The sequence below is a fragment of the Devosia sp. P2_G7 genome (assembly GCF_056403495.1).
Genome location: NZ_JBFUFI010000008.1, coordinates 1 through 56449, shown reverse-complemented (window position 1 = coordinate 56449; position 56449 = coordinate 1). Strand labels below are relative to the sequence as shown.

Here is a 56449-nt window from a genome sequence, read left to right as displayed (position 1 = left end):
GCTCCCCCGCCAGAACCCCGGCAAATCCCGCGTCGTCTGGATCGGCCGATGCGCCGGGCTCAGCAGTACCAAAAGCAGCGGCACCTTCCCACCTGCAACACTCGGATGCCGGTCCAGCCCGAAGAGCTCCTGCACCCGCACCTCCAGGGCCGGCCCGTTCTCCGCCCCGTAGTCGATCGGCAGATGCGATCCCGATGGCGCATCGAAATGCGAAGGCAGCAACCGTTCGATCTCCTGCCGCCGCGCCCACGGCAGCAGCCCCTCGAGCGCCCCGCCCAGGTCGTCCGCCCCGATCTCCGCCAGCGCCGTCTTGCCGGTGATCGAAGGCACCAGCCAGCCCATATCCGCCGCCAGCCCCGTATCCGACAGGTCCGGCCACTCCTCGCCGAGCGTCGCCCGTAGATAGCTCGCTCGCTCCCGCAGCGCCTTCTGCTCCTTGGTCCACGGCAACACGCCGACCCCAAGCCCAGCGATCCCCTCCGCCAGCGCCCCCGCCGCCGCCAGCGGATCGGAAATCGCCACCGGCGCCTCATCCAGCCGCAGCGCCCCGAGCCGCCGCACACGTCGGGCCCGCACGCTGCGCGAAGCGCGATCGAACGCCATCGCCACCTCGTCGACGATCTCGCCGGCGAACAGTTCCTCGATCGTCGCCCGCTCGATCGCCGCCGCCGCCCGGATCCGGCCCGTCGCCGCCGCGCCGGTGATGTCGGTCACCACAAGATATGGCGCGCTCGCCAGCCCGTCGCTCTCCTCGAGGCTCGCCTGCCGCCCGTTGGCCAGCCGGAACCGTCCCCGCGCGCCCGCCTGCTGCGCCACGCGATCCGGGTAAGCCCGTGCCAAATGCCGTCCCACCTCGCCGCCGGAACCAGTGTTGCCGACCATCCCGGCCCAGCGCCGCGCCAGCCCATGCGCTTCGTCGGCCCGCTTGCCGCGCTCGCGCCCGAACCGCTCGAGCCGGTGCGTCAGGTCAGTGCCATCGCCGCCCAGCCCGCGCTCGCCGATCAGCACCGCCAGTTGCGCCGCCGTCAGCGCGTCATCTTCCTCCGCCGCCCGATGGATCATGTGCCCCAGCCGCGGATGCAGCGGCAGCCGCGCCAGCGCCTTGCCCTCCGCGGTGATCCGCCCGTCATCGCCCAGCGCCTCGAGCCCCTTCAGCAGCCCCACCGCCTCGTTCCAAGCCGGCCCCGGCGGCGGATCGAGAAACCTCAGCTGCGCCGGATCACTCACGCCCCAGCCGGCAAGGTCCAGCGCCAGCCCAGAAAGGTCCGCCTCCAGCATCTCCGGCGCATCGAACGCCATGAGCGCCGCGTTCTGCCCCTCGCCCCACAACCGGTAGCACACCCCCGGCTCGACACGCCCCGCACGCCCCCGCCGCTGATCCGCCGAGGCCCGCGACACCTTCCGCGTTTCGAGCACCGATAGCCCAGTCGCCGGCTCGTAGGCCGGCGCACGCCTGAGCCCGCTATCGACGACGATCCGCACCCCCTCGATGGTCAGCGACGTCTCGGCGATCGACGTCGCCAGCACCACCTTGCGCCGCCCGTTCGGTGCCGGCTGCACCGCGCGATCCTGCTCCTCCGGCGTCAGCTGACCGTAAAGCGGCGCCATATCCACATCCGCCGCGACTCGGCCGGCGAGCCGCTCCGCCACCCGCCCGATTTCGGCTTGCCCGGGCAAGAACACCAGCGCCGAACCCGGCTGCGCCCGCAGCGCCTCCAGCACCACGCTCGTCACTTGATCCTCGATCTTCAAAAGCGGATCGCGGTCGCGCCAGATCGTCTCCACCGGAAACGCCCGCCCCTCCGAGACGATCACCGGCGCCCCGTCGAGCAGCTCTGCCACCCGCGCCCCGTCGATCGTCGCCGACATCACCAGCACCCGCAGGTCGTCGCGCAACGCCGCCGCATCGAGCGCCAGCGCCAACCCGAGGTCGGCGTCGAGGCTCCGCTCATGGAACTCGTCGAACAGCACCGCGGCGATGCCCCTGAGCTCCGGATCATCAAGGATCATCCGGGTGAACACCCCCTCGGTCACCACCTCGATCCGCGTGCGCTTCGTCACCTTGGTATCGAGCCTGACGCGATAGCCGACCACGCCGCCAACTTCGTCATCGAGCGATTGCGCCATCCGCCGGGCTGCGGCGCGCGCCGCCAGCCGCCGCGGCTCCAGCATCACGATCCTGCCGTCACCCCGCCACGGCGCATCGAGCAGCGCCAGCGGCACCCGCGTCGTCTTACCGGCCCCGGGCGGCGCCACCAGCACTGCATAGGGTCCAGCCTCCAGCGCGGCCGTCAGCCGGGGCAGGGCCTCATCGATGGGGAGGGGCGGCAGCTTCATGCCGCTTCAATCGGGGAAAAGGGCGTATGACGCAAGCCGGTGCGGGGGTCCACAGCCACCGGCCCCTCAACTCAGCCCCGTCAGCTCACGTTCTTCAGCATATCGAGCAGTGAGCCGTCGAAGTCCTCGACGGGCGCGGGTGCGGGGCCGGCGCGCTTGGTGGTGGCAATCTCCGACCACCCCACGACAACCGTAATGCCACCGACCTTGCGATCGGCCACGTACCAGGGGGTCAGCACAGTCGCGAATTGCACCGCCGCGCCGCTGGTCGGGCTGGCGAAGGTCCGCCGGGTCTTCACGGTCTGCCCCTTCAGCGCCGCCTCATACTCGGCGATCTGCTCGGGCGGCGTATCGGGGAACAACTGGGCGATGGTCTTGCCGATCACCTCGCGCCGCTCGACGAAACGGTGCGCCTTCAGCCAGTACACGGAGCAGTCGAGCACGCGGAGCTTCTCGTCCAGCACGGCGATCGGCGCCGGCATGTCGGCGACCAGGTCCTGCACCAGCTTCAGCCGGCCCTGCACCTGCAGCTCACGCTCCATGTCCTGTGTCACGTCGCGACTGGCGCCGAACAGCTCGATTACCCGGCCGTCGCGCACCCGCAGGTCGGCGATGGTCTCGATCATCCTCAGCGCGCCGTCGCGCCGCTCGATCCGCAGCCGGCAGCGAAAGCCGCGCCGGTCCTGCAGTGCCTGGGCGATCAGCGTCAGCAGCTTGCCGCGATCTTCAGGCACATAGAGCTTCACCATGTCCTGCAGCGGCACCGACCCATCGGCCACGAGGCCGTACATTTCGGCGACCCGCTCCGACAGCACTACCGTGCCCGGGAAGATCACTTTCCACTGTCCGTAGCCCTCGTGCAGCTCATAAAGCTGGAGCGCGCGGTCCGCGTCGGTCAATGCCGGAATGGGTTCCACGTCAGCCAGCGACTGCGATGAGGAGGCGATCAACTGCTTGTCGAACATAGGGGTCCGTAACGGGCAGGAATGGTGGCAGCCGAAAGCTAGCCTTGCGGCAGTTAAGTATTGGTTCGTATCAGCCGTGCTGGCGCTGCTCTGCGGCGGTCCGCGGCTGCGCCACCAATCCGGTCTCGGCCAGGCGGCGCGCCTGGGCCTGCGGCAGCGGCCGGCTGAACAGGTAGCCCTGCGCTTCGTTGCAGCCCTCGGCGCGCAACATCAGCAGCTGCTCCCAGGTCTCCACCCCCTCGGCCGTCACCCGCGTCTTCAGCGACCGCCCCAACCCGATGATCGCCCGAACGATGGCCGCAGAGTCCTCGGCGCCCGGCAGGTCGGCGACAAACGAGCGGTCGATCTTGATCTTGTCGAAGGCGAAGCGGCGCAGATAGCTCAGCGACGAGTAGCCGGTACCGAAATCGTCCAGCGCCACCCTGATGCCCATGCGGTGCAGTTCCTCGAGCGCCGCCAGCGCCTCCGCGCTCTCGTCGAACAGCACGGACTCGGTGATCTCGAGCTCCAGCCGCTCCGGCGCCAGACCGGTCTGCTCCAGGGCGGTGGCCACCGCCTGTACCACCGCGCGGTTGCGGAACTGCGCCGGCGACAGGTTCACTGCCAGCGACACGGTCTCCGGCCAGCGGGCCGCTTCCGCACACGCCTGCTGCAGCACGAACGCCCCGATCGCGTCGATGATCCCGCTTTCCTCGGCCAGCGGGATGAACACCATCGGCGACACCGAGCCTCGCCCCGCGCAGTCCCAGCGCAGCAGCGCCTCGAAGCCGGTCAACCGGTTGCTGCCGATATCGATCTGCGGCTGGTACACCACCGACAGCTCGCCGCGCCCCAGCGCCAGCGACAGGTCGCGCTTCATCTCGCGCCGCGCTCGGAGCTCCTGGTCCATGGCCGGCTCGAAAAAGCGGTAGTCCCGGCCCTTGTCGCTCTTCACGCGATACAGCGCCACGTCGGCATATTGCAGCAGGCTGTCCGCATCGCGCCCATCTCGCGGCGCAATCGCAATGCCGATGCTGGCGCCGACGCTCACCGTTTCGCCGTCGATCTCGAACGGCGTCGCCAGCGCCGCGAGGATCGCCTGCGCGGTGGCGGCGGCGTCCTCCGGCTGGCTCACTTCCAGCAGCAGCGCAAATTCATCGCCGCCCAGCCGCGCCACCAGGTCGCGCTCGCCGGCACAGCGGTTGAGCCGTCCGGCCACCTCGCGCAGCAGCATGTCGCCGGCCAGGTGCCCGAGCGTGTCGTTGACCAGCTTGAAATCGTCGAGGTCGATCGACAGCACCGCCAGCGTGATCCCGTTGAGCAGCTTGAGCAGCGCCAGGTCCATGCCTTCCTGGAAGTGCATGCGATTGGGCAGGCCGGTCAGCGTGTCGTGCCGCGCCAGATAGTCGAGCCGCGTAGCGCTGGCCACGACTTCGGCCTCATTCTGCTTGGCCTCGGTGACATCGCTCGATAGCGCCAGCAGTCGCGCCACATTGCCGTCGCCGTCGAGGATCGGCGAAATCGAGATATCCCACCAGCGCGGCTTGCCCTTGGCGGTTGGGCCGAACAGCGTGCGCCGCGCCGTCTCGCCCTGCAGCGCCGCGGCGATCGCCGCCTGGATAGCCCGCCTCTCCTCGCTCGGCCAGAACCGCTCGAACGGGAGCCCCTTGATCGCCTCGAAGTCGTCGACCTCCATGATCCGGATGCCCGGGCCATTCATGAAGATCAGCCGGCCCTCCTTGTCGAGCACCTCCATGGCCATGTTGCTCGCCTCGAGGATCGAGCGCGCGAACGCTTCGCTTTCCCGCAGCGCCGCCTCGGCCATCCGTCGGTCGTGAATGTCCTCCAGCGTGCCATACCAACGCAGGATCCGGCCCAGCTTGTCGCGGCGGGGCGATGCGCGCGCCCGCATCCACCGGTATTCGCCGCTCTTGAGCCGGATGCGATAGGTGAGATCTACGGGATCGCCGCTCTGGAGCGAGCGGGTCCATTCGGCGATGGTCGGCGCCAGGTCGTCCGGGTGCAGTGCATTGGCCCAGCCTTGGCCCAGCGTCCCCTCGGCATTGAGTTCCACCATCTCGAGCCAGCGTGGCCCGAACTCGATGATGTTGCCCTCCGGGTCGGCCAGCCACATCACCTCGGGGTTGAGATCCACCGCCGTGCGATAGTGATCCTCGCTCTCGCGCAGTGCCTGTTCGGCGAGCGTGGTCCGCGTCACGTCCTGCACGATGACCTGCACTTCGTCGGGGCCGAGCGGGAAATGCGCCGCGCTGAACTGCAGGGTCAGGTCGCCGTCGGGGAGGCCGCGAAACCGGAACGTCCCGGATTTGCCGCTCCGCAATGCTGCATGCAGCCGCCGCCGCACCCGCGCTCGATCCGACGGATGCAACCTTGCCAGCATGTCGGTCAGCGGCACGCCCTGGTTGCTGGCCGCCTCGCCGATGCCGGTGGCCGGGTGAAAGACCCGGTCAGTCACCCCGCGCCAGGTCCACACGGAAATGCCGGTCGCACTGCCGATCTGCCGCAGCGTCTCGGCGGCAGCCTCTGCGCTCCGTCCTCGCGGCGCGTCCGTCGACGCAGTGCCTCTGTTGCGCATGCGATCCTCAGCCTCGGCCGCATGCTAAGCAGTGAAGTCGGCCAAAAGATTAATCGCATCAACGGATCGGGGGCGAATGACCACCGCCGCACCGGCAACTTCCCCGGTGGTTAAGGTTCGCTGAATGTAGTCCTCAGCAAACCTATGTATCTCAGGCCCACTCGCCCTTGCGCATAACGGGCACTTTGCTGCCGTCTGCTTTGATACCGTCGATGTCGATCTTGTCCGAGCCGATCATCCAGTCGATATGGATCAGGCTCTTGTTGCCACCGCGCTTGGCGATCTCGTCGGGGCTCATCTTCGTGCCGTTGACGAAGCAGTCGGCATAGCACTGGCCCAGCGCGATGTGGCACGCGGCATTTTCGTCGAACAGCGTGTTGTAGAACAGGATGCCGCTTTTCGAGATCGGCGACGAATGCGGCACCAGCGCCACTTCGCCCAGCCGGCGCGAGCCCTCATCGGTATCGAGCACCTTCTGCAGCACCGCCTCGCCCTTCGACGCCTTGGCCTCGACGATCCGCCCGCCTTCGAACTTCACCTCGATATCGGCGATCAGCGTGCCGTTATGGCTCAGCGGCTTGGTCGAGCGCACATAGCCCTCGACGCGCTGGCTGTGCGGCGTCGTGAACACTTCCTCGGTCGGGATGTTCGGGTTGCAGGTGATGCCGTTCTTCGCTTCCGACGCGCCGCCCTTCCAGCGATGCTCGTCAGCGAGCCCGATGGTCAGGTCGGTGCCCGGCCCGGTGTAGTGCAGCGAGGCGAACTGCTGCCCGTTCAGCCAGGTCCAGCGCTCCTTCAGCTTGGCGTTATGCGCCTTCCACGCGCCGATCGGATCCTCGACATCCACCCGGCTTGCCGCAAAGATCGCGTCGGCCAGCTTCTTCACCGCCACGTCCTCGGCGTCGTCCGGGAACACCAGCTTGGCCCAGCTGGCATTGGGGTACGACACGATGTTCCAGTTGATGTCGAAGCCGGTGATTTTCTCCAGCGCCGGCTTGTAGGCCATCGACGTTGCGCGGTTGGCGCGCGCCACCTTGGACGGGTCTTCGTTCGCCAGCATCATCGGGTTGTCGCCCGAAATCGCCAGCCGCGCCGCGTTGCCGTCGAACGCCTTGGCCATGCCCTCGAACAGCCAGCCCGGCGCCTTGTCGAAGCTGGCGTCGGCCGCATGGCGATAGCGGTTCAGCGTGATCTCCTCATCCGAAAAGATCGGCTGCACCACGCCGGCACCCGCCTTGTAGGCGTGCTCGGCGATCTTGCGCACCAATGGCAGCGCCGCCATCGGCGCGGTCAGGACCAGGTCTTGTCCGGGCTGGAGCTGAAGCCCCACCTTGATCGCGACTTCCGCGAGCTTGTCGAGTTTGACGGGGTCGATGGGGGAGTTGCCCAGAGCCATTGGAAAACCTTCGCAATAATTGAGGGACGACTGTTACCCCTCGCTTCCGCTGCCTTCAAGCAGGCCAGTTGGTGAAGGTCGTCATCCGCCGCCTCGATCCGCGTCTCGACCCCAAACTGCCACGCCCGCATGGCGGCGAGCCGATCCACCGCCTCGTCCTCGGGCCTTTGCCCGCCGATCCGCGTCCAGTCCATGTCCATCTCCTGTGGTTCTCACAGCGGATGGTCGAGCTGGTTCCCGGGGAATCGACATTTGACGCCGCGCAATCGGCATCCGGTTGGCGCGGGCGAGGCCATTCGAGCAACAACACCTACGCCCGGGCGTAGGGTGTGGGTGTCCGCTTCCGGCCCGAAGCGGACGTTCATTTGACGCTCCCGGCAGCCCCAGATCGGCATATACACGAAGTCGAATCCGCTGAGATAGATGACGAGGAGATAGCTCCAATGCGGGCGATCGTGGTCACGGACCAGGCCGCAGGAACGGCCGGGATGAAGCTGGTGGAGCGACCCGCGCCGCGGGCAGCGATAAATGACGTCGTCGTTCAGGTTCATGCGTCAGGGTTCGTCCCGACTGAGCTGACGTGGCCCTCGACTTGGACCGATCGCGCCGATCGTGAACGGACGCCATCGATCCCAGGGCACGAGGTGGCCGGAGTGGTCACTGCCCTCGGTTATGGCACGACGGGGCTGTCGGTGGGACAGCGGGTGTTCGGCCTCGCGGACTGGCATCGCGACGGCACGCTGGCTGAGTATGTGGCCGTCGAGGCGCGTAACCTCGCGCCGCTACCGGGCGACCTCGACTTCACAGCGGGGGCGAGCCTGCCGATCTCTGGCCTGACCGCGTGGCAGGGACTCTTCGAGCACGGCCGCCTACGCGCGGGGCAGAGCGTCCTCGTGCACGGCGCCGCTGGCGCGGTCGGGTCAATGGTGGCGCAGCTCGCTCGTGAGTTCGGCGCCTATGTCATCGGCACCGGTCGCGCGGCCGACCGTCAGAAGGCGCTCGACTACGACGCGCAGGAGTTCGTCGATCTGGAGAACGATGTCCTGGAAGACATCGGCGGAGTCGATCTGGTGTTCGACTTTATCGGCGGCGACATCGGGAAGCGGTCCGCGGGCCTGGTTCGAGCCGGAGGAACACTGGTGTCCATTGTCGGGCCGGCCGAGGCGCGGCCCGCCGATGGTTTGGCGATCGACTTCGTCGTCGAGTCCGATCGTGGCCAACTGACACAGATCGCGCAGCGGGTGCGAGATGGTCGGCTGCGAACGAACATCGGCAACGTCTCGACCCTCGATGACGCCGTCGCCGCCTTCAACCCGACCGAGCGACGCACAGGGAAGACGATCATCCGCGTTCGTCAGTGAGGGCGTCGCATGATGCGAAGGGTGGATGTGCCCTGCTAGCGCACAGCGGGCACTGACGGATGACCGCGTCTGGCGCATAGCGGACGCAGGCGCCGACACCTGAGGTAAGGGCGTGGGGTCAACCCCCTCAGTACGTCTCCGGCACATAAAGCTCCGGCTTCACCGCGTGCCGCACATAATCCGCATGCCGCACGCGCGCCGGCAGCTCAACTTCCTGCTTGGGCACATCCTCGTAGTTCACCTGGCTCAACAAGTGCGCGATGCAGTTGAGCCGCGCCCGCTTCTTGTCCACCGCCTGCACCACCCACCACGGCGCTTCCGCCGTATGCGTGCGATCGAACATCTCTTCCTTGGCCTTGGTGTATTCTTCCCAGTGCACCCGGCTTTCGAGGTCCATGGGTGAGAGTTTCCACTGCTTCAGCGGGTCATGCAGCCGCATCTGGAAGCGGAATTCCTGTTCTTCGTCGGTGATCGAGAACCAGTATTTGACGAGAATGATGCCCGAGCGGACCAGCATGCGTTCGAACTCCGGCACGGTGCGGAAGAACTCCTCGAGCTCGTCCGGCGTACAGAACCCCATCACCCGCTCGACGCCCGCCCGGTTGTACCAGGAGCGGTCGAACAGCACCATTTCGCCCGCCGTCGGCAGGTGCGGCACGTAGCGCTGGAAATACCACTGGTGCCGCTCGCGCTCGGTCGGCGCCGGCAGTGCCACGACGCGCGCCACGCGCGGGTTCAGCCGCTGCGTCACCCGCTTGATGGCGCCGCCCTTTCCGGCGGAGTCGCGGCCCTCGAAGATCACCACCATCTTGAGCTTCTTGTAAGCCACCCAGTCCTGCAGCTTCACCAGCTCATGCTGCAGCCGGAACAGCTCGCGAAAATACACCTTGCGGTCGATCGTATCGGCCGCCGGACCCTGCATGCCCTCGGCGACCAGCTCGTCAAGCCGGTCGTCCTCCATCTGCATTTCCAGCTCTTCGTCGAAATCGTCGGCGATCGCCTGCTTGATCCGCTCGAGTTCGGCCGGCGTCTTGGTCTCTTGGTCGTTCATCGTGGGCACCCATGGATTGCTAGCGGGAGGGGTGCCCGTTCCATATGAAGCTATTGTGACCGTATGCCGGGCCTTGGCCCGCGGGCGCCTTTTGGCGTGATTATTCCTCGGCCAAGCCCGCCAGACGTAGCCCTTGGAGCATCGCTTCCAGCCGCGACGCATCCTTCTGCGGCTGCGCAGCCCATACCCGGGCCACCGTGACACCCGGCGACAATCGCTTCAGTGTTGCGAGGTGGCGCTTCGCCTCGTCCATCCGCCCCAGATGCGCGTTTGCCGCGACCAGCATCCAGTAAGTGCAGACGAAGCTCGGATTGGCCGAAACCGAGCGCTTCGCCCAGTTCAGCGATTCCTCGTAGTTACCCTTCACCAGTTGCGCGTGCGCAATTGCCGTCAGCGGCCAGTGCGCGCCGTCGAGGCTGGGGCTGAGCCGGATGGCGTGCTCGCTGAAGGCGATCGCGTCATCGAGATTGCCGAGGTGCAGGTGGGTGATGCCGGCAAAGATCATCACCGTCAGGTTGTTCGGGTTGGTCTCCACCGCGCGCTGCGTCAGCACCAGCCCGCGATCGTAGTCGCGCAGGTTATGGATCAGCATCATGGAACTGAGCGACAGCGCCACCGCGTCGTCGCGCGCATTGGCCAGCGCCCGCTCCACCAGCTCGATGCCCAGCGCGGTGTCGTCATTGCCGATCGCCGGCCAACCCATGGTCGAGCGGTGCAGCATGGCGTTGCCGGCATAGACTAGGTAGGTCGGGTTGTTCGGCTCGAGGTCGATCGCTCTGAGCAGCAGCGCGATCGCCTCGGCATTGGCGTCGCGCGTCTGCGACAGGTGCATCGGCAGCGCCCGCAGATAGAGGTCGTACGCCTCGACGCTGTCCGGCCGCTCTCGCCGCGAGCGCTCGATCTCGGCCCAACGAATGGTCGGTTCCACCAGCGACGCCACCTTGCTGGTGATCTGGTCCTGGAACTCGAACACGTCGTCCAGCTTGCCGTCGAACTTCTCGGCCCAGAGGTGTGCGCCCGTCGCCGCGTCCACCAGCTGCGCGGTGATCCGCAGCCGATCCTTGGCCCGCCGAACACTGCCTTCGAGCACGTAGCGCACCCCCAATTCGCGCGCCACCTGCCGCACGTCGACAGCGCGGCCCTTGTAGACGAAGCTCGAATTGCGGGCGACCACCGCGAAATCGCGGAACCGGCTCAGCGCGGTGATGATGTCTTCCACCACCCCGTCGGCGAAATACTCCTGCTCGGCATCGCCGCCCATATTGGCGAACGGCAGCACGGCGACCGATGGCCGCCGCGGCGTCACCGGGCCGAATTCCGGCGATTTCGTGCTGCGGGCGTTGCCAGTCACCACCTCGAACACCCGCACTGGCCGCGCGATGTTCTTCAGCTCTCGTTCGCCCAGGTCGCGAAACCCGGTCTTCATCCGGTCGCGAACTTCCTCAAACACCTTGCTCGAAACGTAGACCCCGCCCGGCTCGGCAATCTGCTGCAGCCGCGCCGCGACATTGATGCCGTCGCCGTAGATGTGGGCGTCGTCGTGCACCACGTCGCCCTGGTTGACCCCGACGCGGAAGATCATCCGCTTCTTGACCGGCACGTCGGCGTTCCGCTCCGCCATCAGCGCCTGCATGGCGACGGCGGCCTCCACGGCGCCCACGGTGCTGCTGAACTCCGCGACGATGCCATCGCCGGCGAGGTCGACGACGCGACCGCCATAGCGCTGGAGCAACTGCAGTACTGCCGTCTGATGTCCCTTCAGCGCAGCGACGGTGCCGGACTCGTCAGCGCCGATCAGGGCGCTGTATCCCGCTATGTCCGCACACAACACCGCCACCAGGCGGCGAGACAAAACTTGTTCCATTTCCGCTTCCTAGGCGGAGTCTCCGCGCCCTGTCGAAGGGTAAAGCGTGGCAGTGTTACTTGGAAGTGGAAACGTTAGCACTACTCTCCCTTCGGGATTAGCCGAAAATCCGGCAAATCGCGCAATCCGAGCTCCGGTCCGGCCGGCGAATAGACCACGAACAGCTGCATCGGTCCGGTCCCGGTATTGAGCGTCGAGTGGAATCGGTCCTCCGGCACGAACACCGTGCACCCGGGCCCCACCTTCTGCACCACCGGCACGCCCTCGGGCGTCTCCACCATCTGCTCGCCCTCGCCCGAGATCACGAAGATGATCTCCTCGGCCCCCGGATGGTTGTGTCGGCTATGCCCCTGGCCCGGCGGCAGATCCACCACCCCGCCCGAAAACCGCTTCGCCCCATTCACCTCCGGCGCCACGGTGAGCGACAGCTTTCCCCAATCGAACCCGAACGCGCTGACATCGCGCGGATAGACGAAGTTGTTCTCGGTCATTGTTCCTCCTCCAAATCGGGGCTCCCCACCCCCCACCCTTGATCCCTCCCCGCAAGGGGGAGGGAGACGACTGCTAGCGCCCCACGCTCCACCCTCCCCCTTGCGGGGAGGGTAGCGCCGCTAGGCCCAACGGGCCGTAGCAAAGCTAGGGTGGGGGGCGTTACGCTCAAACGCCCGGGTTACGCCCCCGTCCGCAACCCCTTGAAGCTCTCCACCTGCGCCTTGATCGCCACCTCCACCGGCAGCCGCTCCATCGAGCTCGCGCCATAGAACCCATGGCACCCCTTCACCCGGTCGAGGATGAACCTCGCATCCTCCGGCATCGAAATCGGCCCGCCGTGACACAATACGATCACATCGCCTCGCACCCCGCGCGCCGCCGCCGCGATCGCCTCGACCTCACCGGCGCATTGCTCCAGCGTCTTCGCCGCCTTGGCCCCGATCGCTCCGCCGGTCGTTACCCCCATATGTGCGACGATGATATCCGCCCCGGCTTTGGTCATCGCCACCGCCTCGTCGGGATTGAACACATACGGCGTCGTTAACAGGTCCAGCTTGTGCGCCTCGGCGATCATGTCCACCTCGAGCCCATAGCCCATGCCGGTCTCCTCGAAACTCACCCGCATCACCCCATCGAACAGCCCGATGGTCGGGAAGTTCTGAACCCCCGAGAACCCCATGGCTTTGAGCTCCGCCAAAAACTGCGGCATCAAGACGAACGGGTCCGTCCCGTTCACCCCCGCCAGCACCGGCGTGCGCTTCACCACCGGTAGCACCTCGCGCGCCATGTCCTTGACGATCTCGTTGGCGTTGCCGTAGGCGAGCAGCCCCGCCGCCGAGCCGCGCCCGGCCATGCGATAGCGCCCCGAATTGTAGATGATGATCAGGTCGATGCCGCCGGCCTCCTCGGCCTTGGCCGAAATACCGGTGCCGGCCCCGCCGCCCACGATCGGCTGCCCGCGGGCCACCATATCGTGGAATTTCCTGAGGATTTCGGCGCGCGCGATGGCAGCCATGCTGTCTCCTATGACGTGATTTCCTGAAAGGCGCGCACTGCCGCCTCGGCGAAGCTGGGATCGTTGATATGGCAGTCGAGCCGGATCAACTGCCGGTTGTCGCCCCACTGCACGGTCCGCTCGATCGCATCGAACAGCTCGGCATCGGCTTCCGCATCGCGGAACGCGCCACCCTCGATATCGAGCGCCGAGACCCCGCGCAGCGGAATGAGGAACCGCACCGGCCCGATGGCAGCATTGAGCTTGCCGCCGATCCATTCCCCGATCGCCCGGCACTCGTCGACACTCGTGCGCATCAGCGTCACGTTGGCGTTGTGCGAGTAGAGCAGGCGGTCCGCATAGTGCGCTGGTACCGTCTCGGGCGCCCAGAAGTTGACCATGTCGCACGCCCCGACCGAGCCGACATAAGGCACCGGTCGCCGCGAGATGCAGTCGAGCCGCTCGGGCCCGGCCGGCAGCACGCCGCCGAGCAGATAGTCGCAGACTTCGGTCGTGGTGACGTCGATCAGCCCGCCGACGAGGCCGGAATCGACCAGCATTTCCATGGTCTTGCCGCCCGTACCCGTGGCGTGAAAGACCAGCGGCTCGACGGCCCCGGTCAGCAACTCGACGATCTGCGTCACCGCCGGCGTCGTCACCCCGAACATGGTGAGCCCCACGGCCAGTTTGGTGGAGGGTTCCACCATCGTCGGATTGGCGCTCATGGCCACGACAGCGAGCGCTGCGTTCGACAAGATAACACGTGATATCCGGTTGAGCCCGGCCAGGTCCGTAACCGAGGGCATCATCACGATGTCGCTCACCCCGACATAGGGCCCGACATCGCCCGAGGCGAGGGTGGACACCATCACTTTCGGCAGCCCGATCGGCAGTTTGCGCATGCCGGCGGTGACAATCGAGGTGCCGCCACCACCGCCGATACCGACCATTCCCCCGATGTCATCACGTGTTATGACAAACCGTGCGAAGGCCTCCGCCATCCCGGCCACGGCGACGCCGCGATCGTTGCCCTCCAGCAGGTCCGGCGCGCCGAACTTAGCAACCTCGGCCGCGCCGACCTCGGGCGGGATCGTCGGCGCGCGCGTCCCCACGTCGACCACCAGCGGATCGGCGCCAAGCGCGCGAATTCTCTCCGCGAGGAAGGCAAGTTCCTCGCCCTTTGTGTCGGCTGTCCCGACCACGTAGATGCGCTTCATCGCACCCCTCCCGACACCGTTTCAGGTCACCCCGTCGATGCTCTCGCCGCCATGTCATGGCAGAGCCCCGCCGCCATTGCAAAGCATTTTGAGATGTGCGTATCATTTCGATATGGACGTCTCACAGCCCAATGAGCAGCAGAGTTCCGAGCCGAAAGGCGCCCGTGCGCGCACTCGCAAACTCATGCTCGAGACCGCCATCGCCCTGATGCAGAACGGCCAGACCCCGTCCGTCAGCGACGTCGCCGAGGCAGCCCAAGTGTCGCGCGCCACCGCCTATCGCTATTTCCCGAGCCAGGCCGCCCTGGTCCACGCCGTGGTCGACGAAGGCCTCGGCCCAATCCTCAACTGGAAGAGCGCCAGCGAGGATCCTGAGACCCGCGTCCTCGACCTGCTCGCGCTCACCATGCCGCGCGTCGCCGAGTTCGAGGCAACCTTCAAGGCGGCCCTGAAGCTGTCGCTCGAGCAGTGGGCGCAGCGCCGCGCCGGTACGCTCGGCGCCGAACCGCCGTTCAAGCGCGGCCATCGGGTCGAGCTGCTGCAAATGGCGATAGCGCCGCTCAAGAATAAATTGCCAGACGCCAAGTTCCAGCGACTCGCCAAGGCGTTGTCCCTGGTCTACGGTCTGGAAGTCCTCATTGTTCTCAAAGACTTGTGGGGGCTTGAGTTTGACGAGACTACGGAAGTCGCGACCTGGGCAGCCACCGCGCTAGTCCGCGCTGCCGTCGCGGAGTCCGCTGCCTGAGCCGGCGAGGGAAACTATTTTCCTAAACCGGGTCACGACTTGCATAAATGCTAGCATGTTAGCTTGACGAGACTGACAAAACGTTGAATTTGTAGTTTTGACGCACGTCGATCAGGAGGAAGATCAAGTGCGACGGGCGCTTGGAGGAGCGCCATAACTGGTGACCGCGCGGGCCTTGGGAGAGGCCAGCGCTGTAGTCCCGGTGATGAGGGAGGGGTCCCGAACGTCGCGAGAGAACGGCCGGTCGCCGAAGCTTGGGAGAGCTTTTGGCCGGTTCGCTGCTGTGAAGGCCCCCGGCACGGAGGAGGGGCTTCGGTCGGTGCCGCATATGCCGGCCGTCGGAAGCGCTAGAGGGAGGACCATAATGCGCACTGTTACCAAGGGCATACTGGCCGGTTTGGGCCTGATGCTTGCGTCGAGCACATCTGTGCTGGCGCAGGAACTGACCATCCTGTGGGCCGAATGGGATCCGGCCAACTATCTGCAGGAACTCGTCAACGAGTACCCGGATGCAAAGGTCACCGTGGAAACCGTTCCGTGGCCGGACTTCCAGACCAAGGCCTTCACCGAATTCAACGCCCAGGGCTCGGCCTATGACCTCGTGGTCGGCGACAGCCAGTGGCTGGGTGCAGGCTCGACGCAGGGACACTATGTCGACCTGACGGACTTCGTCGCTCAGCACAACCTGACTACGGCAATGGCTCCGGCGACCATGAAGTACTACTCGGAGTATCCGGGTGGTTCCGGCAAATATTGGGCCGTTCCGCTCGAAGGCGACGCGCTTGGCTGGGCCTATCGGAAGGATTGGTTCGAAAATCCGGACGAGATGGCCGCGTTCAAGGCCAAGTACGGCTACGACCTTGCCGTTCCGCAGACCTGGCAGCAGCTGCTCGACATTGCCGAGTTCTTCACGCGCCCGGACAAGAATATGTACGGGGCCGCGATCTACACGATGAATGCGGGCGATGCCATCGTCATGGGCGTCGAGAACTCGGTTTTCGCCTATGGCGGCTCGTTCGGTGACTACGCGAACTACAAGGTCACCGGCGAGCTCAACTCCGACAAGGCGGTGAAGGCGCTTGAGGACTATCGCAAGCTCTTTACCTACAACCCGCCGGGCTGGGGTAACGCGTTCTTCGTCGAAACCAATACGGCGTTTGCTCAGGGCCAGGCGGCGATGGCGATGAACTACTTCGCCTTCTTCCCCTCGTTGATCAACGAGGCCACCAATCCCTATGCCAAGTCGACCGGCTTCTTCGCCAACCCCAAGGGCCCGAACGGCGATGACTTCGCCGCGCTGGGCGGCCAGGGCATCTCGGTTGTGAGCTACAGCCAGAACAAGGACGCGGCGGTGAAGTTCCTCGAGTGGTTCATCAAGCCCGAGACCCAGAAGCGCTGGGCCGAGCTCGGTGGCTACACCTGCGATGCCAAGCTTCTCGAGAGCGCCGAGTTCCGCAACGCCACGCCGTACAACGAGGCGTTCTACCAGACCATGTTCAAGGTCCGCGACTTCTGGGCGCTGCCTGAATATGCCGAGCTCCTCACCGAGGCCGCCGACACCTTCTACCCCTATGTGGTGGACGGAAAGGGCACGGCCAAGGAGACCCTCGACAAGCTGGCGGCCACCTGGGTCGATACGCTCAAGTCGGCCGGCTACGCGGCCCAGTGACGGGTGACGAAACGTCCGGGGAGGCGGCGTTTGCCCGCCTCCCCGGATTCTCAAGCGGGGGACTCTGGCCTTGGATAAGTTGATGACAACGCTCGATCCAAAGACACGCGCAGCGACGCGCGGATGGAGCGACATCACCATTCGGAACCTGTTCATCATCCCCACGGTGGGGTTCCTGATCGTCTTCAATGTCTTCCCGCTGCTCTATTCGCTCGGGTTCTCCTTCACCGACTTCAAGGCATCGAGCAAAGCTGCGGCCAATTTCGTCGGCTTCAAGAACTATGCCGACGTGCTCGCCGATCCGGTGATCTGGCGCACCTTCACGACCACCCTGTGGTACGTCATCGTCTCGGTCACGGGCCAGTTCATCGTCGGCTTCGGCCTGGCGCTGCTGCTCAACCGCCCCATTCCCTTCAAGGGCTTCATCACGACGCTGCTGCTCTTGCCGATGATGCTCTCGCCGGTCGTGGTCGGCCTGTTCTGGAAGCTCATCTACGATCCCTCGTGGGGCATCCTCAATTATGTGCTCGGCCTGGGCAAAGTGGCCTGGCTCACCGACCCCAACCTCGCGCTCTACGCGGTCGCGATCACCGACATCTGGATGTGGTCGCCGTTCGTGATGCTGCTCTCGCTCGCCGGTCTCAGTGCCGTGCCCAAGCACCTCTACGAGGCCGCCTCGATCGATCGCGCCGGCCGGTTCTACACCTTCTTCCGCATCACCCTGCCTTTGGTCGCGCCGATCCTGCTCATTGCGGTGATCTTCCGCACCATGGAAGCCTTCAAGACCTTCGACATCGCTTTCGTGATGACCGGCCAGCCGGCGGCGGAGCTGATCTCCTCGCGCCTCTACAAGATGGCCTTCCAGCAGTGGCAGACCGGGCCATCCTCGGCGCTCGCCTACATCATCCTGATCATGGTGCTGTGCATCACCAACATCTACGTGAAGTACCTCAACAAGGCGAAGGAGCGCTGAGATGGCCGTCGTATCAACGCGTGCCGGACGTATCGGCAACCGCCTCGCCATTGCTGCGGTCATCGTCATTACGCTGATCTTCCTGTCGCCGATCTACTGGATCACCTCGACGGCCTTCAAGCCGCTGCTGCTCTCGACCACCGTGCCGCCCACCGTCGTGTTCGAGCCGCAGGTGACGCCGTTCGTGAAACTATTCGTGAAGCGGGCCCAGCTGACCGCGCCAGTTGACCAGGCCACCTATGACGCCGCCCCCTGGTGGGAGCAGCTCGTGCTCGCCGGCGGCGAACGGCTGTCGCGCAACGGTCAGGGCGACGTGGTCTACTCGGCCTATCCCGACCGCTTCGTCAATTCGCTGATCATCGCCATCACCTCGACCATCCTCGCGGTCTCGATGGGCACCATCACCGCCTACGGCTTCTCGCGCTTCCGCGTAAAGGGCGAGGCGGACCTCCTGTTCTTCATCCTTTCGACGCGCATGCTGCCGCCGATCGTCGTCGCCATCCCGATGTTCCTCATGTACCGCGCCGTCGGGCTCAACGACACGCATCTGGGGCTCATATTGCTCTACACCGCCTTCAACGTCTCGTTCGCGGTTTGGCTGATGAAAGGCTTCATCGACGAAATTCCCAGGGAGTACGAGGAAGCGGCGCTGGTCGACGGCTACACGCGCATGCAGGCCTTCTTCAAGATCGTGCTGCCCGAGGCCGCGACGGGCATCGCCGCCACCGCCGTGTTCTGCTTCATCACCGCCTGGAACGAATACGCTTTCGCTCTGATCCTCACCAACCGGCGGGCCCAGACGGCGCCACCATTCATTCCGAGTCAGATCGGCACGGGCTTGCAGGACTGGACGGTCATCGCCGCCGGCACCGTGCTCTTCCTGCTCCCGGTCGCCATTTTCACCTTCCTGCTTCGCAATCACCTGCTGCGTGGCATGAGCTTCGGGGCGATCCGCAAGTGAACATTCGCGACTTCAACCAGAAGATCCTCAACCCTGGCTCCATGACCTTCATGGTCGTCGGCATCCTGTTTCTCTGCCAGCCCTGGCTGGAGATGCTGCACCAGTGGAGCGTGCTGGTCATGTTGGTCGGCCTCATCGGCTTCAATTTCTCCGTCCACATTCCGCCGCCCGACAAGAAGCTGATCGACGAGGTCGACACCGTCCACGGAGGCACGCAGCATGGCTGAGATCGAACTCCGTCACATCGACAAGCACTTCGGCCCGGTCCACGTCATCAAGGACGTGAACCTCACCGTGAAGGACAAGGAGTTCGTGGTTTTCCTCGGCCCGTCCGGCTGCGGCAAGACCACGACGCTGCGCGCTATCGCCGGCCTCGAGGAGATCGACTCGGGCGATATCCTGCTCGACGGCAAGCCCATCCAGGGCCTCCGCGCCGCCGAGCGCGACATCGCCTTCGTGTTCCAGAACTACGCGCTCTATCCGCATTTCACCGTCTACGAGAACCTCGCTTTCCCGCTGCGCGCCGTCGGCACCGCCAAGGACGTGGTGGATTCGACCGTGCGCTCGGTCGGCAAGTCGCTCGGCATCCTGAATCTACTCAATGCCCGCCCGTCGGCGCTGTCCGGCGGCGATATGCAGCGCGTCGCCATCGGCCGTGCATTGGTGCGCCGCCCCAAAGCGCTGCTGCTCGATGAGCCGATCGGCTCACTCGACGCCAAGCTTCGCGAAACCATGCGCATCGAATTGAAGCGCCTGCATTTCGAGAACGGCTCCACCTCGATCTACGTCACCCACGACCAGGTCGAGGCCATGTCGCTGGCCGATCGCATCGTCGTCATGAACGACGGCGTGCTGCAGCAGGTAGGCACCCCCACCGAGGTCTACCTCTACCCGGCCAACCTGTTCGTCGCCCAGTTCATCGGCTCGCCGGTGATGAACATCGCCGCCACCAAGGTCAGCGAGGCCGACGGCAAGGCCCGCATCGCGCTCGACGACGCCAGCTTCGACCTGCCGCGCGAACTGCTCGGCATGCTCGAGCAGAAGAAGGCCGCCGGCGACCTCTCCCTCGGCGTGCGCCCCGAAGGCGTCATTGTCAGCCATGACCAGAAGCCGGGCTACCGTCCGGCCGAGGCCCACATCATCCAGCCCTTCGGCGGCTTCGATATCATCGACCTGAAGTTCGGCGAAAAGACCCTCAGGGCCCGCACCACCTCCGGTTATGTCGACAAGCCCGGCACCACCGTCTTCGCCCGCATCGATCCGGCGCAGGCGCACTTCTTCGACACCAAATCGGGCGCCTCGCTCGACATCCGGCTAGGCAACTGACATGGCCCGCATCCGCCTCGAAAACATCACCAAGAAATTCGGCACCCACACCGCCGTCGGTAATCTCGATCTCGACGTCGGCGACGGTGAGTTCTTCGTGCTGCTCGGCCCCACCGGCGCCGGCAAGACCACCACGCTGCGGATGATCGCCGGGCTCGAAAAGCCCACCGAAGGCGCCATCCATATCAACCAGGCGAACGTCAACGACTGGGGCCCGGCCGAGCGCGACGTCGCGCTGGTGCTGCAGCAATATTCGCTCTATCCGCGCCTCACGGTGCGCGACAACCTCGCCTTCCCGCTGCGCTCGCGCGTCCGCAAGATGAGCGAAGCCGATATCGCAAAGCGCATCGATTACGCCTCGAAAACCCTCCGTATCACCCACCTGCTCGAGCGCAAGACCGACCGGTTGTCCGGTGGCGAAATGCAGCGTGTCTCCATCGGCCGCGCCATCGTGCGTGAGCCGCAGGTCTTCTTGATGGACGAGCCGCTCTCGGCGCTCGACGCCAAGCTCCGCGAGTCGCTGCGCTCCGAGCTCAAAGACCTGCAGATGCGGCTCGGCGCCACCTTCATCTTCGTCACCCACGATCAGGTCGAGGCCATGACCATGGGCGACCGCATCGCCGTGCTCAACAAGGGTCGCATCGTCCAGGTCGGCACCCCGCGCGAGGTCTACACCAACCCGCGCGACACCTTCGTCGCGAGCTTCGTCGGATCGCCCGCCATCAACCTGTTGCCCGGCAGCCTCGCCGGCAATCTCGCCAGCGTCGCCCAGAGCTTCGAGATGTCGATCAACGCCGCTGCGCCGGTCCAGGGCCCGGTCACCTTCGGCATCCGCCCCGAAGACGTCGAAGTCGCCTCCGGCGCGCCGAACGAGGCCCGCATCCACGACGTGGAAAACCACGGCATCGAGAAGATCGTCACCCTGCGCGTCGGCGACAACCTGATGCGCGCCGCCGTCCCGGCCCGCGTCGACGTCAAGGTCGAAGAAGCCGTCCGCTTCAGCTGGAACCCGGACAAGGTGATGCTGTTCGACGCCAAAACCGGCCTCAACCTCAGGCACAAGGCGGCGTAGCCATGAGCATCGTGGCTTCCCACCCCCACCCTCAATCCCTCCCCACGAGGGGGAGGGATGCGCAAGCCTCGGACGGTTGGTTGGTGAGGCACGATCTCTCAGTCGTCTCCCTCCCCCTTGTGGGGAGGGATCAAGGGTGGGGGTGCCCCACGCTCAGTCTTTTCAGTGATCAATAATCCCCGGGGGAGGGGACCATGGCATCCAACAACTACCCGAAACTCCACAACGCCACCTGGCCCGGCGTGGTCGGCAAGGGCGCCCCGGGTTCCGAGCCCATCATCCCCCTCGATACGCTGCTGAAGCTCACCGCCAACGCCGAAGTCGACGGGCAGAAGTTCGATGGCGTCGACCTCTGGCTCGCCGACCCGCATATCTCCATCGACAGCTCAAAAGACGATGTGAAGCGCATGAGCGATCACATCGCCGGTTTCGGCCTCAAGGTCGGCAGCTTCGTTGCCCCGATCTGGGGCGGCGCCGGCGGCGGCTCGGCCATGGGCGACGCCGACGACGTGAAGCGCTTCCTCACCCAGGTCGAAAAGGCCTGCCGCATTGGCAAGCAGATGCGCGAACTCGGCATCCGCCCCACCGGCGGCGTCCGCGTCGACAGCTCCACCGGTGTCGAAGCCTGGGACGCCGACCCGGTCGGCAACACCAAGAAGATCGCCGAGACCTTCCGTGAAGCCGGGCGCATCGCCCAATCCTACGGCGAGTACATCGTCGCCGAAGGCGAGATCTGCTGGGGCGGCATGCACTCCTGGCGCGAGAACGTGAAGCTGCTCGAAATGGTGGGCATGCCGGGCGTCGTCGGCTACCAGGCCGACATGGCCCACTCCATGCTGTTCGTCCTCGGCGCCAACGCCGAAAAGGACCGCATCCTGCCCAAGGATTTCGAGTGGAGCGACAAGGCCGCGCTCGATGCTGCCTATCACAAGGTCGCCGACGCCCTGCGCCCCTGGACGCTGGATTTCCACGTCGCCCAGAACGACGGCACCACCTTCGGCTCCGGCGACCATGAAAAGACCGGCCGCCACTGCCAGATCGACGACCCCAACGGCCGGCTCGATGTGACCAAGCACGCCGGCTACTGGCTGCGCGACGACAAGGGCGAACTGACCAAAAAGATGCGCCACATCTGCTGGGACGGCTGCATGTTCCCCAACGCCGTGATGGAGCAGCAGGAGACCTGGAACAAGGTCCTCGGCGCCATGCTCAAAGTCCGCGACGCCCACGGCTGGCGGGAATAGCCCGGCCGCCTCCCAGACCGCCGTCATTCCCGCGCATCCCCCCTCACGACCGAGGAACCAATGACCAAACAACTCAACATCGGCATGGTCGGCTACGGCTTCATGGCACGCTGCCACTCGCACGCCTGGGCCTCCGTTTCCCACTTCTTCGATACCGGCTACCACCCGGTGCTGAAGGCGGTCGCCGCGCGGAACGACAGCAAGGTGCGCCGCTTCGCCGAGCAGTGGGGCTATGAGAGCATCGAGCATGACTGGCGCGCCCTGGTCGAACGCAAGGACATCGACGCCATCGATATCTGCGTGCCCAACGACCTCCACGCCGAGATCGCCATCGCCGCCGCCAAGGCCGGCAAGATGGTGCTCACCGAAAAGCCGCTCGCCCGCACCGCCGCCGAGGGTCAGCCGATGGTCGATGCGGTGGAAAAGGCCGGCGTCCCCAACCTCGTCTGGTACAATTATCGCCGCGTCCCCGCCGTCTCGCTGATCAAGCAGCTCGTCGCTGAGCAGAAGCTCGGTCGCATCTTCCACTACCGCGCCAAGTTCCTGCAGGATTGGACCATCTCCCCCGATGTGCCGCAGGGCGGACCGGGCACCTGGCGCCTCGATGTCAACGCCGCCGGCTCCGGCGTCACCGGCGATCTCCTCGCCCACTGCCTCGATAGCGCCACCTGGATCAACGGCGGCATCTCCTCGCTCACCGCCATGACCGAGACCTTCGTCAAGGAGCGCACCCACGCCGACACCGGCAAGAAGCAAACCGTCGGTATCGACGATGCGGCCGCCGTGCTCACCCGCTTCGCCAACGGCGCGCTGGGCACGTTCGAATCCACCCGCTACGCCCGCGGCCACAAGGCCGCCTACACGCTCGAGATCAACGGCGAGAAGGGCTCGCTCGCCTGGGACCTGCACGATATGAACCGCGTGCAGTGGTTCGATCACTCCACCGAGGGGCGCCTGCGCGGCTGGACCAACATCCTCGTCACTGACGGCGATCACCCCTATCTCGGCAAGTGGTGGGTCCCCGGTCTGATCATCGGCTTCGAGCATAGCTTCACCCACACCGCCGCCGATTTCCTCGAAGGCCTCAAGACAGGCAAACCCGCCGCCCCCACCTTCCGCGACGCGCTGGAAACCAACAAACTCTGCGACGCCATCATCAGCTCGGGCAAATCCGGCAACTGGGTGAACCTGTGAAACTCGGCTTCGACCTCCTCCTCTGGACCACCCACGTCACCGACGAGCACTGGCCCATCATCGAGCGCCTGAAGGCCACCGGCTATGACGGCGTCGAAGTCCCGATGTTCGAGGGCACGCCCGACCATTACGAAAAGCTCGGCCGCCGCCTCCGTGATGTCGGCCTCGGCGCCACCGGCGTCGGCGTCATGGCCGGCGGCAACGCCATCTCCCCCGATTATGTGCAGCGCGCTGGCGCCCTCACGCACCTCAACTGGCTGACCGATTGCACGGCGGCTCTCGGCGCCACCCTCGTCTGCGGCCCGTTCCACCAGCCGCTGGGCGAGTTCTCCGGCCGTGGCCCCACCGCCGATGAGATTGCCTGGTGTGCCGACGTCCACAAACAGGCGGCACAGTACGCCGCGCGGCAGGGCGTGGCGCTGTCTGTCGAGCCGCTCAACCGGTTCGAGTGCTACTTCCTCAACACCATGGAGCAGGCCGCAAGCCTTGTCCGCCGGGTGGACGAGCCGAATTACGGCTACCTGTTCGACACGTTCCACACCAACATCGAGGAAAACTCGGTTCCGCCCCTGATCGCCTCGACCATTGGGCAGATCAACCACGTCCACATCACCGAGAACAACCGCGGCGTCCCCGGCGCCGGCCACATCGATTTCCAGTCAGTCTTCAATGCCCTGAAGCAATCCGGCTACGACGGTTGGATGACCATCGAAGCCTTCGGCTCCGCCCTCCCCGACCTCGCCGCCGCCACCAAGATCTGGCGCCCGCTGTTTGGCAGCGAAGCCGAGGTGTACGAAAAGGGCTTCAAGCTGATGCGCGAAGGCTGGGACCGGGCGCGCTAACCGGCCGCCTGAACGACCCGTTCACCGTCACGACAGTGCAGCAAGCGCACCCTCAAGCCCGACGCGCACCCCGCGCGGGCTTCAACGAGGGACTAGGATCATGAAAACGCTTCTTGTTCTTGTTGCAACACTCGGGCTCACCACCGCTGTCGGCGCCACCGACAACGTCTACCAGACCTCGAAAACCCTGAGCCTCGGCCAGTATGGCGCCAACTGCGCCAGCATCGGCGGCACCTACGAGTCGCACGACGACAACACCGGCACTTGCTCGAAATCGGGCGGCTACAACGTCACCTGTTCGCGCGACGAAGGCATCACCACCTGCGTCGGCTACGACCCGAAACGGCCCAAGGCGCCGCAATAGCTTTCAGCCGGCGAGTCTCGTAAGAAGCTTGCCGTGAACGCGGCGCTCCCCGTCCCGCGTCCAGCGCGAGGAGGAGTGCCGCGTGACCAAGATTTCCCTGCTGTCCGGATCCTACACCGGCCCGAACGGCGAAGGCTTGAAGCTCTTGGGCTTCGACACCGCCACCGGCAACATCGAGCTCGTCCGCAGCTTCCCCGGCACCCCCGACGTCTCCTGGATCGCCTTCGCGCCCTCGACGCGCACCGTTTACGTCACCGACGAGATGGCGGCTATGGTCGGCGCTTTCACGCTTTCGCCCGACCTCGCGACGGTCACTCCGCTCGGCTACACGCCGACGGGCGCGAACTACCCCTGCTACCTCAGTCTCAGCCCCGCCGCGACGCGCCTCGCCGTCGCCAATTATGGGGATGACTCCGTGCCCACGTACGCCATCGGCCCCACCGGCACTCTCGCCGCCGGACCGGTCCTACGCGGCACGCAGGCCCACGACACCGGCCACGCCCACTGGACACAATGGTCCCCCGAAGGCGATCGCCTCTACAATGTCGATCTCGGCCACGACGAAGTCCGCAGCTTCGCCTATGCCGCCGCGACGGGCACCTTCGGTGGCCCCGAGACGGCGTTCCAGACCGCGAAAGGGGCCGGCCCGCGCCACCTGGCGTTCCACCCGAACGGCAAGTTCGCCTACCTGTTCACCGAATACGCCCAGACGCTGACCGCGCTCGCCCGCCAGCCCAGCGGCAAGCTCACCGAGCTCAACACGCTCTCTGCGCTCCCCGCCGACTTCAAGGGCGAGTCGACCGGCGCGCACATCCAGATCAATCCGGCCGGCACCATCGCCTACGTCAGCAACCGCGGACACAACTCGATCACTGCCTTCGCCATCGCCACCGACGGCCGCATCAGCCTCAAACAGAACATCCCCTGCGGCGGCAACTGGCCCCGCTTCTTCCTGCTGCTCGGCGATCACCTGATCGTCGCGAACCAGGAAAGCGAAGACCTGGTGGTGTTCGACGTAGCAGCCGATGGAACGCTGAGCGCGACGGGCAAGGTGTTCAAGCTGCAGAAGCCGGTCGCGTTGCTGCAGATCTAGCCAAAAGCACCAGCCTCTCCTGATCCTCCCCCGCGTGGCGGGGGAGGGGGACCAGCGAAGCTGGTGGAGGGGGAGGGCAAAGCCTCAGTCGGCTACCGAACCCTGTGCTGCATCTCCGGCAGGAACACCGTCAGCAATCCCGCCAGCGGCAGGAACGAGCATAGCCAGAACACGTACTGGATCCCCGCCACGTCGGCGAGCGCCCCGAGCGCCGCAGCCGCAATCCCGCCCGCCCCAAACGCAAAGCCGAAGAAGATCCCGGCGATCATCCCCACCCGGCCCGGCATCAGTTCCTGCGCGAACACGACGATGGCCGAGAACGCCGACGAGAAGATCAGCCCGATCAGAACCGTCAGGATCACCGTCCAGGTGAGATCGGCGTAGGGGAGCGCCAGCGTGAACGGCAGCACGCCGAGGATGGAAAACCAGATCACGAACTTCGCCCCGAACCGATCGCCGATCGGCCCACCCATGAACACGCCCACCGCCGACGCCCCGAGATAGACGAACAGCAGCAGCTGTGCGTCCTGCACGCCGACCTGGAACTTGTCGATCAGGAAGAACGTGTAATAGCTCGAAAGCCCCGCCATGTAAGCGTTCTTGGTCAGCGTCAGCACCGTCAGCACGATGAGCGCGATCGCCGTCGTGCGCTTGTCGAACAGCAGTGTCGTGCTCGCCGGCGCCTTGCCGGCGTTGGCCTTGCGGTGCGCCGCATACCAGTTGCCGACCCGCCACAAAATGAAGATGCCGAGCAGCGACCCCACCGCGAACCAGCTGACGCTCGATTGCCCGCGCGGCAGCACGATAAACGCCGCGAGCAGCGGTCCGATCGCCGAGCCGAGATTGCCGCCCACCTGGAACAACGACTGCGCCAAGCCATGCCGCCCGCCCGACGCCAGCCGCGCTACGCGCGAGCTCTCCGGATGGAAGATCGCCGACCCCAGCCCGACGAACGCCGAGCCGAGCAACAGCAGCCAGTAGCTCTGCGCGAAGCCGAGGATGATCAGCCCGACGAGGCTCGACGCCATGCCGACCGGCAGCGAATAGGGCAGGGGCCGCTTGTCGGTGTACATGCCGATCGCCGGCTGCAGCAGCGACGCCGTGCACTGGAAGGTGAAGGTCAACAGCCCGATCTGCACGAAATCGAGGCCGTAATTCTCCTTGAGGATCGGATAGATGGCGGTCAGCAGCGACTGCATCACGTCGTTGATCAGGTGGCAGACCGACACCGCGACGATGATCGAGAGCGTGGTCTTGCTGGCAATGCTGGTCGCCGGTGCCGAAGCTGTGGCCGTCAATTTATGTATCCGGAAATCGAAGGTGGGCCGGCTCAGGTCGAGCCGAAAGCAATACTTGCCTCTAACATGTCAGTGCCGGCGAGTCGTTAGCACTCAAGCGATTTTCCGTTCGGTTGAGTGACGCTTTCTGTTGTTGGACACCGTCTCGCCACCCCACCGGCCGTCATCCCGGCGAAAGCCGGGACCCACTGCTCGGACGGTTGGGCCGGCGCGAAACCCGTCCGGTCCATCACAGGAAGGTCGGCGCGATTGTATTGGTGGAGCGCCAGCGCACTGGGTCCCGGCTTTCGCCGGGATGACGGCCCGGTGTTTGGTCAGCCAACCCTCCACCCCTTGAACCAGTCGCAAAACGCCCGCACCCCATCCTCCACATCCGTCCCCGGCACTTCTCCGATCAGCGCCCGCAGCAACCCCACATCCGCCGCCGTCTCGGTCACGTCCCCCGGCTGCATCGGCAGCAGTTCCTTCTTCGCCTCGCGCCCCATCGCCGCTTCGATCGCCGTGACGAACCGCATCAGCTCCACCGGTCGCCCGCCCGCAATGTTCACCACCCGCCAAGGCGCCACCGGAGACAGCGAGTCCCCCGCCACCGGCTCACCCTGCACCGGCGCCCGCCCGATCAACCGCCCCACCGCCGCCGCCACATCCTCGACATAGGTGAAATCCCGCCGCATCCGCCCCTCGCCGTAGATGCTGATCGGCGTGTCCGCCGCGATCGCCTCCGCGAACCTGAACAGCGCCATGTCCGGCCGCCCCCACGGCCCATACACGGTGAAGAACCTGAGGCACGTCGTCGGCACTCCGAACAGGTGGGCATACGAATGGCTCATCGCTTCCGTCGCCTTCTTGGTCGCCGCATAAAGCGACACCGGCCGGTCGGTCATATCCGTCTCGCGCGAGGGTTTCCCCGCCATGCCATAGACCGAGCTCGAAGACGCGATAAGCAGGTGCTTCGGCTGCGTCCGCCGCGCCGCCTCGAGGATCGCAAGCGTCCCCGTCACGTTGCTGTCGGTATAGCCTCGCGGCGCCTCGAGGCTGTAGCGCACCCCCGCCTGTGCCGCGAGATGCACCACCACCTCCGGCGCATCGGCGAACGCCGCCGCCACCGCCGCCTCGTCCTCCAGCCGCCCGATCACCGGCCGAAACCGCGCCTCGGCCTCCAGGATCGCGTGCCGCTGCTGCTTCAGCCCCACGTCGTAATACGGCGTCAGCGCATCGAGCCCGATCACCTCGTGCCCCTCGGCCAATAGCCGCCGGGCGAGGTGAAAGCCGATGAACCCCGCACTGCCGGTGATCAGAATGCGCACGTCGCCCCCCAGAAACCGCCGGTGACACAAGGCGTTATTGTCGCGGCGCTGTCGAAACTACGCGCTCCGGATCGACAATGCCAAGAGCGTGACCAAGACGTCAGAAGCCCACCCTTGCAGATTCTGCTTGCGCCACCGAAATGGTGTGCTACATAACTAGCACACTACCAAGGCATCACGCATGAGCCAATTCAACGACAGCCAGCCGATCTTCGTACAGATCGGCGAAAGGATTGCCGACATGATCCTGAGCAAAACCGCCAAGGAGGGCGAGGCGCTTCCTTCCGTGCGCCAGATCTCCGCCGATCTCTCGGTCAACCCGTTGACCGTCACCCGCGCTTACCAGTCGCTCGTCGATATCGGCGTCGTCGAGTCACGTCGCGGCATGGGCATGTTCGTGGCCGAAGGCGGCCACCAGCGGCTGCTCGCCCACGAGCGCCAGAAATTTCTGACCGAGGAATGGCCGCGCGTCATGGCGCGCATGGCGGCCCTCGATCTCGATCCCAATCAACTGTTGAAGCAAGGCGGTAAAGATGAATGATCTGGCTCAAACCACAGCTGCTCCGATCGTCTCGGCGCGCGGCCTCAAGAAGCATTTCGGCCGCACCGAAATCCTCCACGGGCTCGATTTCGATATCCCAGCCGGCCGCATCTATGGGCTCGTCGGTCACAATGGCGCCGGCAAAACCACCACGCTGAACGCGCTGCTCGGCCTCACCTCCTACGAGGGCACCGTGCGTGTCCTCGGCGAGGATCCGTACCAGAAGCGCGCCTCGTTGATGAAGAACGTCGCCTTCATCTCCGATGTCGCGAGCCTGCCGCGGTTCCTCAGGGTGCGCGAACTCTTCGCGCTCCTCACCAACATCCACCCCAACTTCGATCAGGCGAAGGCCCGCGGTTTCCTCGAGGGCACCGACGTCAAGATGGAAGCGCGGATCAAGAACCTCTCGAAGGGCATGATCGCCCAGCTCCACCTCGCCGTGGTGATGGCGATCGATGCCAAGCTCCTGGTCCTCGACGAGCCGACCCTCGGCCTCGACATCACCTACCGCAAGCGCTTCTACCGGCGCCTGCTCGAGGACTACATGACCGAAGAGCGCACGCTCCTCATCACCACCCACCAGGTCGATGAGATCGAGTTCATGCTCTCCGACATCATGTTCATCCGAGATGGCGACCTGATCCTCCACATGCAGATGGAAACGGTCAGCACCAAGTTCAGTCAGGTGCTCGTCCGCCCCGAACAGGTTCCGGCCGCCACGGCGCTCGGCCCCATTTACAGCGAAACCCGCTTCGGCCAGACCGCGATGGTTTTCGATGGCGTCGATCGCGACCGGCTCGCCCAGTTCGGCGATGTCTCCACCCCAACTCTCAGCGACCTGTTCGTCGCCCTCATGCAGCGCGGTCCCGCCAAATGAAGTCTCTCGTTGCCCTCATCAAGCGCGAGTATCTCGAGCACCGCGGCGCCTTCTTCTACGCCCCGGCCTTGATCCTCGGCATCATGACGCTGATGCTCGTGCTCGGCATCGCCTCCAACCGCTTCCAGCTGCACCAGGAGATCGGCGTTCCCTCCGCGCTGAAGTTCTTCGAGTTCGGCTTCCTCGCGGTCGGCCTGCTCTGGTGCATGTATCTGCTCGCGGCGCTGTTCTTCTACTACGCCGATGCCTTCAGCGCCGATCGCCGGAACAACGCCATGCTGTTCTGGAAGTCGATGCCGGTCACCGATTTCAAGATGCTGGCCTCGAAGTCGCTCGCCGGCATGACCATCCTGCCGGCCATGATCTTCGGTGCGTACCTGCTCACCGGCGTCCTGATCTACGTCGTCACCATGGTCACTGCGCTAATGCTGCCGCGGCTCGGCGTGCCCAGCGTCTTCGAGTTCCTCTGGAGTGCCATACAAATCGGCGGCTTCGCGTTCGTCTGCCTTGTCACCGCGCTGCTCTGGTATGCCCCGTTCTTCGCCTGGGTCGGCGCGCTCTCGACGGTATTCCGCCGCTGGTCGATCCCCCTCGCCTTCCTGATCCCGGGGCTCATCGGCCTCGCCGAGAACCTGGTCATCGGCGACAACGGTCCGCGCGCCGGCTACTTCCTGACCTATCTGGGCGAGCGGCTGAAGTTCGGCACCGACAACATGCAGTTTGAGGCGACCGTCTTCAACGACGCCGCGTTCAACGCCTCGGTGATGATCCCGCGCTTCCTCGCCGGGGTGGATTGGTCCCAACTGGTCGGCGGCCTCATCGTCGCAGCGCTCCTCGTCTACGCCGCCAGCGAATACCGCCGCCGCACCGTCGCCACCTGACGGGCACTGTCTGGTCCTCCCCCACATGGCGGGGGAGGGGGATCATGCGAAGCATGGTGGACGGGGCGGCCACGGGCACCGGCCCGTGCCACAACGTCTCTCCCTCCCCGGGTGGAGAGGGATCAAGGGTGGGGGTGTCCTACGCTCCAAAGGTCGGCAATCCCCACCCAATTTCCATACATTATTGCATTTCAGTATCGACTGTTCGCCCCCGCGACCACATTGGCTTGCCGGGCCGCATCATCCATATCAGGGTCAATCCAATGGTTCTTTTGCGAGACCCCATCATGATCACAGTCGAATCCCAGGTCAGCGTCCGCTCCACCCCCACGCTGCCGCTTGCCACTCACCTCGGTTCGGTCCGCATCGCCGTCACCGATCGCGACAAGGCGCTCGCCGTCTGGCGCGATGTCGTTGGCCTCGAGCTCATCTCGGAGGACGCCGAAGCCCTGCACCTCGGTGCTGCCGGCCGCGAGCTGATCACCCTCGAGCTGGGCGCCAACAACCCATTCCCCGATCGCACGCTCGGCCTCTACCACGTCGCCATCCACGTCCCGACCCGGCAGGCGCTGGCCGAAATGGTGGTGCGCGCGCTCACCCGCCGCGTCCGCATCTCGCCCACCGATCACCTGGTCTCCGAGGCGATCTACCTGTGGGACTACGACAATAACGGCATCGAGATCACCTTCGAGACCCCCTGGCGCGGCCGCATCGGCACTGCCGAGGAGGGCGTCTACGTCCGCACCATCGACGGCTCGCCCCATTCCGGCCGCGAGGCCATCGATGTCGACGACCTGCTCGCCGAACTCGATGACGTCAACAGCGTCCCGGCCCTGATGCCCGCCGGCACCCGCATCGGCCACATCCATCTGCACGTGAACGATCTCGAGCAGGCCATGCACTTCTACCGCGACGGCCTCGGCTTCGGCGGCCTGTTCATTATGCGCCGCTTCGGCATGGGCGACCTCGGCCTCGACTACCCGCCCCACACCATCGCCTTCAACGTCTGGGCCGGCCCCAACGCGGCGCAGGCCCCGAAGGGCACGGCAGGCTTGCGGTGGTTCCATGTGGTGGTGCCGGACCAGGCAGCGTTGGATGCGGTCCGCACGAGGCTGGCTGCCATCAACGCCGCATCGACCGACACGAATGAGGGTCTCGAGACCAAGGACCCGGCAGGAAATCTCGTGAAGGTCGTCTTGGGCTAGATATCGCGCAAGAGAGGGGGTGCGGAGCCACCATGCCCTCCACGATCCCCTCTCTTGCGATTTCTAGGACTTAGCGAAGGGCTAAGCCCAAGAAATCGCTTTCTCTCCCGCAAGGGGAGAGATGAAGAGGGGTTGCTAAAGCACCCCCAAAAACCCCTCGACCTCATCCTCGGTCGTCGCCCAGCTGGTCACCAACCGCACCAGCACCTCGTCCGCCCCCGGCCGCTCCGCCAGTGCCTCCGCCGGCCACTCATGCGCCGCCCCACCCGCCGCCCGCACCCGCGCCAGCGCCGCCTTCGAGATCACCGCGAACACCTCGTTGATCCGGCTCTCCCATCCCAGCCGCGCCACATTGCTCGCCCGCAACCCAACCCGCAGCCGCTCCGCCATCCCGTTGGCATGGGTCGCCCAGCGCAGCCAGTTGCCATGCTCGAGATACCCCTCGAACTGCGCCGCCACGAACCGCGCCTTCGAGAACGTGTGCCCCGCCCGCTGCCGTCGCGCCTCGAAATCCCCCAGCAGCCCCGGCGTGAACACCACGATCGCCTCCGCCGCCAAGCAGCCGTTCTTCGTCGCCCCGAACGACAGGAAATCCACCCCCGCCTTCCAGGTCAGCTCCGCCGGCGTCACCCCGAGCGCCGCCACCGCGTTGCCGAACCGAGCTCCATCCATATGCACCTTCAGCCCGCGCGCCCGAGCGATTCCCGCCAGCGCCGCCACCTGATCCACTGCGTAAACCGTGCCCCATTCCGTCGCGTTGGTGAGGCTCACCGCCACCGGCACGCTCCTCCCGCCCTCCGGGTGCTTGCCCAACGCCGCCTCGAACGCCCCAGCGTCGATCATCCCCAGCGGACTCTGCACTGGGATCAGCTTCATCCCGCCCGACTGGAACTCGGTCGCGCCGCTCTCGTCAGCGTAGACATGCGCATCCTCGGCGCAGAACACCACGCCGCCCGGCCGGCTCAGCGCCGCCAGCCCCAGCGAGTTCGATGCCGTCCCCGTCGCCATGAACCACACCTCGACCTCGCGCTCGAACAGCTCCGAAAACCGCCGCGTTACGCTGACGCTCAGCGGATCGCCGCCATAGGCCGGCGAGAACCCCTGATTGTGCCGCGCCAACGCCGCCATCACCTCGGGCGTCGCCCCCGCCCAGTTATCGCTCGCAAAATTCACGCTGAAACACCCCGATAAATTGCGCCACGCTGCTAGCACACCGCCCTCTCAGTCGGCCATCGCCCCCTTGCGGGGGAGAAAGCGATTTCTTCGGCATGGCCCTTCGCCAAGCCTTAGAAACCGAAAGGGGGGACTTTTTGCGTACTGGAGTCTCAGCCCCGCGCCGCTATGATTGCCCCCAATAGGAGACCCCATGCGAGCTATATCCTGCACCGCGCCCGAACAGCTGGCGCTGATTGACATCGACCGCCCCGAGCTGAAGCCCGGCTGGGTCCGCGTCGCCATCCGCCACATCGGCATCTGCGGCACCGACTACCATATCTTCGAAGGCAACTTCCCCTTCTTCGAATACCCGCGCGTCATCGGCCACGAGCTCTCGGGCACCGTCGTCGATCCCAACGGCGAAGCCTTCGCCGCCGGCGATCCGGTGGTCATCAACCCCTATCTCAACTGCGGCCACTGCCCCGCCTGCCTCGAAGGCCGCGCCAATTGCTGCGAGACCCTCAAGGTCATCGGCGTCCACGCTCCTGGTGGCATGGCCGAAGAAATCGTCATGCCGGCCACCAACCTCTATCCCGCTGACGGCCTTAGCCTGCGCGACGCCGCCATGGTCGAGTTCCTCGCCATCGGCGCCCACGCCATCCGCCGCACCACCGAACTGAAGCCGGGCTCTCGGGCCCTCGTCGTCGGCTCCGGCCCCATCGGACTCGGTGTCGCCTTCTTTGCGCAAATCGCCGGCGCCGATGTCACCGTGGTCGATGCCGCGCCCGACAAGATCGAGGCCACCCGCGCGCTGGGCTTCCGCACCTTCTCTCCCGGCGAGCTCGAAGGCGCCGAGTTCACCGCCATCAAGGCCAGCGGCTTCGACGCGGTGTTCGATTCCACCGGCTCGATCCGCGCCATGAATGCCTCGCTGCTCCATACCCGCAACGGCGGCGCCTACACCCTGGTCGGTGTCATCAAGGGTGACCTGGTCTTCCCCGACAGCGAAGTGCACCGGCGCGAGCTCACCATTCGCGGCTCCCGCAACGCCATCCGCGCCGATTTCGAGCACGTCATGGCCTCGATCCGCGCCGGCAAGGTCCCCACCGACAAGCTGGCGACGCACGCCACCACCATGGACCGCGTCCCCGAAGATATGCCCATCTGGGCCCACGACCGCACCGGCGTCATCAAGGCGATCGTCACGGTCTAGGGCAGGGCGTCACTTAGAGGCGACCATAGCCGCCTCAACTCTTGCGTCTCCCTCCCCCTTGTGGGGAGGGATCAAGGTGCCAACGCTCCGGCGGTCATTGCCCGCGGCGAGATACCACCGCGCGCTCGGTCAGCTCCGGTTGATCATCCGGGGCGTCACATCGAGCTCGATCTCTTCCATCCCGAGGAGCCGCGCCACGACCTCCGGCGGGTCCTTCACCACATGCACGCCCGACACCGTGTCGATCTTGGTGTCGCGCAGCCCCTTCACCACCGCCACCACGTGCTCGGGGTTGACGTAGATGATGCCATCGGGCGTATCGAGCTTTACCAGCCGCATAGAAATCTCCTCAGTGCTGCCCCACATACTCCAGCGCCGTGCGGCCGGTGACATCATGCCCAATGCATGGACAATGAACTGTGAACCTCTTTCTTCACCTCTCCTTCATGGGGGAGGGCGGGAGGGCCCCGTCTGCCAAGGATGACCGCATGACCAGCCCCGATGAAATCCTCGACTTCTGGTTCGTCGAGCACGGCGAGCCCGACTGGTTCGGCGGCAAGCCCGAGTTCGACGCGGTCCTCGCCAGTCGCTTCAGCGACACCTATGCCGCCGTCGCCCGCGGCGAAGCCGCCTGGTGGCGCCAGACCCCATCCGGCCGCCTCGCCGAGATTATCGTGCTCGATCAGTTCTGCCGCCAGTTGCACCGCAAGCAGCCCGAGGCCTTCGCCTCCGACCCCATGGCGCTCCGCCTCGCGCAGGAAGCCGTGGCCACCGGCGACGACATGCGCGTCGAGCCGCGCCGTCGCACCTTCATCTACATGCCCTACATGCATTCAGAGGATCTCTCCGTGCACAACGAGGCCATCCGCCTGTTCGAGCGCCTCGGCGACGAAGGCACCCTCAAATACGAGATCCTCCACCGCGATTGCATCGCCCGCTTCGGCCGCTATCCCCGCCGCAACGCCGCCCTCGGCCGCACCTCCACCCCCGAGGAGATCGAGTACATCAACTCCGGCGACGGCATGTTCTGATCCTCGACGCAGCCTGAAAAGTCATAATACGACTTATGAATATCCACTGAACCGACGGGTCCATATCGGTTCAGCCGGAGGCCGCTAGTCCTCTCTCACCCGCAGGCAACAGGTGCCTGCTTCATGGAGTGGACCAATGTTCGCACGTCTCAACAGCTTCGCCCGCCCGGCCTTCGCCGCCCTCGCCCTCTCGCTGGTCGCCGTCTCGGCGCCCTCGGCTATGGCCGGCGGGCTGCAGGAAAAACCCATCCTCCAGGAGCACGACGACTACGACGATTACGACTGCCAGAGCGTCAAGCAGGCGGTCCGTTACCTCAAGAAGCGCAACTACAAGATGATCGAAAAGCTCGAGAAGGAAGCGGAGGAGGGCATCTACCTGTTCTCCGCCAAGAAGAAGAACTCCGAGCACGTCTTCGTACCCTACTACATCACCTACGACGCCTGCGATCGCGAGATCGTCAGCCGCACGCCGATCAAGGAAGAAAAGATGTAAGGGCTGCTGGCCACACTCAGGACCACCCCCACGCCCCGCCCGGCTTGACCCGGCGGGGCAACTCCCGTTCAACTCGCCCGGTTCATACGCGCGAGGCCCCCATGGACCACTTCCTCCCCCTCTTCGCCATTCTGGGCGCGCTGCTGCTCGGCGCCATCAGCCCCGGTCCCAGCTTCGTCTTCGTCGTCCGCACCGCGGTCGCCCAGTCGCGCAACGAGGGCCTCGCGGCCGCGCTCGGCATGGGGGTAGGGGCCATGCTCTACGGCGCGCTCGCCGTGCTCGGCCTCCGCACCCTGATGGCCGATGGCGGCCTGCTCTTCACTGCGCTGAAAGTCGCCGGCGGGCTCTACCTGCTCTATCTCGCCTGGAAGATCTGGAGCCACGCCAAGGACCCCATCACCGTCGAAACCGGCGGCGGCGCCGCCGCCAACCCGCGCAAGGCCTTCACCTTCGGCCTGCTCACCCAGCTCTCCAATCCCAAGATCGTCGCCGTGTTCGGCGCCGTCTTCGCCGCGCTCCTCCCGGCCAACCCCGAGCCCTGGCTATACTGGGCCCTGCCACCGCTGATCTTCCTGCAGGAAACGCTGTGGTACGCCGTCGTCGCAGTGGCCTTCTCGGCATCGAGGCCCCGCGCCATCTACCTCAACGCCAAGCTCTGGGTCGATCGTGCCGCCGCCGCCTTCATCGGCGTGCTCGGGGTGCGGCTGATCATCGAGTCACGCGTCTAGAACCCAGGCCGGGTCAGCCTCGGCCGAACGCGCGCACCTCGACCGGCGCCCGGCAGGCGATCACGGCCTTGCGCCCCCACTCCAGCGCCGCGTCCTGGTCGGCGACTTCCAGCACCCAGAAACCGCCGACGTGCTCCTTGCTCTCGATATACGGCCCGTCCGTGACGAGCACCTCCCCGGGCGCCCTCACCCGCAGCGATTTTGCGCTGCTGGGCGGCTCCAGCCCACCAACGAAAACCCTGACGCCGGCGGCGATCATTTCCTCGTTGAGCGCACTGATGTCAGCACGCGTCGCCGGGTCTTCGGCGGCCGAGTCGTAATCGTCGGGCAGGTGAATAGCGACCAGATACTGCGTCATGTCTGTCTCCTCGACCTCGCTTCGGGCAGGCCAATCGCCCTACGTTCACACACAGTCGAACGGCCGGGGTGAAATTCGACAGGTCCACGAAACTTCCCCGCCACGATTTCTTCCACCCCATCGACTGGGCAAATCTGGGTCAAGGGGGCACACTGCTGATGACGAACGGATATGAAGTATCCGCGGATCGCGGCAACACTCTATCGAGGGCACGGTCGGCTTGTTCGAGCTGGCGGCCCTGGAGGCCCCATGAACCATCGCGTCTATGGCATCAGCGTCGCAAGCGTCTATCCGCTCTATATCGCCAAGGCCGAAAAGAAGGGGCGCACCAAGGCCGAGGTTGACCAGATCCTCTGCTGGCTGACCGGCCACACCCAGCAGACGCTGGAAAATGTGATGGCGAACGGGACGAACCTCGAAACCTTCTTCGCCTCGGCCCCGCAACTGAACCCCGCCCGCTCGCTGATCACCGGCGTCATCTGCGGCGTCCGCGTCGAAAACATCGAGGAGCCGACCATGCGCGAGATCCGCTACATGGACAAACTCATCGACGAGCTCGCCAAGGGCAAGGCGATGGAGAAGATCCTCAGGGCCCAGCTTCCCCCTGAACTTACGCCCAGACGACACCTCGGAGATCGGACCCATGGCGCTCAAACGGATGGACAACGTAGGCATCGTCGTCGATGACCTCGAAGCGACGATTGAGTTCTTTCGCGAGCTCGGCCTCGAGCTGGAAGGCCGGGCCACCATCGAGGGAGAATGGGCCGGACGTGTCACCGGACTGGGCGACCAGCACGTCGAGGTTGCCATGATGCGCACCCCGGACGGCCACAGCCGGCTCGAGCTATCCCGCTTCCTCAGGCCGCCTGTCGTCGCCGATCACCGCAACGCCCCGGTCAACGCCCTGGGCTATCTCCGCGTCATGTTCACCATCGATGACATCGACGGTACGCTCGAAAGGCTCCGAAAACGCGGCGCTGAGCTCGTCGGCGAAGTCGTCAACTACGAGGACGTCTATCGCCTCTGCTACATCCGCGGCCCCGGCGGGCTGCTCATCGGACTCGCTGAGGAACTTGGCTGAGCGCAGCGCCGATGCTCTCTACTTCAGCAGTTCTCTGGGCACCAGCAGCACCACAATCGAAAGCAGCAGGCTTCCGTTTGACCGCGGCAACCCTCCATCCGCCGTCTTGAACAGCGCATAGCCAATTGCAGCCCACAATGTAGCCATCAGGTACACTGTTGGCACCAGCACCAGCCAGAAGACGAACAACGGGTTTGAGCCCCCGGTTATCGCCATCGCGCCGAAGACGATCACAACGATGGTCAGAGTGACCAGGAATGGGCGCCATCCGTTGACGGTCAAATCCAGCAGGACGTCTTTCGAATAACCGCGCTCCACGATCCTTAAACCCCCCGCACCAACTCCGGCGCCACCAACGCGCCCTTGTGGCCGATCACCACGCCGGCCACCCGGTGCGCCCGTTCCGCCGCCTCCACCGGCGATAGTCCCCGCGCCCGGCCGCTCAGATACCCGCCATTGAACGAGTCCCCCGCGCCGGTCGCGTCCACCACCTTCTCGGCCTTGGGCGCCGCCACATACTGGCGCACTCCATCGGCCGTCGCGACGAAGGCCGGCTTCGAGCCATCCTTCGCCACCACTTCGCGCGCCCCGAGCGCCAGATAGCGCTCCGCCGTCGCCTCGGGCGAAGCGTCCCCGAACAGCGGCGCCTCGTCCGTATGCGTCGGCAGCACGATGTCGGCGATGGCCGCCGCCGCCGTGAGGGTCGAGGCCATGATCTTCGGCGAGGTCCACAGCGCCGGCCGCAAGTTCGTATCGAATACCACCGTCGCCCCGGCATCCCGCGCCTTGACGATCGTGCGCATCAGCTTGCCCCGCGCCCGCGGCGCGAGGATCGCCATCGAGATCCCCGAGAAATACACCGTCTCGGCCCCCACCACCGCCGCTTCCAGCGCCTCGACATCGTCGGCCAGCAGTTTCGCTGCCGATTGCCCGCGCCAATAGGTGAAGTGCCGGTCGCCCTTTTCCTGGTGGATCAAGTAGAGCCCCGGCCGCCGCCCAGCGATGGTCTGGATCCGCCCGGTTCCGATCCCGGCCTTGTCGATGAACGCCCGCATCTCAGCCGAATACATGTCGTCGCCGAGCGCCGTCACATAGTCGACCTCCCAGCCCTCCGGCAGCAGCGCCTTGGCGTACCAGGCGGTGTTCAGCGTGTCGCCGGCATAGCCGAGGCGGTACATGCCCTCCTCGCCGCCCGACATCTCGATCATCGCCTCGCCGATGCTCACGAACCGCTTCGCCACGCTCATTTCCCCTCAACTGCCCGATGCTTATGCCGGGGATATTTTGCCCACGCAACCGCCTGGTATGGCAGTCTCGGACGAGCTTCGGTATGGAGAGGGCACCCTCTTGATCCTCCCCCGCGTGGCGGGGGAAGGGGACCGGCGAAGCCGGTGGAGGGGGCCGCGATCTTCAGGGGAACTCCACATGCCACGCCTATCCATGTCCGAACTCCATTCAGACACGCTTCATCTCCGTGGCATTCCCGCGATCAAATACGACAGGTCCGCTGTCACACCCGGCATCGTCCACCTGGGCATCGGCGCCTTCCACCGCGCCCACATGGCCGCCTATGTCGATGATCTGCTGGCGCAAAACCCCAGCTGGGGCATCATCGGCGCCTCGCTCCGCCGCCCCGATACGCGCGACGCATTGGCCCCGCAGGATTTCCTCTACACCCTCGCCATCCGCGACGCCTCGGGCACCAAGCCGCGCATCATCGGCTCCATCCTCGATGTGCTCGATGCCAACACCCAGCGCGCCCAACTCATTGAAACCATGGCGGATCCGGCGATCCGCATCGTCTCGCTCACCGTCACCGAGAAGGGCTATTGCCACGATCCCTCGACCGGCGAGCTCGACGAAACCCACCCCGACATCGTCCACGACCTGGCCCATCCGGATGCCCCCGTCAGCGCCCCCGGCATCATCGCTGCGGCGCTCGAGTTGCGCCACAAGCGCGGACTTGTCCCCTTCACCGTCATGAGCTGCGATAATCTGCCCTCGAACGGCAAGACCGCCGGCCGCATCGTGCGCCGGTTCGCCGAATTGAGAGGGGTGGGTACGGAGTTTACGAATTACGTCCAAACCGTAAGTTTCCCGTCGACCATGATCGACCGGATCGTGCCGGCCACCACCGACGCCGACCGCGATATCGTCGCTGAAATCACCGGCCTCGACGACGCCTGGCCGATCATGACCGAGCCCTTCACCCAATGGGTGATCGAGGACGATTTCCCCGCCGGCCGCCCGCCCTTCGAAGCGGTCGGTGCCGAGCTGGTCGAAGACGTCGAGCCCTTCGAGCTGATGAAGCTGCGGATGCTCAACGGCAGCCACTCAACCATGGCCTATCTCGGCTATCTCTCGGGCTACCAATACGTCAACGAGGCCATCGCCGACGTCGGAATTCACAAGCTGATTCATGGGCTTATGACTGAAGAGGCGATGCCGACCCTGCCCATGCCCCGCGCCATGCTCGAAGCCTACCGCGACCAGCTCCTTGCAAGATTTGCCAACCCGGCCCTAAAGCACCGCACCTGGCAGATCGCCATGGACGGTACCCAGAAGCTCCCGCAGCGCCTTCTCGGCACCATCCGCGATCGCCTGAAAGCCGCGCAACCCTTCCCTCGCCTCGCGCTGGGCGTCGCCGCCTGGATGCGTTACGTCACCGGCATCGACGAAGCCGGCCAACCCATTGATGTCAAAGACCCATTGGCCGCGAGACTACGCGCCATAGCCGATGCGGCAGGGCGTGATCCGACAAAGTTGGCGAACGGCCTCCTCGCCGTTCAGGAAGTCTTCGGCACCGACCTCCCCGCCGTCGCAGTGTTCCGCGACGTCGTCACCAACCATTTGAAATCGCTACTGGAAAACGGCGCGGTCGAGACAGTGCGGCGGGTCGGCTAGCCTTCCCCTCACCAGCCGTCATCCCGGCGAAAGCCGGGACCCACTGCTCGGAAAGTACGGTACGCAAGAACCCATCCGGTCCTTCACCGCAAGGTCGGAGAGGCCAACGCGAGTTGATCAGTCCGCGCACTGGGTCCCGGCTTCCGCCGGGATGACGGCCGGTGGGAAGGAAAGCCCTGAGCTCCCTAAACCCGCCCGTCCATCGCCCGATCAAAAATCTCCAGCGCCAGCTTTTTCGTCAGCTCCACCGGGTTGCCGCCCGCCGTCGGGTCGACGATCGCCATGTCCGCGATCAGCTCCCGCTTCGTCCCGTCCACCTTGAAGTCCCGCAACGTATTGGGAACATTGAGCTTCGAGCGAAGCCCGTTGATCGCCCTGAGGAAGGAGTCGAAGTTCGGCTGCATCCCGCAATAGGCTGCGAGCCGCGCGATCTTCGCCTCGATCGCGTCCCGATTGGCCGCCAGCACGTAGGGCATGAACACCGCATTGGTCATGCCGTGGTGCGTGTCATACAGCGCGCCGACGGGGTGGCTGAGCGAATGGATGGCGCCGAGCCCCTTCTGGAACGCCGTGGCGCCCATAGCCGCGGCACTCATCAGGTGGCCGCGCGCCTCGATATCGTGGGGGTTGTCGACCACCTTGGGCAGGTTCTCGAGCGCCAGCCGCACTCCTTCCACGGCGATGCCGTCGGCCAGCGGATGATACCCCTTGGCGCAATAGGCTTCGAGGCAATGCGCCAGCGCATCGAATCCTGTCCCCACCGTGATGAACGTGGGCATGCCGACCGTAAGCTCCGGATCGGCAATGACAATCTTCGGCATCATCAGCGGATGGAAGATCACCTTCTTGGTGTGCGTCGTCTCGTCGGTGATCACCCCGGCGCGGCCCACTTCAGAGCCGGTCCCCGCCGTGGTCGGCACCGCGATGATCGGGAAAATCCCCTTCGGGTCGGCCCGTGTCCACCAGTCGCCGATGTCCTCGAAGTCCCACATGGGCCGGGTCTGCCCGGCCATGAAGGCGATCACCTTGCCAACGTCCAGCCCCGAGCCGCCGCCGAACGCGATCACCCCGTCATGCCCGCCCTTGCGCAGCACCTCGATGCCGGCGTTCACGTTGGCCGAGATCGGATTGGGCTTCACATCGGCGAATACGCCCACCTCGAAGCCGGCTTCCTTCAGCAATTTCAACGTGTTCTGCGTCACCGGCAAATTCACCAGCCCCGCATCGGTCACCAGCAACGGCCGCGCGATCCCCGCCGCCTTCAGCGCCTCCGGCAACTCCTTGATCCGGCCGGCACCGAAGCGGACAGCGGTCGGATAATTCCAGTTGGCCTTGGTCATGACGCTCACACTACCTTCAAATGATAAGACTTCGGCTGCGTCAGGTTCGCATAGCCGATCTCGCTCAGGGCGCCGCCCTTGCCGGTTTCCTTGACCCCGGTCCACACTAGCGCCGGGTCGAGATAGTCGCAGCGGTTGGCGAACACCGTGCCGGTCTCCACCTTCGATCCGATCTTCGCCGCCGCCTCGAGGTCCTCCGTCCAGATCGAGGCCGTCAGCCCGTACGGGCTATCGTTCATCAGCTCGATCGCCTCGGCGTCGTCGCGCACCTTCATGATGCCGACCACCGGGCCGAAGCTCTCCTCGCGCATCACAGCCATCTGGTGGTTGACGTTGGTCAGCACCTCCGGCGCGAGGTAGGGCGAGCTTTCCTCGTCGAGGTCGTGCTTGGAATTGAGGTGCGCCTTGGCGCCCTTGCGCAGCGCCTCCAGGGTCTGCCCGCGCACCAGGTCGGCGAAGCGCGGCGTCGCCATCGGCCCGACCATGGTGTCGGCATCGAGCGGGTTACCCAGCGTCCAACCCCTGGCGTTCTCGACGAAATCCTTGACGAACCGGTCATACACCCCGGCGTGGACATAGATCCGCTCCACCCCGCAGCAGCTCTGCCCCGAGTTGAAGAACGACCCGTCGACGAGGTTCTCCACCGCGTGCGTCAGGTTGGCGTCCTCCCGCACATAGGCCGGGTCCTTGCCGCCCAGTTCCAGCCCCAGCGTCGCGAACGTACCCGCAGCCGCCCTCTCGATCCGCCGCCCGCCTTCCACCGAGCCGGTGAAGTTGACGTGGTCGATCTTGCCCGAGCCGATCAGCTTTTCGGTGTCGGCATGGTTCAGCACCAGGTTCTGGAACAGCCCGTCCGGCATCCCCGCTGCCGCAAACGCTTCGGCGAACCGTTCGCCCACCAGCAGCGTCTGCGATGCATGCTTCAGGATCACCGCGTTCCCGGCCATCAGCGCCGGCACGATCGTGTTGACCGCCGTGAGGTACGGATAGTTCCACGGCGCGATCACCATCACCGTGCCCAGCGGCTCGCGCGAAATCCAGCGCTGGAAGCCCGGCTTGTCCGGCCGCATCGAGGGCTTGAGGCTCTCCTCGGCGATGCCGATCATATGGCGCGAGCGCTCCTCGACGCCGCGCTTCTCGCCGCCATAGCGCACCGGCCGGCCCATCTGCCAGGCCAGCTCCGGCACGATCTCGTCGTTCTTGCCGAGCAGCCCATCGAGGAAGTGCTCGAGGAACTTCACCCGCTCCTTGACCGTCACCTCGCCCCAGACCTCGCGCGCCCGCCGGGTCTTTGCCACCGCCGTATCGATCTCGGCGCCCGTGGCCACCTTCCGCTCGGCATAAACCCGCCCGTCAATGGGCGAGACGATCTGGACCCTGTCGGTCATCTGTCACCTGTGTCGTTGTGCCCGGAGTTCTAGCTGCGCTCGAACCCGCGCTTCAACTCCCAATCGGTGACCCGGCGGTCGTATTCGAACTGCTCCCAGTTGCCGGTATGCACATAGTGGCCGATCACCGGCTCGCCGAACGCTTCGCGCAGCATCTTCGAGTTCTGCATCGCGGCGATCGCGTCGCGCAGCGTCTTGTGCACCTCGCGCAGCTTCTCGCCCACATAGGCATCGCCGGTGAAGGCCGGCTCCAGCGTCAGCTTGTCCTCGACCCCCTTCAGCCCCGCCGCGATCAGCGCCGCATAGGCGAGATAGGGGTTGAGGTCGGCCCCGCCGATCCGGCACTCGACGCGCACGCCTTTGGTGTTCTCGCCGCATAGCCGGAACCCGGCCGTGCGGTTGTCGGATGACCAGATCGCCTTGGTCGGCGCGAACGTCCCGACCTGGAAGCGCTTGTAGGAGTTGATGTAGGGCGCGAGGAAATAGGTGATGTCGCCCGCGTAAGTCAGCAGCCCCTGCATGAAATGCTTCATCAGCTCGGACATGCCGAGCCCGTCCTTGCTATCGATGAAGGCGTTCTTGCCGCCCTTGGCGAGGCTCATGTGGATGTGGCTCGATGACCCCGCGAGCCCAAAATCCCACTTCGCCATGAAGGTCACGGCCTTGCCCTGGAAGTGGGCGATCTCCTTGATGGCGTTCTTCATCACCACATGCCGGTCCGCCATGGTCAGCGCGTCGGCATATTTGACGTTGATCTCTTCCTGCCCCGGGCCCCACTCGCCCTTCGAGTTCTCCACCGGGATGCCGGAGGCCTGCAATTGCTTGCGCACCGCGCGCATCACCCCTTCTTCCTTGGTGGTCTGGAAGATGTGGTAGTCCTCGATGTAGTAGCCGGCGGTGGTGAGGTTCTTGTAGCCCTTGTCCCAGGCCGACCTGAAGCCCTCGTCGAACAGGTAGAACTCCAGCTCCGAGGCAAAATTCGCCGTCAGCCCGAGCTTCTCCAGTCGCTTGAGCTGCGCCTTGAGGATAGCGCGCGGCGAATGCGGGATCGGCTCGTGATGATGGTGGTCGACGAGGTCGGCGAGGATGATCGCCGTGCCCTCCAGCCAGGCCGCCTTCATCAGCGTCGTGATATCCGGCTTCATGACGAAATCGCCATAGCCCTTGGCCCAGTTCGCCGCCTCGTAGCCGGGCACCGGCTCCATATCCATGTCGTTGGCCAGCAAATAGTCGCAGCCATGCGTCTCGTCGATGGCGCCCTCGAGGAAGAACTCGGCCTGGAAGCGCTTGCCGATCAGCCGGCCCTGCATGTCGGGAAACGCCACCAGCACGGTGTCGATGATGCCGGCTTTGACGTCGGCCTTCAGTTGATCGAGCGTATAGGTGGCTTGCGCCATGTGGAAACTCCCGGCACGCGTTGTTGTGGTTTTGGGAAGCCGCGGGCACCAGACCCGCGGCCTCGGTTTCTTCGATTATTCGGCCGGCGCAGCGTCGCTGGCGGTGCCGTTGCCCTCGCCGAACTTGGCTTCGATCGCCGCGATTTCGGCCTGCCGCTGCTTGATTGCGTCGCCGATCGGCGGCCCCTTGAAGCGCTTGTTCTCGAACGCGAACCAGAGGATCGCCGCGAGGACGAGGAAGGCCAGCGTGATCCACAGCACGTTGCCGTTCGGCGGCTGCACCGCGATGAACACGATGAGGATCATCCCCAGCACCGACAGCACGGCGAACAGCTTGTAGAGCCCGATCCCCATGTCCCAGGGGCCCATCTTCGGCCATTTGTCCGTCCCGATGGCGAAAAAGCCCAGCGCGATCGGCACCGTGAACGACAGGAACAGGAAGATCAGCGTGGCGTTGACCACGATGGTGTAGATGTTGGTCCCGCCGATCGACACGGTCTGCGCCATCCACACGAACAGGATCTCGAGGATGGCGCCGGTCCAGATCGCCGCCACCGGCGTCCGGAACCGCTTGCTCACCGAGGCGAGCGTCTTCGAGCCAACCGGCAAGCCGCCGTCACGCGAGAAGGCGTAGATCATGCGCGATGTAGACGTCACCGTCGCCAGGCCGCACAGCAGCTGGGCGATGAGGATCAACAGGTAGAGGATGTTGACCAGCCAGCCCGGCATGATCGCCGTCATCGTGGCAAAGAACACGCTCCAGCCCTGCGACGCCCCGACCGCCAGGTCGGGGATGGCAATGACGATGGCGCTCAGCAGCACCCAGCCGGCGAGCGAGGAAATCACCACCGACTGGACGATTGCTTTCGGTACCGACCGCGAGGCCTGCACCGTCTCTTCCGACGTGTGCGCCGAAGCGTCATAGCCGGTGATGGTGTAGATCGGCAGCAGCAGGCAGAGCGCGAACAGGTAGATCATGTTGTCGCTCTGCGGGAACACGTTGCCGCCCGCTTCACCGGAGTAGTTGGTGAAGGTCCACAGCCGGGTGAAATCGTGGCTCGGCGCAAAGATCAGCAGCAAGACGATCAGCGCGGCGGTGGTGCCGAGGATGATATAGCCCGAGACGTCCGTCAGCTTGGCGGTCAGCCCGATCCCCAGGTGGTTGATCAGCGCCTGCACCACAGTGATGCCGGCAACCAGCAGCACGATCTGTTCCGGCGTCCCGGTGATCCCGAACCACGAGCCGAAGGTCCCGACGAAGAAGAACGCCGTGCCGATATTGATGGCGCCCATCACGGTGATGAGGCCCAACAGGTTCAGCCACGCTGTAACCCAGCCGGTGAAGCGGTTCCCCAGGATCGAGCCCCAGTGATACAGCCCGCCGGCCGTGGGATAGGCCGATGCGATCTGTGCCATGGCGAGCGCGAAGAAACCCGAGACGCAGCAACCAACGATCCAGCCGATGCCTGCGCCGGCACCGCCGATCGAAGACGTCGCCTGCGCGAACGAGTTGATGCCGCCAGATAGAATGCAGATGATCGAGAACGAAATCGCGAAGTTCGAGAACCCGCTCATGCGTCGTGATAGCTCCTGGGCGTAGCCCATGGAGTGGAGGACTTTTACGTCCTCGTGGTGTTCGGTCGACATGCTAACCCCTTCCTATTGCCCTCATGCCCTCATGGAATGGTCGTCGCGGTGTGCCGGCGCCCCGCCACGCGCCCCAAGCGCGGCGGTGAGGCACCGGGCCAGCCGGGCGGCCCACAGGCTCACCCCTTCTGGTTCGAGAATTTCGTCGTGCCGGATCTCGATCATCGTCGCTTCGAGCCCGCGCCCGTCGCCGTGATGTTCCAGCGTGTAGGTGACGCCGTTGAGCGCCGAGTAAGGCTGGTTCCAGCCGATGTTGAGCCCCGCATCGTCATCGGCCAATGCGTCACGCAGCGCCGCCGTGAAGCGTTCGTCGCGTGCATGGATCAGCCCTATCGGCCATGGCCGCGGCACGTCCTTGTAGACCGGTGTGAACGAGTGGACGGTGACCAGCAGCGTCTCGATGCCGGCGGCGCGGCGCGTCTCCAGCACCGACTCGAGGGCATCGTGAAACGGCGCATGGAAGGCGCCGATCCGCTCCGCCCGCTCGTTGTCGCCGATGCCCTTGTTGCCGGGAATATCGGTCCGCTCCGAAACTACCGGGATCAGGTCGGGCGCGTCGTGATCGCGGTTGCAGTCGATCACCAGCCGGCTGACAGTCGAGGCGACGAGCGGCGCGTCCAGCAGTTCCGACAGCTCCAGCGCCACGGCGAATGCGCCGGGGTCCCACGCCACATGCATCAGCCGCTGGTGCGGCGTCAGGCCGAGATCACCGTAGCGGTCGGGAAAGCGGTTTGAGGCATGATCACAGGCCAGCACGAAGGGTGCCCGCCCCTCGGCGTTGAATACCAGCACTGGCGGAATGACGCTTGCCTCGTGGCGCGCGTCGGCCTCATGGCCCACCATACTGACCCCTGTAGGGCGTATCGGGCACCAGGCCCATCGCCCTTGCTGTTCGCTCCGCCCGAGGCCCTCCCGTGCGGATCGTTAACAGCCAGTTGACGGGTTTTTGACCGTCTGGTCAATCCACCCGCTACATCTCGCTGTGGGTCTTCATGAAGCGGGCCGCATCGAGCACGATCTTGTCGTCGATTGCCCCGATCAGGGCCTCGTCCTTGCCCTCGTAGTCGAGGCTGTGCAGCACCGAGCGGATGATCGCGAGCTGCCCTCGCTTCTTGTCGTTGTTGAACACGATGTGCCAGGGCGCATGCTCGGTCTCGCTCGCCTCCAGCATGCGGTTGCGCGCGTTGGTGTAGTCGTCGAAGCGCTTGAGCGCCTCGATGTCCACGGGGCTTAGCTTCCAGATCTTCAACGGGTCATGCCGCCGATCATGAAACCGCTTGAGTTGCATTTCCCGCCCGATCGTCAGCCAGAATTTGTGCAGGTGGATGCCCTCTCGGACCAGCATCCTCTCGAAGGCCGGCACTTCGTGGAGGAACTTCTGCGTCTCCTCAGGGGTGCAGAACCCCATCACCGGCTCCACACCGGCCCGGTTGTACCAACTGCGGTCGAACAACACCTGCTCTCCAGCCGCCGGCAGCCAGTCGACATAGCGCTGGAAGTACCATTGAGTCTTCTCACGGTCGGAGGGCTTGGGCAGCGCCACGTCCATGTTCCAGCGCGGATTGAGGTTTTCGAGGTACGCCGAGATCGCGCCGCCCTTGCCTGCCGCGTCCCGTCCTTCGAACAGGATGACGATGCGCTTGCCGGTCTTTTGCTGGTCGTGCTGCAACAGCGCCAGTTGCCGCTGCACCTGCAGCATTTCCGCCTCGAACAGGTCGGGGTCCATTTTCTCGTCATATGGAAAGCCGCCGGACTCGAGCGCCTTCTTCTTGATCGAGCGCGGCAACACCGGGTCTTCGAGGTCGAAGCCTTCAATTGTATCGGACATGAACGAACTCCGGGACCTGTCATTACGGTGTCACAACCGTGCTATGAACACCCCCATCTGGCAAGCCGGGGAGAATCGTTCCGGCGCCGAAGGAAGTCTCGATGGCTGATGAAGCGCAGCGCGGAGTGACCGGTTCGAACTGGATCGAGACGATCAGGTCGCGTCTTTACGGTCGCCTGCTGATGCTGCTCGCCATGGGGCTGGTGTTCATGACGCTGGCCGGTCTCAACGTCCTCGATCCCTGGATCGGCATCATTGCCTACGCCGTGATTGTCGCCGTCGCTGCCCTCGTTCCCGAAACCAGTGAGTCCACAGTCGGCGTCGTCCCCGGCGCCAACACGAGCGAGCTGGCCTTTGCCGACGCCGTCCGCCATTTCGCCGATGCGCTTCCCGACCCCTCGATCGTCATCGATCGCCGCAGTGTGATCGTCCATATCAACCCGCACGCGATGCGGCACTTCCCCGGCGTCGTCGCCGGCAGCCCGATCGCCTTCACGCTGCGCTTCCCCCAGTTGCTTTCGGCCATCGAGGCGGCGCGGCTTGGCCCTGCCCAGACCATCGAGTTGCACCAGACCGTCCCCACCGAGACCTGGTACAAGGCGACCGTCGCGCCGCTGGCGCCTGGTGATCTGCTCAATGACGGCGTGCTCGTCATCACCCTGCAAAGCCTCACCGAGTCCAAGCGCCTCGACTCGCTGCGCACCGATTTCATCGCCAATGCCAGCCACGAACTGCGCACCCCGCTGACCTCGCTCGTCGGTTTCATCGATACGCTGCTCGGCCCTGCCGCCAACGACAAGGAAGCCCGCGAGCGCTTCCTCGGCCTGATGCGCGGCCAGGCAGCCCGCATGGCCAAGCTGATCGAGGACCTGCTGTCGCTGAGCCGCATCGAGATGCGCCAGCACATGCGTCCCACTACGCCGATCGAACTGGGCACCCTGTTGCGCGAAGTCGCCGAAGGCCTCCACAAGCTGGCCGAGGATTCCAGCACCACGATCAACGTCCAGGTTCCAAATGAGCCCGTGGTCATCAGTGGCGATCGCGACGAGCTGTACGAGGTGTTCGAGAACCTCATCGACAACGCCATCAAGTATGGCGCCGACGGCGACACCATCGACATCACGCTGTCCGCAGACGCCGGCCGGCGCGGTTTCGATGCCATGGTCTCGGTGGTCGATCACGGCATCGGCGTCGCCGCCGAGCACGTGCCGCGCCTGACCGAGCGCTTCTACCGCGTCGACGCCGACAGTAGCCGCAAGAAGAAGGGCACGGGCCTCGGCCTCGCCATCGTCAAGCACATCGTCACCCGCCATCACGGTCTGCTCTCGATCAAGAGCCAGCCGGGGCAGGGGACCCGCGTGGAAGTCCTTCTCCGAAAATGACAATCGTGGCCGTTTCCACAGGCCGAACCCTGATCTGCGACGAATAGCTATTACGGATCAGTCGCTTAACCTGTCACAGAAATGCAATCCGATTGTCATAAAACGTTGGGGCAACACCCCTAGGTTCCGCCCTTGCAGACAGGGCGGCCGGAGGAACCGGGCCGTCGACGGGCCTGATGGGCCAATCCTTCCGAAAGGGAACAACATCATGAAGATTGCAGTTTTCGCGAGCGCCGCGGTTATCGCGCTTGCCGCCGGCGCAGGTGCCGCAGCGGCGCGCGACCAGATTCAGGTCGCCGGTTCGTCCACCGTTCTCCCCTATGCCAAGATCGTCGCCGAGTCGTTCGGCGAGGCCTTCCCCGACTTCAAGACCCCGGTCGTTGAGTCCGGTGGTTCGGGCGCTGGCATCAAGCAGTTCTGCGAAGGCGTCGGCGAAGACAAGATCGACATCGCGAACTCCTCGCGTCCGATCAAGGCCGAAGAGCTCGAGACCTGCAAGGCCAACGGCGTCGCCGACGTCGAGGAAGTCAAGATCGGCTACGACGGCATCGTGTTCGCCACCGACATCGCCGGCCCGGATTTCGCCATCCAGCCCGTCGACATCTACAAGGCTCTCGCCGCCCAGGTCGTCGTTGACGGCAAGCTCGTCGACAACCCCTACACCAAGTGGTCCGAAGTGAACGCGGCGTTCCCCGAGTGGGATATCGCTGCCTACATCCCGGGCGAAAAGCACGGCACCCGCGAAGTGTTCGAGACCAAGCTCCTCGCCGCTGGCTGTGACAAGGACGCGCTGGCCGCTGCCGGCGTCGCCGAAGCAGACGTCGCCAAGGCCTGTATCGCCATCCGCAAGGACGGCAAGGCCGTGGACATCGACGGCGACTACACCGAGACCCTGGCTCGCATCGACTCGAACAAGACCGGTCTGGGCGTGTTCGGCCTCTCGTTCTACGAGAACAATGCCGACAAGCTGAAGGTCGCGACCGTCGGCGGGATCGTCCCCTCGACCGCCACCATCGCTGACGGCACCTACCCGGTCTCGCGTCCGCTGTTCTTCTACGTCAAGAAGGCACACATCGGCGTCATCCCGGGCCTCAAGGAATATGTCGACTTCTTCATCTCGGACGACATGATCGGGCCGGACTCGCCGCTCGCTCAGTACGGGGGGGGGCCCCCCCCCCCCCCCCCTTCTCCCGCCTCCGGGCGGTCTGTTTTCGGGGCAAGTGAGGTAAGGTATCGATGTCTGCCGGCTGGGTTGTCGCCATCGTTCTGGCTATTGGTGCCGTCTCCTATTTCTTCGCCGCTCAGCGCGCCCGCGTGCAGCGCGACGGCACGGATCGGGCCAAGGAAGTTCCCCATTCCCTGCCGACCTATCACGGCTGGCTCGCCTTCATCTTCGCGGTCGTTCCGGCGCTGCTCGTCTTCCTCGTCGTGAGCTCGGTTTCCTCCGGCCTGCTCGAGAGCCGTATCCGCACCGAAGTCGCGACCCACGTTCCGGATCCTGCCGCTGCCAGCCTCCAGATCGGTATCGTCCACAACACCGCCAACGCGCTGGGCCGGCTTGGCCTCGCGGGCGAAAATGTCCCGACCTCCTACGCCGCTCTACGCGACATGGCCTCCTCGGCCGGCATCACCATGGCCGATAGCGGCGAGGACTACATGGTGCCGCTTGCCGCCGGCGTGAATGCCGATGGCAACGTCCATAAGCTCCTCGGCCAAGGCCTGACGCTGCTGATCTCGCTCGCCGGCGCCGCCTTCGCCTACTCCCGCATCCGGCTGCGCCTCAGGGCCCGCAACGAGGTCGAGCGGGTTGTGCTCTGGTCCCTGCTCGGCGCCTCCACGGTCGCCATCCTCACCACCGTCGGCATCATCCTGTCGATGCTGGGCGAGACCATTCACTTCTTCTCCGACATCAATCCGCTGACCTTCTTCTTCGGCACCGTCTGGGACCCGCGCTTCGCCGCGGCCGGCTCGGGCGGCGCGGAAGGCCAGTTCGGCCTCATCCCGCTCTTGATGGGCACGCTCTACATTGCGCTCGTCTCGATGCTGTTCGCCGTCCCCGTGGGCCTCATGGCCGCCGTCTACATGGGCGAATATGCCTCGAACCGGGTCCGCTCGACGGTCAAGCCGCTGCTCGAACTGCTCGCCGGCATCCCCACCATCGTCTACGGCATCTTCGCCGTCGTGACCCTCGGGCCCTTCTTCCGCGATCTCTCGATGGCGCTCTCCGGTGGCTTCGCCTTCATCCAGGCCCAGTCGGTGTTCACCGCCGGCCTCGTCATGGGTGTGATGCTGATTCCGGTGGTCTCTTCGCTCTCCGACGACGTGATCACCGCCGTCCCCCGCGCCATGCGTGATGGCTCGCTGGCGCTCGGTGCCACCCGTTCCGAGACCATCCGCAAGGTGATCCTGCCCGCGGCGCTTCCCGGCATCGTCGGCGCGCTGCTGCTCACGGCCTCGCGTGCCATCGGCGAAACCATGATCGTGGTGCTTGCCGCAGGTGTGGCCGCCCGCATCAACTTCAATCCGTTCGAGGCGATGACCACCATCACGGTCAAGATCGTCAACCAGCTGACCGGCGATCTCGAGTTCAACTCGCCACAGACCCTGGTCGCCTTCGCGCTGGGCCTAACCCTCTTCGCCGTCACCCTCGGCATGAACGTCTATGCGCTCTATATCGTGCGCAAGTACCGGGAGCAGTATGAATGACCGACGCTGCCTTGCCCCGCGCAAGCCTTGAGGCTGCCACCACGTCACGCCGTGATTTCGGCCTGAAGCGCCGCCACGCCGCCGAGTTCCGCTTCCGTCTCTACGGCATCCTCGCGATCGTCATCGGCCTAGGGTTCCTCGCGATCCTGCTCTTCTCGATCTTTAGCAAGGGCTACACGGCCTTCGTCCAGACCACGATCACCGTGCCGGTGGAGTTCACGGCGTCGATCATCGACAAGAACGACAAGCGCGCCACCGATCCCAAGGTCCTGGTCTCGGCAAACTATCCCGTTATCGCCCGCAACGCCGTGGCCAAGGCCCTAGGCGTCTCCCTCGACGACAAGGCGGCGATGCGTCAGATCGCCGAGTTCGTCTCGGAAGGCTCGCGCGCCAATCTGCGCGAAGTCGTCATGGCCGACCCCTCCGTCGTCGGCACCACTCGCAGCGTTGCGCTGCTGGCCGCCGCCGATATCGACAGCGCCAACAAGGGCCAGATCGATCTCAATGTTCCCGAGGCCAAGCGCAAGGTTTCCGACCAGCAGGTCGCCTGGCTCAACCAGCTCAAGCAGCAGGGCGCCATCTCGACCCCCTTCAACTGGGGCCTGCTCACCTTCGGCGCCTCCAGCCGCCCGGAGACATCCGGCCTCAGCGTGGCGCTGATCGGCTCGCTCTACATGATGCTGATCGTGCTCTGCTGCGCGCTCCCCATCGGCGTTGCCGCCTCGATCTATCTCGAGGAATTCGCCAAGAAGAACCGCTTCACCGATTTCATCGAGGTGAACATCAACAACCTCGCGGCCGTGCCCTCGATCGTCTTCGGCCTCCTCGGTCTCGCGGTCTTCATCAACTTCTTCGGCCTGCCGCGTTCGGCGCCGATCGTCGGTGGCCTCGTCCTCACCCTGATGACGCTCCCCACCATCATCATCGCCACCCGCGCCGCGCTCCGCTCGGTGCCGCCTTCGATCCGCTCCGCCGCCCTCGGCATCGGCGCATCGAAGATGCAGATGGTGTTCGATCACGTGCTGCCGCTCGCCACCCCGGGCATCCTCACCGGCACCATCATCGGCCTGGCTCGTGCGCTCGGCGAAACCGCGCCGCTGCTGCTCATCGGCATGGTCGCCTTCGTCGCCGACAGCCCGACCACACCGCTCGATCCTGCCACGGCCCTGCCGGTGCAGATCTACATGTGGGCCAACGAAGCCGAGCGTGCCTTTGTCGAACGCACCTCTGGCGCCATCATCGTGCTGCTCGTCTTCCTTGCCCTGATGAACCTTGCCGCCATTCTCCTCCGCCGCCGCTTCGAGCGCCGCTGGTAACCCCCTGACCTGGATGACCGACATGTCCCTCGAATCCGTTGCGACTACCGCCGCCCCCGTCTCGCGCCCCAACGCCCCGCCCAAGATGACGGGCGAGGATGTCTGCGTGTTCTACGGAGCCAAGCAGGCCCTGTTCGACGTCAACCTGAAGATCGAGCAGTTCAACGTCACCTCGCTGATCGGCCCCTCGGGTTGCGGCAAGTCGACGTTCCTGCGCTCGCTCAACCGCATGAACGACACCATCGATGGCTGCCGCGTCACCGGCAAGATCAACCTCGACGAGGACGATATCTACGATCCCTCGATCGACGTGGTCGAGCTGCGCGCCCGCGTCGGCATGGTGTTCCAGAAGCCCAATCCGTTCCCCAAGTCGATCTACGAAAACGTCGCCTACGGCCCCAAGATTCACGGCCTCGCCCGCAACAAGGGCGACCTCGACGAGATCGTGCACTCGTCGCTGCGCCGCGCCGGCCTCTGGAACGAAGTAAAGGATCGCCTGCAGGAGCCGGGCACCGGCCTTTCCGGTGGCCAGCAGCAGCGCCTCTGCATTGCCCGCGCCATCGCCACCAAGCCTGAAGTGCTGCTGATGGATGAGCCGTGCTCGGCCCTCGATCCGATCGCCACCGCGGTCATTGAAGAGCTCATTGACGAACTGCGTGAGAACTTCACCATCGTCATCGTCACCCACTCCATGCAGCAGGCGGCCCGCGTCAGCCAGAAGACCGCGTTCTTCCACCTCGGTAAGCTTATCGAGGAAGGCAAGACCGAGGACATCTTCACCAATCCGCGGAACAAGCAGACGCAGGACTACATCACCGGCCGTATCGGCTGACCCGAGAGGAATTCGAGAGAATGGCATCGCTCAACGAGCACATCGTTTCCTCCTACGAGGATGAACTCACCAACCTCAACAAGTCCATTTCCGAGATGGGCGGCATGGTCGAGCAGGCCATCACCGAGGCCGCCGTCGCGCTGCTGAAGCTCGACCACAAGCAGGCCCAGGACGTGCGCCTGTTCGACAAGAAGATCGACGAGATGCAGCAGAACATCAACGACGCTGCCGTCTCGATCATCGCCCGTCGCCAGCCGATGGCCGCCGACCTCCGCATGGTCGTCACCGCTATCCAGGTCGCCAACGATCTCGAGCGCACTGGCGATATGGCCAAGCAGTTGGCCAAGCGCGCCATGCAGATCGAAGCACTCGGCCTCGCGCCGAAATTCTACAACGGCGTCAAGCACATGAAAGAGCTGGTCGCCCGCCAGCTGAAGAGCGCCATCGATGCCTATCTCAGCCGCGACTCTGCCGCGGCCGTCGAAGTGTGCAATCGCGACGACGAGGTCGACGCGATGTACAACTCGCTGTTCCGCGAACTCCTCACCTACATGATGGAAGACCCGCGCAACATCACGCAGTGCACGCATCTGCTGTTCTGCACCAAGAGCCTCGAACGCGTCGGCGACCACGCCACCAACATCGCCGAAGCCGCGTACTACCTCGAAACCGGTCGCCATCTCGGCGCCGAGGAACAGCAGCGCCAGCAGCGCTAGGGTGATCCGATGTCCGCTACCATCCTGATCGTCGAGGACGAAGCCGATCTGGCCGTCCTGCTGCGCTACAACCTCGAGGCCGAAGGCTTCCGGGTCGCCACGGCCGCCTCGGGCGACGAGGCGGTGGAGCGCATCCGTGACGGCGTCCCCGACCTGATCCTGCTCGACTGGATGCTGCCGGGCCTCAGCGGCATCGAACTCTGCCGCCGCTGGCGTTCCCGCGAGGAAACGGCGCGCACCCCGATCATCATGATCACCGCGCGCGGCGAGGAAGAAGAACGCGTCCGCGGCCTCGCCACCGGCGCCGACGATTACGTCGTAAAACCCTTCTCGATCCCCGAGCTCCTCGCCCGCATCAACGCGCTGCTCCGCCGCTCCAGCCCGCAGCTGGTCACCGCCGTGCTGAAGGCCGGCGACCTCGAGCTCGACCGCACCAGCCACCGCGTCCGCCGCGGTGGCCGTGAAGTGCACCTCGGCCCCACCGAGTACCGCCTGCTCGAATACCTGATGCGCCACCCCGGCCGGGTCTATTCCCGCGAGCAATTGCTCGACGGCGTCTGGGGCAACGACGTCTATGTCGACGAACGTACCGTCGACGTCCACGTCGGCCGCCTCCGCAAAGCCATCAACCGCCACCGCGACGCCGACCCCATCCGCACCGTCCGCGGCGCCGGCTACGCCTTCGACGAACGCTTCGCCGCCGTAAGCTGAGATCTCTCCCTGATCCTCCCCCGCGTGGCGGGCGAGAGGGACCATGCAAAGCATGGTGGAGGGGGGCGTACAAGCCACGACGGTGGGGGCTCGATGGTGCCCCAAACGCGCTGCGGCACCTCCCCCTCTGACGGGGGAGGATGGGAGGGGTGAGCGGAGCCACAATCACGAGGCCGGGCAAGGCGTTGCGAGAATCTTGCGCCGATCTATCCCCCCACTTCCCACCCATGCGATTCTCCCCCCATCTGCTGCACCGAAGCGAGATCATGACGAGTGGTTGGTGCGGAGGAGACCGGGTGGGCTGCGGGTCGCTGCAGTTCAGGCGGAAACCATCACGGCAAGGACCGGTTCGCCGGTCAAGCCGCTATCACGCGAGGGC

The 56449-nt window shown here is 65.2% G+C and carries 52 protein-coding genes and 2 pseudogenes (1 of these 54 cut by a window edge); 32 read left to right on the top strand and 22 right to left on the bottom strand.

From position 1 onward, the window contains the following. From hrpB to AC1DWU_RS14250, 4 genes are all read right to left on the bottom strand, one after another. Positions 1-2337, bottom strand: the 5' portion of a protein-coding gene (gene hrpB, locus AC1DWU_RS14265) for an ATP-dependent helicase HrpB (RefSeq protein WP_477150655.1). 108 nt of this gene lie to the left of the window's left edge; the window shows 2337 of its 2445 coding nt (coding positions 1-2337); its start codon is at positions 2335-2337; its stop codon lies off the left edge, out of view. An 80-nt stretch (positions 2338-2417) separates the two neighbouring features. Continuing rightward, entirely contained in the window at positions 2418-3302 is an 885-nt protein-coding gene (locus AC1DWU_RS14260; RefSeq protein WP_477150654.1) for a PAS domain-containing protein, read from the bottom strand. Between the two features lie 70 nt (positions 3303-3372). Beyond that, positions 3373-5877: a sensor domain-containing protein gene (locus AC1DWU_RS14255; RefSeq protein WP_477150653.1), complete on the bottom strand. Its 2505-nt coding sequence runs from the start codon at positions 5875-5877 to the stop codon at positions 3373-3375. A gap of 151 nt (positions 5878-6028) precedes the next feature. Further along, the gene (locus tag AC1DWU_RS14250; protein WP_477150652.1) at positions 6029-7273 is read right to left on the bottom strand and encodes an aminopeptidase; all 1245 of its coding nucleotides are present in this window, start codon (positions 7271-7273) and stop codon (positions 6029-6031) included. Positions 7274-7344: 71 nt separating this feature from the next. Between AC1DWU_RS14250 and AC1DWU_RS14245 the strand changes: the two genes are divergently transcribed. Both AC1DWU_RS14245 and AC1DWU_RS14240 read left to right on the top strand, forming a co-directional pair. Next, positions 7345-7599: a hypothetical protein gene (locus AC1DWU_RS14245; protein WP_477150651.1), complete on the top strand. Its 255-nt coding sequence runs from the start codon at positions 7345-7347 to the stop codon at positions 7597-7599. A gap of 117 nt (positions 7600-7716) precedes the next feature. Then, positions 7717-8634 (top strand): NADP-dependent oxidoreductase, encoded by a 918-nt coding sequence (locus AC1DWU_RS14240; RefSeq protein WP_477150650.1) that lies wholly within the window; start codon positions 7717-7719, stop codon positions 8632-8634. A gap of 127 nt (positions 8635-8761) precedes the next feature. Here the strand turns inward: AC1DWU_RS14240 and ppk2 (AC1DWU_RS14235) are convergent, their stop codons facing one another. The 5 genes from ppk2 (AC1DWU_RS14235) to AC1DWU_RS14215 form a co-directional block, all read right to left on the bottom strand. Beyond that, complete coding sequence (ppk2, locus tag AC1DWU_RS14235; protein WP_477150649.1) at positions 8762-9685, bottom strand: polyphosphate kinase 2; 924 nt, start codon at positions 9683-9685, stop codon at positions 8762-8764. A gap of 100 nt (positions 9686-9785) precedes the next feature. Continuing rightward, positions 9786-11549 carry an adenylate/guanylate cyclase domain-containing protein gene (locus AC1DWU_RS14230; RefSeq protein WP_477150648.1) on the bottom strand — a complete coding sequence of 588 codons (1764 nt, stop codon included), beginning with the start codon at positions 11547-11549 and terminating at the stop codon, positions 9786-9788. An 80-nt stretch (positions 11550-11629) separates the two neighbouring features. Beyond that, on the bottom strand, positions 11630-12040 hold the full coding sequence (locus tag AC1DWU_RS14225; protein ID WP_477150647.1) for a cupin domain-containing protein: 411 nt from the start codon (positions 12038-12040) through the stop codon (positions 11630-11632). Between the two features lie 179 nt (positions 12041-12219). Beyond that, complete coding sequence (locus AC1DWU_RS14220) at positions 12220-13056, bottom strand: phosphoenolpyruvate hydrolase family protein (RefSeq protein WP_477150646.1); 837 nt, start codon at positions 13054-13056, stop codon at positions 12220-12222. A gap of 8 nt (positions 13057-13064) precedes the next feature. Further along, positions 13065-14252, bottom strand: a complete 1188-nt coding sequence (locus AC1DWU_RS14215) for a Tm-1-like ATP-binding domain-containing protein (protein ID WP_477150645.1) — start codon at positions 14250-14252, stop codon at positions 13065-13067. Between the two features lie 112 nt (positions 14253-14364). Between AC1DWU_RS14215 and AC1DWU_RS14210 the strand changes: the two genes are divergently transcribed. The 12 genes from AC1DWU_RS14210 (at position 14365) to AC1DWU_RS14155 (ending at position 25735) form a co-directional block, all read left to right on the top strand. Next, positions 14365-14997: a TetR/AcrR family transcriptional regulator gene (locus AC1DWU_RS14210; protein ID WP_477150644.1), complete on the top strand. Its 633-nt coding sequence runs from the start codon at positions 14365-14367 to the stop codon at positions 14995-14997. A gap of 364 nt (positions 14998-15361) precedes the next feature. Then, entirely contained in the window at positions 15362-16666 is a 1305-nt protein-coding gene (locus tag AC1DWU_RS14205) for an ABC transporter substrate-binding protein (protein ID WP_477150643.1), read from the top strand. Positions 16667-16748: 82 nt separating this feature from the next. After that, entirely contained in the window at positions 16749-17639 is an 891-nt protein-coding gene (locus AC1DWU_RS14200) for a carbohydrate ABC transporter permease (protein WP_477150642.1), read from the top strand. A 1-nt stretch (position 17640) separates the two neighbouring features. Then, positions 17641-18600 carry a carbohydrate ABC transporter permease gene (locus tag AC1DWU_RS14195; RefSeq protein WP_477150641.1) on the top strand — a complete coding sequence of 320 codons (960 nt, stop codon included), beginning with the start codon at positions 17641-17643 and terminating at the stop codon, positions 18598-18600. Beyond that, positions 18597-18827 carry a hypothetical protein gene (locus AC1DWU_RS14190; protein ID WP_477150640.1) on the top strand — a complete coding sequence of 77 codons (231 nt, stop codon included), beginning with the start codon at positions 18597-18599 and terminating at the stop codon, positions 18825-18827. The genes AC1DWU_RS14195 and AC1DWU_RS14190 overlap by 4 nt, the downstream gene beginning before the upstream one ends. After that, entirely contained in the window at positions 18820-19926 is a 1107-nt protein-coding gene (locus tag AC1DWU_RS14185) for an ABC transporter ATP-binding protein (protein WP_477150639.1), read from the top strand. The genes AC1DWU_RS14190 and AC1DWU_RS14185 overlap by 8 nt, the downstream gene beginning before the upstream one ends. A 1-nt stretch (position 19927) precedes the next feature. Continuing rightward, complete coding sequence (locus tag AC1DWU_RS14180) at positions 19928-20998, top strand: ABC transporter ATP-binding protein (RefSeq protein WP_477150638.1); 1071 nt, start codon at positions 19928-19930, stop codon at positions 20996-20998. 194 nt (positions 20999-21192) lie between these two features. After that, entirely contained in the window at positions 21193-22242 is a 1050-nt protein-coding gene (locus AC1DWU_RS14175; protein ID WP_477150637.1) for a TIM barrel protein, read from the top strand. Between the two features lie 60 nt (positions 22243-22302). Next, the gene (locus AC1DWU_RS14170) at positions 22303-23436 is read left to right on the top strand and encodes a Gfo/Idh/MocA family protein (RefSeq protein ID WP_477150636.1); all 1134 of its coding nucleotides are present in this window, start codon (positions 22303-22305) and stop codon (positions 23434-23436) included. After that, positions 23433-24278: a sugar phosphate isomerase/epimerase family protein gene (locus tag AC1DWU_RS14165; RefSeq protein WP_477150635.1), complete on the top strand. Its 846-nt coding sequence runs from the start codon at positions 23433-23435 to the stop codon at positions 24276-24278. The genes AC1DWU_RS14170 and AC1DWU_RS14165 overlap by 4 nt, the downstream gene beginning before the upstream one ends. Before the next feature lie 100 nt (positions 24279-24378). Further along, positions 24379-24642, top strand: a complete 264-nt coding sequence (locus AC1DWU_RS14160; RefSeq protein WP_477150634.1) for a hypothetical protein — start codon at positions 24379-24381, stop codon at positions 24640-24642. Positions 24643-24724: 82 nt separating this feature from the next. Further along, positions 24725-25735: a lactonase family protein gene (locus AC1DWU_RS14155; RefSeq protein WP_477150633.1), complete on the top strand. Its 1011-nt coding sequence runs from the start codon at positions 24725-24727 to the stop codon at positions 25733-25735. A 92-nt stretch (positions 25736-25827) separates the two neighbouring features. Here AC1DWU_RS14155 and AC1DWU_RS14150 read toward each other — a convergent pair whose 3' ends face one another. Further along, on the bottom strand, positions 25828-27033 hold the full coding sequence (locus tag AC1DWU_RS14150) for an MFS transporter (protein ID WP_477150632.1): 1206 nt from the start codon (positions 27031-27033) through the stop codon (positions 25828-25830). Between the two features lie 314 nt (positions 27034-27347). Further along, positions 27348-28340: an NAD-dependent epimerase/dehydratase family protein gene (locus AC1DWU_RS14145; RefSeq protein WP_477150631.1), complete on the bottom strand. Its 993-nt coding sequence runs from the start codon at positions 28338-28340 to the stop codon at positions 27348-27350. 181 nt (positions 28341-28521) lie between these two features. Between AC1DWU_RS14145 and AC1DWU_RS14140 the strand changes: the two genes are divergently transcribed. From AC1DWU_RS14140 to AC1DWU_RS14125, 4 genes are all read left to right on the top strand, one after another. Beyond that, entirely contained in the window at positions 28522-28881 is a 360-nt protein-coding gene (locus AC1DWU_RS14140; RefSeq protein WP_477150630.1) for a GntR family transcriptional regulator, read from the top strand. Further along, on the top strand, positions 28874-29758 hold the full coding sequence (locus AC1DWU_RS14135; protein ID WP_477150629.1) for an ABC transporter ATP-binding protein: 885 nt from the start codon (positions 28874-28876) through the stop codon (positions 29756-29758). Before AC1DWU_RS14140 ends, AC1DWU_RS14135 begins: the two co-directional genes overlap by 8 nt. Next, positions 29755-30639 (top strand): hypothetical protein, encoded by an 885-nt coding sequence (locus tag AC1DWU_RS14130; RefSeq protein WP_477150628.1) that lies wholly within the window; start codon positions 29755-29757, stop codon positions 30637-30639. Before AC1DWU_RS14135 ends, AC1DWU_RS14130 begins: the two co-directional genes overlap by 4 nt. A 287-nt stretch (positions 30640-30926) precedes the next feature. Next, complete coding sequence (locus tag AC1DWU_RS14125; protein WP_477150627.1) at positions 30927-31844, top strand: VOC family protein; 918 nt, start codon at positions 30927-30929, stop codon at positions 31842-31844. A gap of 135 nt (positions 31845-31979) precedes the next feature. On the opposite strand, the gene AC1DWU_RS14120 is transcribed toward AC1DWU_RS14125, so the two are convergent. Further along, positions 31980-33017, bottom strand: coding sequence for a threonine aldolase family protein (locus tag AC1DWU_RS14120; RefSeq protein WP_477150626.1), 1038 nt, complete (start codon positions 33015-33017; stop codon positions 31980-31982). A gap of 193 nt (positions 33018-33210) precedes the next feature. Between AC1DWU_RS14120 and AC1DWU_RS14115 the strand changes: the two genes are divergently transcribed. Further along, complete coding sequence (locus tag AC1DWU_RS14115; RefSeq protein WP_477150625.1) at positions 33211-34212, top strand: zinc-binding alcohol dehydrogenase family protein; 1002 nt, start codon at positions 33211-33213, stop codon at positions 34210-34212. Positions 34213-34341: 129 nt separating this feature from the next. On the opposite strand, the gene AC1DWU_RS14110 is transcribed toward AC1DWU_RS14115, so the two are convergent. Beyond that, positions 34342-34551, bottom strand: a complete 210-nt coding sequence (locus AC1DWU_RS14110) for a hypothetical protein (RefSeq protein ID WP_477150624.1) — start codon at positions 34549-34551, stop codon at positions 34342-34344. Positions 34552-34700: 149 nt separating this feature from the next. Here AC1DWU_RS14110 and AC1DWU_RS14105 point away from each other — a divergent pair, with 149 nt between their 5' ends. The 3 genes from AC1DWU_RS14105 (at position 34701) to AC1DWU_RS14095 (ending at position 36464) form a co-directional block, all read left to right on the top strand. After that, complete coding sequence (locus AC1DWU_RS14105; protein ID WP_477150623.1) at positions 34701-35243, top strand: DUF924 family protein; 543 nt, start codon at positions 34701-34703, stop codon at positions 35241-35243. 136 nt (positions 35244-35379) lie between these two features. Further along, positions 35380-35736, top strand: a complete 357-nt coding sequence (locus AC1DWU_RS14100) for a hypothetical protein (RefSeq protein WP_477150622.1) — start codon at positions 35380-35382, stop codon at positions 35734-35736. Between the two features lie 101 nt (positions 35737-35837). Next, positions 35838-36464 (top strand): LysE family translocator, encoded by a 627-nt coding sequence (locus AC1DWU_RS14095; RefSeq protein WP_477150621.1) that lies wholly within the window; start codon positions 35838-35840, stop codon positions 36462-36464. A 13-nt stretch (positions 36465-36477) separates the two neighbouring features. Here AC1DWU_RS14095 and AC1DWU_RS14090 read toward each other — a convergent pair whose 3' ends face one another. Further along, a complete protein-coding gene (locus AC1DWU_RS14090) occupies positions 36478-36822 on the bottom strand; it encodes a YciI family protein (protein ID WP_477150620.1) in 345 nt (114 codons plus the stop codon). A 249-nt stretch (positions 36823-37071) separates the two neighbouring features. On the opposite strand from AC1DWU_RS14090, the pseudogene AC1DWU_RS14085 reads away from it, so the two are divergent. After that, a pseudogene (locus AC1DWU_RS14085) lies at positions 37072-37413 on the top strand (DUF2200 domain-containing protein); the annotation flags it as partial. Positions 37414-37465: 52 nt separating this feature from the next. After that, positions 37466-37903, top strand: coding sequence for a VOC family protein (locus AC1DWU_RS14080; protein ID WP_477150619.1), 438 nt, complete (start codon positions 37466-37468; stop codon positions 37901-37903). 18 nt (positions 37904-37921) lie between these two features. Here AC1DWU_RS14080 and AC1DWU_RS14075 read toward each other — a convergent pair whose 3' ends face one another. Together AC1DWU_RS14075 and AC1DWU_RS14070 are read right to left on the bottom strand one after the other, a co-directional pair. Further along, positions 37922-38221 (bottom strand): hypothetical protein, encoded by a 300-nt coding sequence (locus tag AC1DWU_RS14075; RefSeq protein ID WP_477150618.1) that lies wholly within the window; start codon positions 38219-38221, stop codon positions 37922-37924. 5 nt (positions 38222-38226) lie between these two features. Next, on the bottom strand, positions 38227-39144 hold the full coding sequence (locus AC1DWU_RS14070) for a sugar kinase (RefSeq protein WP_477150617.1): 918 nt from the start codon (positions 39142-39144) through the stop codon (positions 38227-38229). Positions 39145-39343: 199 nt separating this feature from the next. Between AC1DWU_RS14070 and AC1DWU_RS14065 the strand changes: the two genes are divergently transcribed. Then, positions 39344-40807: a mannitol dehydrogenase family protein gene (locus AC1DWU_RS14065; RefSeq protein ID WP_477150818.1), complete on the top strand. Its 1464-nt coding sequence runs from the start codon at positions 39344-39346 to the stop codon at positions 40805-40807. A gap of 185 nt (positions 40808-40992) precedes the next feature. On the opposite strand, the gene AC1DWU_RS14060 is transcribed toward AC1DWU_RS14065, so the two are convergent. The 6 genes from AC1DWU_RS14060 to ppk2 (AC1DWU_RS14035) all read right to left on the bottom strand — a co-directional run bounded on the left by AC1DWU_RS14060 (position 40993) and on the right by ppk2 (AC1DWU_RS14035) (position 48407). Continuing rightward, a complete protein-coding gene (locus AC1DWU_RS14060) occupies positions 40993-42147 on the bottom strand; it encodes an iron-containing alcohol dehydrogenase (RefSeq protein ID WP_477150616.1) in 1155 nt (384 codons plus the stop codon). A 5-nt stretch (positions 42148-42152) separates the two neighbouring features. Continuing rightward, positions 42153-43535 carry an aldehyde dehydrogenase family protein gene (locus AC1DWU_RS14055; protein WP_477150615.1) on the bottom strand — a complete coding sequence of 461 codons (1383 nt, stop codon included), beginning with the start codon at positions 43533-43535 and terminating at the stop codon, positions 42153-42155. Positions 43536-43564: 29 nt separating this feature from the next. Continuing rightward, a complete protein-coding gene (locus AC1DWU_RS14050) occupies positions 43565-44932 on the bottom strand; it encodes a glutamine synthetase family protein (protein WP_477150614.1) in 1368 nt (455 codons plus the stop codon). Positions 44933-45007: 75 nt separating this feature from the next. Beyond that, entirely contained in the window at positions 45008-46579 is a 1572-nt protein-coding gene (locus AC1DWU_RS14045; protein ID WP_477150613.1) for an amino acid permease, read from the bottom strand. A 21-nt stretch (positions 46580-46600) separates the two neighbouring features. Further along, entirely contained in the window at positions 46601-47422 is an 822-nt protein-coding gene (locus AC1DWU_RS14040; protein WP_477150612.1) for an N-formylglutamate amidohydrolase, read from the bottom strand. 127 nt (positions 47423-47549) lie between these two features. Next, positions 47550-48407, bottom strand: a complete 858-nt coding sequence (gene ppk2 / locus AC1DWU_RS14035) for a polyphosphate kinase 2 (RefSeq protein ID WP_477150611.1) — start codon at positions 48405-48407, stop codon at positions 47550-47552. A gap of 101 nt (positions 48408-48508) precedes the next feature. Between ppk2 (AC1DWU_RS14035) and AC1DWU_RS14030 the strand changes: the two genes are divergently transcribed. From AC1DWU_RS14030 to phoB, 7 genes and pseudogenes are all read left to right on the top strand, one after another. Next, positions 48509-49789 (top strand): ATP-binding protein, encoded by a 1281-nt coding sequence (locus tag AC1DWU_RS14030; protein WP_477150610.1) that lies wholly within the window; start codon positions 48509-48511, stop codon positions 49787-49789. Between the two features lie 208 nt (positions 49790-49997). Next, positions 49998-50951: pseudogene (locus tag AC1DWU_RS14025) on the top strand (substrate-binding domain-containing protein); the annotation flags it as partial. A gap of 74 nt (positions 50952-51025) precedes the next feature. Then, a complete protein-coding gene (gene pstC, locus AC1DWU_RS14020; RefSeq protein WP_477150609.1) occupies positions 51026-52495 on the top strand; it encodes a phosphate ABC transporter permease subunit PstC in 1470 nt (489 codons plus the stop codon). Further along, complete coding sequence (gene pstA, locus AC1DWU_RS14015) at positions 52492-53811, top strand: phosphate ABC transporter permease PstA (RefSeq protein WP_477150608.1); 1320 nt, start codon at positions 52492-52494, stop codon at positions 53809-53811. The genes pstC and pstA overlap by 4 nt, the downstream gene beginning before the upstream one ends. Before the next feature lie 22 nt (positions 53812-53833). After that, complete coding sequence (gene pstB, locus AC1DWU_RS14010) at positions 53834-54643, top strand: phosphate ABC transporter ATP-binding protein PstB (protein ID WP_477150607.1); 810 nt, start codon at positions 53834-53836, stop codon at positions 54641-54643. Positions 54644-54663: 20 nt separating this feature from the next. Continuing rightward, positions 54664-55359: a phosphate signaling complex protein PhoU gene (gene phoU, locus AC1DWU_RS14005; RefSeq protein WP_477150606.1), complete on the top strand. Its 696-nt coding sequence runs from the start codon at positions 54664-54666 to the stop codon at positions 55357-55359. 9 nt (positions 55360-55368) lie between these two features. Beyond that, a complete protein-coding gene (phoB, locus tag AC1DWU_RS14000) occupies positions 55369-56070 on the top strand; it encodes a phosphate regulon transcriptional regulator PhoB (RefSeq protein WP_055047977.1) in 702 nt (233 codons plus the stop codon). Positions 56071-56449: the final 379 nt, after the last annotated feature.

What these genes read in the sequence shown, in the direction of transcription:
- AC1DWU_RS14220 (WP_477150646.1), bottom strand. Translation starts at nt 13,056, where the DNA reads ATGGCTGCCATCGCGCGCGCCGAAATCCTCAGGAAATTCCACGATATG.
- AC1DWU_RS14080 (WP_477150619.1), top strand. Translation starts at nt 37,466, where the DNA reads ATGGCGCTCAAACGGATGGACAACGTAGGCATCGTCGTCGATGACCTC.
- AC1DWU_RS14125 (WP_477150627.1), top strand. Translation starts at nt 30,927, where the DNA reads ATGATCACAGTCGAATCCCAGGTCAGCGTCCGCTCCACCCCCACGCTG.
- AC1DWU_RS14100 (WP_477150622.1), top strand. Translation starts at nt 35,380, where the DNA reads ATGTTCGCACGTCTCAACAGCTTCGCCCGCCCGGCCTTCGCCGCCCTC.
- AC1DWU_RS14115 (WP_477150625.1), top strand. Translation starts at nt 33,211, where the DNA reads ATGCGAGCTATATCCTGCACCGCGCCCGAACAGCTGGCGCTGATTGAC.
- AC1DWU_RS14210 (WP_477150644.1), top strand. Translation starts at nt 14,365, where the DNA reads ATGGACGTCTCACAGCCCAATGAGCAGCAGAGTTCCGAGCCGAAAGGC.
- AC1DWU_RS14110 (WP_477150624.1), bottom strand. Translation starts at nt 34,551, where the DNA reads ATGCGGCTGGTAAAGCTCGATACGCCCGATGGCATCATCTACGTCAAC.
- AC1DWU_RS14040 (WP_477150612.1), bottom strand. Translation starts at nt 47,422, where the DNA reads ATGGTGGGCCATGAGGCCGACGCGCGCCACGAGGCAAGCGTCATTCCG.
- phoB (WP_055047977.1), top strand. Translation starts at nt 55,369, where the DNA reads ATGTCCGCTACCATCCTGATCGTCGAGGACGAAGCCGATCTGGCCGTC.
- pstB (WP_477150607.1), top strand. Translation starts at nt 53,834, where the DNA reads ATGTCCCTCGAATCCGTTGCGACTACCGCCGCCCCCGTCTCGCGCCCC.
- AC1DWU_RS14140 (WP_477150630.1), top strand. Translation starts at nt 28,522, where the DNA reads ATGAGCCAATTCAACGACAGCCAGCCGATCTTCGTACAGATCGGCGAA.
- AC1DWU_RS14065 (WP_477150818.1), top strand. Translation starts at nt 39,344, where the DNA reads ATGTCCGAACTCCATTCAGACACGCTTCATCTCCGTGGCATTCCCGCG.
- AC1DWU_RS14215 (WP_477150645.1), bottom strand. Translation starts at nt 14,252, where the DNA reads ATGAAGCGCATCTACGTGGTCGGGACAGCCGACACAAAGGGCGAGGAA.
- AC1DWU_RS14160 (WP_477150634.1), top strand. Translation starts at nt 24,379, where the DNA reads ATGAAAACGCTTCTTGTTCTTGTTGCAACACTCGGGCTCACCACCGCT.
- AC1DWU_RS14030 (WP_477150610.1), top strand. Translation starts at nt 48,509, where the DNA reads ATGGCTGATGAAGCGCAGCGCGGAGTGACCGGTTCGAACTGGATCGAG.
- pstA (WP_477150608.1), top strand. Translation starts at nt 52,492, where the DNA reads ATGACCGACGCTGCCTTGCCCCGCGCAAGCCTTGAGGCTGCCACCACG.
- AC1DWU_RS14185 (WP_477150639.1), top strand. Translation starts at nt 18,820, where the DNA reads ATGGCTGAGATCGAACTCCGTCACATCGACAAGCACTTCGGCCCGGTC.
- AC1DWU_RS14180 (WP_477150638.1), top strand. Translation starts at nt 19,928, where the DNA reads ATGGCCCGCATCCGCCTCGAAAACATCACCAAGAAATTCGGCACCCAC.
- AC1DWU_RS14130 (WP_477150628.1), top strand. Translation starts at nt 29,755, where the DNA reads ATGAAGTCTCTCGTTGCCCTCATCAAGCGCGAGTATCTCGAGCACCGC.
- AC1DWU_RS14240 (WP_477150650.1), top strand. Translation starts at nt 7,717, where the DNA reads ATGCGGGCGATCGTGGTCACGGACCAGGCCGCAGGAACGGCCGGGATG.
- ppk2 (WP_477150649.1), bottom strand. Translation starts at nt 9,685, where the DNA reads ATGAACGACCAAGAGACCAAGACGCCGGCCGAACTCGAGCGGATCAAG.
- AC1DWU_RS14200 (WP_477150642.1), top strand. Translation starts at nt 16,749, where the DNA reads ATGACAACGCTCGATCCAAAGACACGCGCAGCGACGCGCGGATGGAGC.
- AC1DWU_RS14230 (WP_477150648.1), bottom strand. Translation starts at nt 11,549, where the DNA reads ATGGAACAAGTTTTGTCTCGCCGCCTGGTGGCGGTGTTGTGTGCGGAC.
- AC1DWU_RS14045 (WP_477150613.1), bottom strand. Translation starts at nt 46,579, where the DNA reads ATGTCGACCGAACACCACGAGGACGTAAAAGTCCTCCACTCCATGGGC.
- AC1DWU_RS14055 (WP_477150615.1), bottom strand. Translation starts at nt 43,535, where the DNA reads ATGACCGACAGGGTCCAGATCGTCTCGCCCATTGACGGGCGGGTTTAT.
- AC1DWU_RS14175 (WP_477150637.1), top strand. Translation starts at nt 21,193, where the DNA reads ATGGCATCCAACAACTACCCGAAACTCCACAACGCCACCTGGCCCGGC.
- AC1DWU_RS14260 (WP_477150654.1), bottom strand. Translation starts at nt 3,302, where the DNA reads ATGTTCGACAAGCAGTTGATCGCCTCCTCATCGCAGTCGCTGGCTGAC.
- AC1DWU_RS14250 (WP_477150652.1), bottom strand. Translation starts at nt 7,273, where the DNA reads ATGGCTCTGGGCAACTCCCCCATCGACCCCGTCAAACTCGACAAGCTC.
- AC1DWU_RS14105 (WP_477150623.1), top strand. Translation starts at nt 34,701, where the DNA reads ATGACCAGCCCCGATGAAATCCTCGACTTCTGGTTCGTCGAGCACGGC.
- AC1DWU_RS14225 (WP_477150647.1), bottom strand. Translation starts at nt 12,040, where the DNA reads ATGACCGAGAACAACTTCGTCTATCCGCGCGATGTCAGCGCGTTCGGG.
- AC1DWU_RS14095 (WP_477150621.1), top strand. Translation starts at nt 35,838, where the DNA reads ATGGACCACTTCCTCCCCCTCTTCGCCATTCTGGGCGCGCTGCTGCTC.
- AC1DWU_RS14255 (WP_477150653.1), bottom strand. Translation starts at nt 5,877, where the DNA reads ATGCGCAACAGAGGCACTGCGTCGACGGACGCGCCGCGAGGACGGAGC.
- AC1DWU_RS14195 (WP_477150641.1), top strand. Translation starts at nt 17,641, where the DNA reads ATGGCCGTCGTATCAACGCGTGCCGGACGTATCGGCAACCGCCTCGCC.
- AC1DWU_RS14060 (WP_477150616.1), bottom strand. Translation starts at nt 42,147, where the DNA reads ATGACCAAGGCCAACTGGAATTATCCGACCGCTGTCCGCTTCGGTGCC.
- pstC (WP_477150609.1), top strand. Translation starts at nt 51,026, where the DNA reads ATGTCTGCCGGCTGGGTTGTCGCCATCGTTCTGGCTATTGGTGCCGTC.
- AC1DWU_RS14205 (WP_477150643.1), top strand. Translation starts at nt 15,362, where the DNA reads ATGCGCACTGTTACCAAGGGCATACTGGCCGGTTTGGGCCTGATGCTT.
- ppk2 (WP_477150611.1), bottom strand. Translation starts at nt 48,407, where the DNA reads ATGTCCGATACAATTGAAGGCTTCGACCTCGAAGACCCGGTGTTGCCG.
- AC1DWU_RS14050 (WP_477150614.1), bottom strand. Translation starts at nt 44,932, where the DNA reads ATGGCGCAAGCCACCTATACGCTCGATCAACTGAAGGCCGACGTCAAA.
- phoU (WP_477150606.1), top strand. Translation starts at nt 54,664, where the DNA reads ATGGCATCGCTCAACGAGCACATCGTTTCCTCCTACGAGGATGAACTC.
- AC1DWU_RS14170 (WP_477150636.1), top strand. Translation starts at nt 22,303, where the DNA reads ATGACCAAACAACTCAACATCGGCATGGTCGGCTACGGCTTCATGGCA.
- AC1DWU_RS14135 (WP_477150629.1), top strand. Translation starts at nt 28,874, where the DNA reads ATGAATGATCTGGCTCAAACCACAGCTGCTCCGATCGTCTCGGCGCGC.
- AC1DWU_RS14090 (WP_477150620.1), bottom strand. Translation starts at nt 36,822, where the DNA reads ATGACGCAGTATCTGGTCGCTATTCACCTGCCCGACGATTACGACTCG.